The 57671-nt window shown below is 44.3% G+C and carries 51 protein-coding genes, 1 tRNA gene, 1 pseudogene, 3 CRISPR repeat arrays and 1 riboswitch (1 of these 57 running past the window's edge); of the genes and pseudogenes, 25 read left to right on the forward strand and 28 right to left on the reverse strand.

The window, feature by feature from the left end:
• The 7 genes from CUR83_RS08350 to CUR83_RS08380 all read right to left on the reverse strand — a co-directional run.
• Nucleotides 1–1269, reverse strand: partial view of an NAD-dependent malic enzyme gene (locus CUR83_RS08350; protein WP_425301279.1) — the 5' portion only. The gene continues 414 nt to the left of window position 1, outside the view; the window shows 1269 of its 1683 coding nt (coding positions 1–1269); it begins with the start codon at nt 1267–1269; its stop codon lies beyond the left edge, outside the window.
• 559 nt (nt 1270–1828) lie between these two features.
• Nucleotides 1829–2401 (reverse strand): manganese efflux pump MntP, encoded by a 573-nt coding sequence (locus CUR83_RS08355; RefSeq protein ID WP_071001792.1) that lies wholly within the window; start codon nt 2399–2401, stop codon nt 1829–1831.
• 7 nt (nt 2402–2408) lie between these two features.
• Nucleotides 2409–2576: riboswitch (yybP-ykoY riboswitch) on the reverse strand.
• 190 nt (nt 2577–2766) lie between these two features.
• The gene (locus tag CUR83_RS08360; protein WP_212564398.1) at nt 2767–5151 is read right to left on the reverse strand and encodes a TonB-dependent receptor; all 2385 of its coding nucleotides are present in this window, start codon (nt 5149–5151) and stop codon (nt 2767–2769) included.
• Nucleotides 5152–5501: 350 nt separating this feature from the next.
• Nucleotides 5502–6950, reverse strand: coding sequence for an MFS transporter (locus CUR83_RS08365; protein ID WP_071001794.1), 1449 nt, complete (start codon nt 6948–6950; stop codon nt 5502–5504).
• 41 nt (nt 6951–6991) lie between these two features.
• Entirely contained in the window at nt 6992–9121 is a 2130-nt protein-coding gene (gene fhuB / locus CUR83_RS08370; protein WP_071001795.1) for a Fe(3+)-hydroxamate ABC transporter permease FhuB, read from the reverse strand.
• A complete protein-coding gene (locus CUR83_RS08375) occupies nt 9121–10167 on the reverse strand; it encodes a TroA family protein (protein ID WP_227517176.1) in 1047 nt (348 codons plus the stop codon). The genes fhuB and CUR83_RS08375 overlap by 1 nt, the downstream gene beginning before the upstream one ends.
• Before the next feature lie 50 nt (nt 10168–10217).
• Nucleotides 10218–10982 carry an ABC transporter ATP-binding protein gene (locus CUR83_RS08380; RefSeq protein ID WP_058025721.1) on the reverse strand — a complete coding sequence of 255 codons (765 nt, stop codon included), beginning with the start codon at nt 10980–10982 and terminating at the stop codon, nt 10218–10220.
• A gap of 188 nt (nt 10983–11170) precedes the next feature.
• On the opposite strand from CUR83_RS08380, the gene CUR83_RS08385 reads away from it, so the two are divergent.
• Nucleotides 11171–12433, forward strand: coding sequence for a siderophore-interacting protein (locus CUR83_RS08385; RefSeq protein WP_071001796.1), 1263 nt, complete (start codon nt 11171–11173; stop codon nt 12431–12433).
• A gap of 69 nt (nt 12434–12502) precedes the next feature.
• Here the strand turns inward: CUR83_RS08385 and CUR83_RS08390 are convergent, their stop codons facing one another.
• Together CUR83_RS08390 and CUR83_RS08395 are read right to left on the reverse strand one after the other, a co-directional pair.
• The gene (locus CUR83_RS08390) at nt 12503–12790 is read right to left on the reverse strand and encodes a TetR/AcrR family transcriptional regulator (RefSeq protein ID WP_071001797.1); all 288 of its coding nucleotides are present in this window, start codon (nt 12788–12790) and stop codon (nt 12503–12505) included.
• Nucleotides 12791–13046: 256 nt separating this feature from the next.
• Nucleotides 13047–13286, reverse strand: coding sequence for a glutathione binding-like protein (locus CUR83_RS08395; protein ID WP_228724572.1), 240 nt, complete (start codon nt 13284–13286; stop codon nt 13047–13049).
• Between the two features lie 16 nt (nt 13287–13302).
• Here CUR83_RS08395 and CUR83_RS08400 point away from each other — a divergent pair.
• Nucleotides 13303–13497: pseudogene (locus CUR83_RS08400) on the forward strand (integrase core domain-containing protein); the annotation flags it as partial.
• A 204-nt stretch (nt 13498–13701) separates the two neighbouring features.
• On the forward strand, nt 13702–14664 hold the full coding sequence (locus CUR83_RS08405; RefSeq protein ID WP_071001798.1) for an acyltransferase: 963 nt from the start codon (nt 13702–13704) through the stop codon (nt 14662–14664).
• Nucleotides 14665–15188: 524 nt separating this feature from the next.
• Here CUR83_RS08405 and CUR83_RS08410 read toward each other — a convergent pair.
• Nucleotides 15189–15872: a cupin domain-containing protein gene (locus CUR83_RS08410; RefSeq protein WP_284719445.1), complete on the reverse strand. Its 684-nt coding sequence runs from the start codon at nt 15870–15872 to the stop codon at nt 15189–15191.
• A gap of 214 nt (nt 15873–16086) precedes the next feature.
• Entirely contained in the window at nt 16087–16950 is an 864-nt protein-coding gene (locus tag CUR83_RS08415) for a universal stress protein (protein WP_071001800.1), read from the reverse strand.
• A gap of 332 nt (nt 16951–17282) precedes the next feature.
• Here CUR83_RS08415 and CUR83_RS08420 point away from each other — a divergent pair, with 332 nt between their 5' ends.
• The 5 genes from CUR83_RS08420 to CUR83_RS08440 all read left to right on the forward strand — a co-directional run bounded on the left by CUR83_RS08420 (nt 17283) and on the right by CUR83_RS08440 (nt 19859).
• Nucleotides 17283–17816, forward strand: coding sequence for a DUF2058 domain-containing protein (locus CUR83_RS08420; protein WP_093068354.1), 534 nt, complete (start codon nt 17283–17285; stop codon nt 17814–17816).
• 438 nt (nt 17817–18254) lie between these two features.
• Complete coding sequence (locus tag CUR83_RS08425) at nt 18255–18578, forward strand: TVP38/TMEM64 family protein (RefSeq protein ID WP_228724571.1); 324 nt, start codon at nt 18255–18257, stop codon at nt 18576–18578.
• A 26-nt stretch (nt 18579–18604) separates the two neighbouring features.
• The gene (locus CUR83_RS08430) at nt 18605–18925 is read left to right on the forward strand and encodes a hypothetical protein (protein WP_071001803.1); all 321 of its coding nucleotides are present in this window, start codon (nt 18605–18607) and stop codon (nt 18923–18925) included.
• Between the two features lie 188 nt (nt 18926–19113).
• Nucleotides 19114–19545 carry a type 2 periplasmic-binding domain-containing protein gene (locus CUR83_RS08435; RefSeq protein ID WP_284719446.1) on the forward strand — a complete coding sequence of 144 codons (432 nt, stop codon included), beginning with the start codon at nt 19114–19116 and terminating at the stop codon, nt 19543–19545.
• Nucleotides 19494–19859: a LysR substrate-binding domain-containing protein gene (locus CUR83_RS08440; RefSeq protein WP_284719447.1), complete on the forward strand. Its 366-nt coding sequence runs from the start codon at nt 19494–19496 to the stop codon at nt 19857–19859. The genes CUR83_RS08435 and CUR83_RS08440 overlap by 52 nt, the downstream gene beginning before the upstream one ends.
• A gap of 14 nt (nt 19860–19873) precedes the next feature.
• Here the strand turns inward: CUR83_RS08440 and CUR83_RS08445 are convergent, their stop codons facing one another.
• The 3 genes from CUR83_RS08445 to CUR83_RS08455 all read right to left on the reverse strand — a co-directional run bounded on the left by CUR83_RS08445 (nt 19874) and on the right by CUR83_RS08455 (nt 24220).
• Complete coding sequence (locus CUR83_RS08445) at nt 19874–21667, reverse strand: potassium/proton antiporter (protein WP_284719448.1); 1794 nt, start codon at nt 21665–21667, stop codon at nt 19874–19876.
• 355 nt (nt 21668–22022) lie between these two features.
• A complete protein-coding gene (locus tag CUR83_RS08450; protein ID WP_058023655.1) occupies nt 22023–22358 on the reverse strand; it encodes a GlpM family protein in 336 nt (111 codons plus the stop codon).
• A gap of 191 nt (nt 22359–22549) precedes the next feature.
• A complete protein-coding gene (locus CUR83_RS08455; RefSeq protein WP_186474299.1) occupies nt 22550–24220 on the reverse strand; it encodes an alpha-keto acid decarboxylase family protein in 1671 nt (556 codons plus the stop codon).
• A gap of 258 nt (nt 24221–24478) precedes the next feature.
• Here CUR83_RS08455 and CUR83_RS08460 point away from each other — a divergent pair.
• Nucleotides 24479–24553: transfer RNA gene (locus CUR83_RS08460), tRNA-Gly, on the forward strand.
• Nucleotides 24554–25025: 472 nt separating this feature from the next.
• Here CUR83_RS08460 and CUR83_RS08465 read toward each other — a convergent pair.
• Nucleotides 25026–25196 (reverse strand): helix-turn-helix domain-containing protein, encoded by a 171-nt coding sequence (locus tag CUR83_RS08465; protein WP_284719835.1) that lies wholly within the window; start codon nt 25194–25196, stop codon nt 25026–25028.
• A 188-nt stretch (nt 25197–25384) separates the two neighbouring features.
• Here CUR83_RS08465 and CUR83_RS08470 point away from each other — a divergent pair, with 188 nt between their 5' ends.
• The 4 genes from CUR83_RS08470 to CUR83_RS08485 are packed head-to-tail and all read left to right on the forward strand — an operon-like array spanning nt 25385 to nt 27486.
• Nucleotides 25385–25600, forward strand: a complete 216-nt coding sequence (locus tag CUR83_RS08470; RefSeq protein ID WP_025646831.1) for a hypothetical protein — start codon at nt 25385–25387, stop codon at nt 25598–25600.
• A gap of 26 nt (nt 25601–25626) precedes the next feature.
• Nucleotides 25627–26871, forward strand: coding sequence for an Arm DNA-binding domain-containing protein (locus tag CUR83_RS08475; protein ID WP_284719449.1), 1245 nt, complete (start codon nt 25627–25629; stop codon nt 26869–26871).
• Nucleotides 26868–27158, forward strand: coding sequence for a hypothetical protein (locus CUR83_RS08480; RefSeq protein ID WP_284719450.1), 291 nt, complete (start codon nt 26868–26870; stop codon nt 27156–27158). The genes CUR83_RS08475 and CUR83_RS08480 overlap by 4 nt, the downstream gene beginning before the upstream one ends.
• 10 nt (nt 27159–27168) lie before the next feature.
• On the forward strand, nt 27169–27486 hold the full coding sequence (locus CUR83_RS08485) for a hypothetical protein (RefSeq protein ID WP_284719451.1): 318 nt from the start codon (nt 27169–27171) through the stop codon (nt 27484–27486).
• Nucleotides 27487–27878: 392 nt separating this feature from the next.
• On the opposite strand, the gene CUR83_RS08490 is transcribed toward CUR83_RS08485, so the two are convergent.
• The 6 genes from CUR83_RS08490 to CUR83_RS08515 form a co-directional block, all read right to left on the reverse strand.
• Nucleotides 27879–29044, reverse strand: a protein-coding gene (locus CUR83_RS08490; RefSeq protein WP_093068646.1) for an IS3 family transposase whose coding sequence is annotated in 2 segments (ribosomal slippage) — nt 27879–28786 and nt 28786–29044 — 1167 coding nt in all. Because the reading frame shifts where the segments join, the coding sequence is not laid out codon by codon here.
• 62 nt (nt 29045–29106) lie between these two features.
• Complete coding sequence (locus tag CUR83_RS08495) at nt 29107–29349, reverse strand: hypothetical protein (protein WP_284719452.1); 243 nt, start codon at nt 29347–29349, stop codon at nt 29107–29109.
• Between the two features lie 75 nt (nt 29350–29424).
• The gene (locus CUR83_RS08500) at nt 29425–30513 is read right to left on the reverse strand and encodes a helix-turn-helix transcriptional regulator (protein ID WP_284719453.1); all 1089 of its coding nucleotides are present in this window, start codon (nt 30511–30513) and stop codon (nt 29425–29427) included.
• A gap of 54 nt (nt 30514–30567) precedes the next feature.
• Nucleotides 30568–31425, reverse strand: a complete 858-nt coding sequence (locus tag CUR83_RS08505; protein ID WP_284719454.1) for a PP2C family protein-serine/threonine phosphatase — start codon at nt 31423–31425, stop codon at nt 30568–30570.
• A gap of 184 nt (nt 31426–31609) precedes the next feature.
• Nucleotides 31610–32131 carry a hypothetical protein gene (locus tag CUR83_RS08510; RefSeq protein ID WP_284719455.1) on the reverse strand — a complete coding sequence of 174 codons (522 nt, stop codon included), beginning with the start codon at nt 32129–32131 and terminating at the stop codon, nt 31610–31612.
• 109 nt (nt 32132–32240) lie between these two features.
• Entirely contained in the window at nt 32241–32471 is a 231-nt protein-coding gene (locus tag CUR83_RS08515) for a hypothetical protein (protein WP_284719456.1), read from the reverse strand.
• Between the two features lie 543 nt (nt 32472–33014).
• Nucleotides 33015–33327: a CRISPR direct-repeat array (repeat unit 36 nt; unit sequence GTCTTAATCCCTTAGGAATCAGGGAGCGTTTCAGAC).
• A gap of 457 nt (nt 33328–33784) precedes the next feature.
• Here CUR83_RS08515 and csx16 point away from each other — a divergent pair.
• From csx16 to CUR83_RS08555, 8 genes are all read left to right on the forward strand, one after another.
• Nucleotides 33785–34093, forward strand: coding sequence for a CRISPR-associated protein Csx16 (gene csx16 / locus CUR83_RS08520; protein ID WP_284719457.1), 309 nt, complete (start codon nt 33785–33787; stop codon nt 34091–34093).
• 369 nt (nt 34094–34462) lie between these two features.
• Nucleotides 34463–34957, forward strand: a complete 495-nt coding sequence (locus CUR83_RS08525) for a hypothetical protein (protein ID WP_284719458.1) — start codon at nt 34463–34465, stop codon at nt 34955–34957.
• Nucleotides 34958–35078: 121 nt separating this feature from the next.
• Nucleotides 35079–35585, forward strand: a complete 507-nt coding sequence (locus CUR83_RS08530; RefSeq protein ID WP_284719459.1) for a hypothetical protein — start codon at nt 35079–35081, stop codon at nt 35583–35585.
• Nucleotides 35586–37174: 1589 nt separating this feature from the next.
• Nucleotides 37175–38326, forward strand: a complete 1152-nt coding sequence (gene cas6, locus CUR83_RS08535) for a CRISPR system precrRNA processing endoribonuclease RAMP protein Cas6 (protein ID WP_284719460.1) — start codon at nt 37175–37177, stop codon at nt 38324–38326.
• Nucleotides 38327–38435: 109 nt separating this feature from the next.
• Nucleotides 38436–39275: a hypothetical protein gene (locus tag CUR83_RS08540; protein ID WP_284719461.1), complete on the forward strand. Its 840-nt coding sequence runs from the start codon at nt 38436–38438 to the stop codon at nt 39273–39275.
• Between the two features lie 119 nt (nt 39276–39394).
• Nucleotides 39395–39898 (forward strand): hypothetical protein, encoded by a 504-nt coding sequence (locus CUR83_RS08545; protein ID WP_284719462.1) that lies wholly within the window; start codon nt 39395–39397, stop codon nt 39896–39898.
• A gap of 54 nt (nt 39899–39952) precedes the next feature.
• Nucleotides 39953–40471 (forward strand): GreA/GreB family elongation factor, encoded by a 519-nt coding sequence (locus CUR83_RS08550; RefSeq protein ID WP_284719463.1) that lies wholly within the window; start codon nt 39953–39955, stop codon nt 40469–40471.
• 59 nt (nt 40472–40530) lie between these two features.
• Entirely contained in the window at nt 40531–41181 is a 651-nt protein-coding gene (locus tag CUR83_RS08555; RefSeq protein ID WP_284719464.1) for a deoxynucleoside kinase, read from the forward strand.
• Here CUR83_RS08555 and CUR83_RS08560 read toward each other — a convergent pair.
• Nucleotides 41178–42284 (reverse strand): RNA-guided endonuclease InsQ/TnpB family protein, encoded by a 1107-nt coding sequence (locus tag CUR83_RS08560; protein WP_284719465.1) that lies wholly within the window; start codon nt 42282–42284, stop codon nt 41178–41180. The genes CUR83_RS08555 and CUR83_RS08560 overlap by 4 nt on opposite strands.
• Before the next feature lie 269 nt (nt 42285–42553).
• On the opposite strand from CUR83_RS08560, the gene CUR83_RS08565 reads away from it, so the two are divergent.
• From CUR83_RS08565 to CUR83_RS08580, 4 genes are all read left to right on the forward strand, one after another.
• Nucleotides 42554–43762, forward strand: coding sequence for a Card1-like endonuclease domain-containing protein (locus CUR83_RS08565; RefSeq protein ID WP_284719466.1), 1209 nt, complete (start codon nt 42554–42556; stop codon nt 43760–43762).
• A gap of 137 nt (nt 43763–43899) precedes the next feature.
• The gene (gene csm6, locus CUR83_RS08570; RefSeq protein WP_284719467.1) at nt 43900–45042 is read left to right on the forward strand and encodes a CRISPR-associated ring nuclease Csm6; all 1143 of its coding nucleotides are present in this window, start codon (nt 43900–43902) and stop codon (nt 45040–45042) included.
• Nucleotides 45043–45170: 128 nt separating this feature from the next.
• Nucleotides 45171–45686, forward strand: coding sequence for a hypothetical protein (locus CUR83_RS08575; RefSeq protein WP_284719468.1), 516 nt, complete (start codon nt 45171–45173; stop codon nt 45684–45686).
• A 60-nt stretch (nt 45687–45746) separates the two neighbouring features.
• Entirely contained in the window at nt 45747–46319 is a 573-nt protein-coding gene (locus tag CUR83_RS08580; RefSeq protein ID WP_284719469.1) for a hypothetical protein, read from the forward strand.
• 323 nt (nt 46320–46642) lie between these two features.
• Nucleotides 46643–47021: direct repeats of the CRISPR family, unit length 36 nt; unit sequence GTCTGAAACGCTCCCTGATTTGTAAGGGATTAAGAC.
• A 713-nt stretch (nt 47022–47734) separates the two neighbouring features.
• On the opposite strand, the gene CUR83_RS08585 is transcribed toward CUR83_RS08580, so the two are convergent.
• The 6 genes from CUR83_RS08585 to CUR83_RS08610 form a co-directional block, all read right to left on the reverse strand.
• Nucleotides 47735–49873, reverse strand: coding sequence for a TIGR03986 family type III CRISPR-associated RAMP protein (locus CUR83_RS08585; RefSeq protein WP_284719470.1), 2139 nt, complete (start codon nt 49871–49873; stop codon nt 47735–47737).
• A 69-nt stretch (nt 49874–49942) separates the two neighbouring features.
• Nucleotides 49943–50449: a hypothetical protein gene (locus tag CUR83_RS08590; RefSeq protein ID WP_284719471.1), complete on the reverse strand. Its 507-nt coding sequence runs from the start codon at nt 50447–50449 to the stop codon at nt 49943–49945.
• Complete coding sequence (locus CUR83_RS08595; protein ID WP_284719472.1) at nt 50449–51879, reverse strand: RAMP superfamily CRISPR-associated protein; 1431 nt, start codon at nt 51877–51879, stop codon at nt 50449–50451. Before CUR83_RS08595 ends, CUR83_RS08590 begins: the two co-directional genes overlap by 1 nt.
• A complete protein-coding gene (locus CUR83_RS08600) occupies nt 51879–53543 on the reverse strand; it encodes a type III-B CRISPR module-associated Cmr3 family protein (protein ID WP_284719473.1) in 1665 nt (554 codons plus the stop codon). Before CUR83_RS08600 ends, CUR83_RS08595 begins: the two co-directional genes overlap by 1 nt.
• Nucleotides 53544–53547: 4 nt before the next feature.
• On the reverse strand, nt 53548–54207 hold the full coding sequence (locus CUR83_RS08605) for an RAMP superfamily CRISPR-associated protein (protein WP_284719474.1): 660 nt from the start codon (nt 54205–54207) through the stop codon (nt 53548–53550).
• Between the two features lie 2 nt (nt 54208–54209).
• Nucleotides 54210–55985, reverse strand: a complete 1776-nt coding sequence (locus tag CUR83_RS08610) for a Cas10/Cmr2 second palm domain-containing protein (protein ID WP_284719475.1) — start codon at nt 55983–55985, stop codon at nt 54210–54212.
• Nucleotides 55986–56490: 505 nt separating this feature from the next.
• A CRISPR array of direct repeats spans nt 56491–57150; the repeat unit is 36 nt; unit sequence GTCTGAAACGCTCCCTGATTTCTAAGGGATTAAGAC.
• The last annotated feature ends 521 nt before the right edge of the window (nt 57151–57671 follow it).

A 57671-nucleotide genomic window follows, 5' to 3' on the forward strand; every position in this document is an offset into this window, starting at 1 on the left:
TTGCGGTGTTGCCTCAACACGAGTTGTTGGGTTTGACAGCGGTAATACAATTGGATGTTCCGTATTGGCGCATAACGCTTCGATGACCTCTTGGGTAAACAGACCTTTTTGGCCACTGACACCGAACAATACCGTCACACCGCCTTGCTGAACGACTTGTGCCAAACCGAGCTTGTTGCTCTTGTCCCAATGCGCAATGTCTGATTCTTTTTGTACCAATGGTACTTGGAATTTTTGTAGCTCGGTCATGCTGTCGGTCAACAGACCATAACGATCCACCATAAATACTTGGCTACGTGCTTGCGCTTCAGTCAACCCTTCACGCTGCATTTGGCGAACAATATGTTCGGCGATACCACAACCTGCCGAGCCTGCGCCCAAAAACGCGATTTTTTGCTCGCTTAATTTTTGACCTTTATTCAAGCAAGCAGCAATCAAGGTACCGACCGATACCGCAGCTGTCCCTTGGATATCATCATTGAAACAGCATAGCTGGTCACGATATTTATTCAATAATGGGGTGGCATTTTCCTGTGCAAAATCTTCAAACTGCAATAACGCTTCTGGCCAACGGCGTTTAACGGCTTGAATGAATAAATCCACAAACTCATTATACTCATCGCCAGAGATACGTGGGTTTCTCCAGCCCATATACATAGGATCGTCAAGGAGCTGTTGATTATTGGTGCCGACATCTAACAAGATTGGTAAGCAATACGCTGGGCTAATACCACCGCACGCCGTGTATAAAGACAACTTACCGATTGGAATGCCCATACCGCCAATACCTTGGTCTCCAAGGCCCAATATACGTTCGCCGTCAGTGACAACGATCACTTTGACGTTTTGTTTGGTGGCATTTTGCAATATATCATCAATTTGATGGCGCTCAGCATATGAGACAAATAGCCCCCGTTTACGGCGATAGATTTGCGAGAATTTTTCACACGCTTGACCAACTGTCGGGGTATATATGAGCGGCATGATTTCTTCAATGTGCTGCTCAACCAAATGATAAAACAAGGTTTCATTGGTGTCTTGAATATTACGCAAATAGATATGCTTGTCCATATCACTCGTGAATGAGCGCAGCTGATGATAAGCACGCAATGATTGCTCTTCAATCGTCTCAATATTATGCGGTAGTAACCCAGTTAAATTAAAGCTATTGCGCTCTTCTGCTGAGAAGGCACTGCCTTTATTGAGTAAAGGGGTCTCTAAAAGAGCGGGGCCAGCAACGGGAATATATAAGGGACGCTTATTTGACATGATAAAATATTCTTCTTAAGGGCATATGAATGAAAACTGTATTAGGGCTGCATTATACATAGCATCGACTGCTATTTAACAATATGTAACAAAATCATTTTAAACATGTATTTTTTTAGAGATCTTTATCATTATGCATTCCATCCTGATTCGCATCCAATCGCTGACAATATATAATTGTCTTGATAAACAATTGCCCAATTGATATAGCAGATATATACTCTTATAAAAGCATATATTTGTAAGGGAGGCTAAATTGTTTATTAATCATAAAAGATGTCCGAAATGTGATACTAGCCTCAAACGTTCTGATTGGAGCTGTAGCCACTGTGGTAACCAAAATTTGACGAATTGGATGCTCACTTTGCCTATGTGGGGCATTGGCATTTTTATCTTCATCATGATTATTCTATTGATGATTAACAATTTTTGTAGTACTGAGATGTTCCGTTCATTTAGCAAGAGTTATGGTGTTATGTGCTGATTATAGACATAAAAAAGCCCAGCTATATCAATAGCTAGGCTTATATTTATCAAGTAGCTCATATCTATCAAGTGACTAAAGATGACTAAATAAAATCCATGTACCGATGGCAATTAGCATCACACCACCAAATATTTCAGCTCTGTGACCGATTATGGAGCCCAACACCTTTCCTAACATCACCCCTAGCGTGACCATTATCGTAGTCGCTAGACCAATCAGACCTGCCGCCAGCAAAATATTGACCTTGACAAATGCTAGGCTCACACCGACAGCCATGGCATCGATGCTGGTACCAAATGCAGTCAAAGCAAGTTTGAAAACAGAATGTCTCGATAGCACTTCTGCCGTTTCATCACTTGGCTTCAGTCCCTCATACAGCATGTGCAGACCGAGCGTAAAAAGTATGACAAACGCGACCCAATGATCCCATGCCTCAATAAAAGACGCATCTATAAAGGATGTGGCAGAGTGACCAATTAACCAACCAATAATCGGCGTGATCGCTTCAATGGTGCCAAAAATAACACCCATTCTGAAGGCTTCGGTAAAACGAGGGTTTTTAAGAATTGCTCCTTTACTGATTGCCACAGAAAAGGCATCCGTAGACATAGAAAAAGCAAGTAATAGAAGTGCGATAGGATTCATGTGATTTTCTCTGGTCGAGTATAGAGTCCACGACATAGCCACACCCCCGACCTGCAGTGTAGATATATCGATGGTCTCGCCAACCGAGAGGTGTTCGCACCATGGCATGTGGCCAAGTGTGTTGATACGAACGCTTTCGCAGTACGAAAGCAGGCTACTCCCCAAAGAGTGCTTAGATTAGCATTGATACGCTATAAGTCAATCATAAAATACTAAAGAAGAATTTTACACCTGATAAAGCGTGAAGTTGGAAACGCTAGCAAATACTCTTGGAGCAGATGAATGATTTAGAGAGTTATGAACATAAAGAAACCCTTCACGCTAAATTTTCATAGCATGAAGGGTTTTTTAATGCGTGGCGCTTTTTAGTAATCCACGGTATAGCTCAAGCCGTAAGTTGTCCCTGAAGCAGGCAAACGGTTTAAATCGCCAAAGGTCGTTTGATGATACACGGTCTGATAGTCTTTGTTTAAGATATTATACACGCCGTAGCCCATACGGCCGACAGGCAGTTTGACTTGCCCAAGCACATCAAAGGTCGCATAGCCTGTTAATGGCTGCGCACTCGCGTCTGGGTCGTTCTGTTGGTCCTTATAAGCCTTGTCGCTACCGCCGACTGCCAGCGCTTGCAAGCGAATATTGCTGCCTTCGCTAAAGTTATACTGCGCGTATGCCGTGCCTTTGAGTGGCGTCAGGCGTACTGCATCCAGCTCCAGCCAGTCGCCGTCTTTTTTGTATTGCCCGCGGGTATAGGCAAGGCTGCCGCCAAACTGCCAGTCTTTGTTCAAATCATGCGTGAGCGAGGCTTCAGCGCCGTAAATACGTTCGTCCGTATCGACGACTTCAACGGTATAGTCGTTGGTAAAGCGTACGGTTTTGTCTGAGTCGTTATAAAAACCGCTAACCTTTGCGCTGGTATCACCGCGCTTACCTTGCCAGCCCAGCTCGTAGTTATTGATAGAAATGGGCTGAATATTGTCTGAGTTGACCACAAATCCAGCACGCACGTCACGTAAGGCGCGCTGCACGTCAGCCGTGGTAAAGCCTTGCGAGAAGTTAGCAAAGACTTGGTCATCATCGGTCAACTGATAGCTGGTACCAAGGTTAAACAGCACTTTGTCGTGCTTACTGCTACCCGCCTCAACCGCGCCTGCTTCGTAATCAATACCGTAAGCGTCAGCAATATCACTGATGCCATTGGTCGCAAAATAATCCGCCAATAGCTGCTCATAAATGGGCACAAAACGGTCGGTATCCGATTTGATGTTTTGATAGCGCACGCCAGCGCTGGTGTGCCATTTGTCGGTCATATCCACATCGGCATTGACGAACGCGCCCCATTTATCGATAGTGGTTTTTGGTCCGCCGTTATAGCTCAGACCATTACTTGTTGAAGTCAAGCCATTACTTGCAAGAAAAGTAGTCAGGTCTTGGCCATAATAGGTCTGCTCACTCTCTTCACGTTCAAAATCCGCGCCATAGCTGAACAAAGTATTTTTACCCATGACATCGGTTTCAGTCTGCATAGCGGCGCGCAGTCCCATCACCTCAATATCCGCTTCAGACTGCGTAACTACGACCGATGCACCCAATAGCTTTCCTAAGGTGTCTGCATCGGTTAAACCATTATTTACCCAAACGTCTTTGGCTTGACTAGTAAATGATTTTCCTGACGGATAAAAGCGTGCTTTTTCGTCACGATAATAGCCTGTCAGACTTAGGTTAGAACCCAAAAAGTCACTGTCATTATAGTTTAGGTTGACCGAGCTTTTGGTATTGTAGGGTTGATTTTCGATTTTAGCACCGTCAATAGCACGCAATGAAGGCGTAGTTCCTTCTTGGAGCACGGATAGATTATCCCCATAATCAACGCCATAATCGGTGTCTTGCTCGCTGTCATAATAGGTCGCCGCAAGATTCATGGTCTTGGTATCGCTAATATCAAAGCCAAGGTTGGCGTTGACGCTAATAGTATCGGTGTCTTGGTTGTCGGTTTGGTTGGCATCAGGGCTGATGCGGTCGCCATGACTGTCAAACTTGCCACCTGTGGTCTCGTAGTCTACATCGACATTACCATACACGCGCTCGCCGCCGTAGCCGATGCTTTGTCCCACATGATAGCCGAGCGAGTCGGATTTAAACTCGCGGCTGCTGTTAATGCCAAGGCGCGTCTGTCTTGTCAAGCCATAACCTGCCGTTGATTTGGTCACGATATTAATCAGACCGCCTGCTGCCCCCGCGCCATAGATGCTGGTCGCACCTGAGAGCACTTCGACGCGCTCAATTTGCTCAGGGTCGATGCTGTTTAGCTCGCGTGATAAACTGCGCGAGCCAGATAATGGCACGCCGTTGAGCAAATACTGTACAGGACGCCCGTGCATGGTCGTGCCGTAGTTACTGACCGAGCCGCTACTCACGCCAAGGCTGGGCACGAGCTGGGCTAAGATGTCCCCAACCGTGCGGTTACCTGTCGCCTGCGCCTGAATGTCCGCCTCATAAATCACTTGCGTGACAGCAGGCATTTCACTAATTTTCTGTGCCAGCGCTGTGCCTGTTTTGGCATTGGCACTAACTGTAATAGCATCTAAAGTCACACTAGGTACATCGCTTGATGATGCATTCGAGGTCGCCGCAGCGGTGGCCTGCACACCTGATGCACTTTGCACTGAATTGGCATTGGTTTGGGCGTATAACTGCTGGCTGATACAAAGGGTAAGAAGAGATAGAGCAACGTGATGGTGGCTTTTCATAATTACTTCACTTAGGTTGTTTCACTTAATTGGATAGGTGGACAGTGATATGCGTTATATTTAGCAAATGATACTGTGTGTACTAACTTTGTAAATGATATTCTAAATGATAATGATTTTTATTTCTATAAGTATTTACAAATAGGTTTTTATAAGTAGCGAGTGACCATGTTGACTGACTTACTGCAATTACCGTCCGTTTCTTTGGTAAATTTGGCGAAATGGTTAGACAGTGACATAAGCGGCTTGTCTCAAAGTTTGTTCAAATAAATAGATAAAAGGGATAAGCCTTCAAGCAGATCGTCATTGACACCGGTAATCTACATACTGCCCAACTATGAAGTTGATCGTTATGGCGCGCGGGGTAATTTGCAGGCAGAAGGAAGTGTGAACAATAGCATCAACGCGATTATTACCAGTATTTCTTGGATAGCGCTTGCTATGCCAACATCACTACCTGCGGCTAGTAGCTGCGCGCTTCGACTATGGATATAAAGGGTTGTCAACGTGATAACGATGGTAGAGATGATACGGCGACTGATATTATTGAGTGCAGCTCCCTCAGTGACCGAGTCTTTAGGTAAGCTACTAAAACCCACTGTGGTGGTTGGCAGATACGCCAAACCCACGCCGACACCGCGCACACTCATCGTCAATATGAGTAGCCAAAGTGTGGGCTGGTACAAACACCATGCGAGCATCAAAGTAGACAGCGCACTAATCGTGATACCCGCCATACCAACCCCTCGCGCACCGCGTTTGTCTACCCGCTTGCCAGCATAATACGTGGTGATACTGGCGACGAGCGTCGCAACCATCAGAACGACGCCTGTCCATAAAGCGCTTTCACCCATCACCTCTTGAATCAATATCGGCAATAATAAAAGACACAGCATCAAGCCTACTGTTTGGGTGATACTAATGACATTACTGTGCAAATAAGTTTTATTGTCGAACAAACCCACATTTAGCAACGGATGGCTCTGACGACGCTCATACGCCCACCAAGCCACGGCTGACAGCAAAAATAAAATAGACAATGCGCCTAATGCCACTATTTTTAACAAATCATCGCGGCTTGAGATACCGTGAGTAAAATCTATTTTGAGGGTGCTCAGCCAAATCATCATCGCCAGTAGCCAGATGATCAAACTGACAAACCCTACCGTATCAAAAGGGCTTGCGGTGTCATGCGTGCCTCTATCAAGTTCAGGTATCAATCGCCACACCATCGCCATAACGATCACACTAAGGGGTAATGTAACGGCAAACAGTGTCCACCATGCAAACTGATCAACCAAATAAGCACCAATCAAAGGACCAAATGCCAAGGACATCATAATAACGATGCCCCATAGCGCCATTATCCTACCGTGCTGCTGCTTTGGGTAAATCTGATACAGCATACCAATTGAGAGCGGAATAATCAGCCCACCACTCAGCCCTTGTACGGCTCTCGCCATGATGACAAAGCTCATATTAAACGCCATCATACCCATGACCGAACCGAGCATAAACCCAAGTACTGCCGCCAAATAGACTGGCTTAGAAGCAAACCTTTTGTTTAAGTAACCGCTCAGCATGAGCCCCACACTCATGGCCAACACATAAGCATTTAGTACCCAGCCGCCAAGCACGATATCGACGTCAAACACTGACATAAATACAGGAATGGCTGGGTTGAGCGCGCTGTTACTAAAGCTGATGACCGTACCAGCGAGCAATAAGGTCACTAGTACCCGCCGTACTTGCTCATCGCTCAAGCGCTGATCCCTGCTATTTTTATGAGCGTCATTCATAAGCGCTTGATTGTTGGTTCATCGTTTCATAAAAAGACAAACTAACCATTAGCGGTGGTTGGCACTTTACGAATAAGCCATAAGAAATAGCCACCGCCAATGATAGCGGCAACCGTACCAGCAGGCAGCTCATAAGGAAACATCACATACCGCCCGATCCAGTCCGCCATTACCATAACCCCCGCGCCTAAGAGAGCAGCCAGCAGCAATTGGCGCTCAAGTTTGACAGCGCCAAGAGACGTCGCCAAATGCGGTACCATCAGCCCAATAAAACTCAAAGGACCCACCGCAAGCGTGCTCGCGGTACTAAGGGCAGCAACGAGCGCCAGTAGTGATAATGTCACGGGGGTCACTGCCACACCCAAATTACGTGCCACACCCGTCCCTAGACCAAGAACACGTAAGGGTTTGACAATCAATAAGCTAAGTACCAATAAGATAAGCGCAATGCCCATCAGATACCATACTGTACTAGGCTGCGCACTATAGGTAGTGCCTGATAGCCAACTGAGCATCGCCTCAAGACGCGGGTCACCTGAGAGCTTGACCATGTGCATGACCCCATCCATCATGGCAGCGATACCAATACCGACTAACAGCAAATAGCCTGAGCTGACTCTACGTGCCAGCCACATAATCAACAGCAGCACCGCCATCGCACCTGACAGTCCTGAAATCAGTAACGTACCTGCGCCAGCAGAGAGTCCCAAAATGGGTAATAATAAAAATCCTAAAATAACCCCAAGCGCCGCGCCTGAGCTGACCCCTAAGACCTCAGGACTGGCCATAGGGTTACGCGTTAGCGTCTGTAATAATACGCCTGCGACCGCAAGCATCATCCCTGTTGCCGCCGCGCTCAAGCTACGAGGCAGACGATACTGCTGTGTCAGCGCCCAATCAGTACTAATTCCCCAACCATTGATATCCTGTACAAAAAGACAAGCCAACATTATCGTGATGATAACTCCAACGCTCCATCGCCAAAACACAACGGTCTTATTTTGACCGCTCATCATAGGGGTGATGGTTTCTATCCGATCGCGGCGCTGGCGCAAAATCAGCCAAATAATCAGTGGCGCTCCTAAGATTCCCGTCATGGCACCAGCGGGAATTTGCATCCCCAGTATAGGCTCAAGCAATAAGGCAACGTTACTGGTCAATAGCAATAACAATGCACCCAGCCCAAATGCCGTGACCAAGCGCTTACCAATGGACGAGATACCTAGCGCATTGACCAAGCTTGCGGCACCAAGCCCTATAAAACCAATCAGCCCAACCTCACTGATGACTAGTGCGGTCACCACCGCCACAATGACGACCACTAAGGCGCGAATACCATTGATAGGCACGCCCAAACGTTTGGCTTGTGAGTCGTCTAAGCTCATCAGTGTCAGCGGCTTCAATAAAGGCAGGCAGGCTATCGCCGCCAAGGTCGCTGTGATCATCAGCGCTCGACTGCTATCCCAGCTGCTTTGTGCCAAAAACCCAGCCGCCCATGACAACATACCGTTGCTTCTTTCAGCAAAAAATAACACCAATACATTGGCAACAGCGGCAAGCAAGATATTGACGACCAGACCTGCCAGTATCAGAATCAGCGGATTGAAGCGACTAGGCGCGGACAAGGCAAACACCAAGCCCATACTCATGATGGCACCGACAAAGGCCACGTAGAGACCACCATAAATAGCCAAACTCGGCAAAAATAGCGTCACAATCAACATAGCCAACTGAGCACCGATTCCGACTCCCAAAGTGGTGTCTGATGCCAATGGATTTTTGACCAACTGTTGTAATAAAATACTGACTACGCCTAATAATCCACCTGCCAATAGCGCCACCACACTGGTCGCAACCAAATGAAGCTGAGTCGCCATACTGGCAATATCAAGCTGCAAACTTGGTAAAAATAGCTCACTGAGTGGGCGTGTCCATTCTCGCTCTAATAGTGCCCAGCCACTGCATGCGGACAAAACCACCAATCCTATAAAAATCACCCACAATCGCCAAGACGCACTGCTCACGACAGACGACGGAGGCTGAGATGGATGTGGTGGTGGCTTGGGCGATGAGGTCATCACAGTTGCCGTATGTGAGGAGGACGTGGAGCTTAGGCTATTAGCGCTACTGGTGTTGCTGGCACTGCTCGCATGATTGGTATGAATAGTCATTATATCGCGCCACCTGTTAACGAAACCGTGGATAAATTATTGGCCAAGCTGACCAATGACGACATCCCGCCATATATCCAGACTGGCGGCAACTCCGCCATACAGCGGCGCTCACCATAGCCCAAACGCTGCCATACCAAACTGTCATTAATCTCAGCTCTGGTGATGGGACTGAGTGGGTCGATGATCAGCAGGCAAGTCTCATCATCTAACTGCGCCAAATCACCCATTCGTATCGGTACAAACCCCCACTGATTGCCCTCCCCTAAAACCACAAGCTCTTTGCCCATCTGTTCTAATGCCACCTTAAACAGGCTGTTATCAACATACATGCGCATGTTATTGGCATCCGCAAACTGGACGACCGCGAACTTTTTGATTATTGGATAGCGCTGCTGAAACTGCTGACTGGCAAGCTGTATGTCTTTTTGACTTTGTACAATATAGTCTTCAGCCATCTTGGGATTATCAATCAATGCACCAAGCGCGCGCGTCGGCTCCGTATAGTCAGCCCACGTTGCCGCTTTTCCTTTTGCCGCAAACATCACCGACTGCGCAGGCACATCACCGTATAAGCTACGGGCATGCTCATAAAAAGCGTTATCTATGACCATATCAACAGGAAGCTGTGCAACCAGCTCAGCATTGGGCTGATAACGAATCCCAATATCGGTGGTTGCTGCTGGGAGATGGGGGCGCCCCACCCATCTGTCCCACACTCTGATATCACCAGTGGCAATCGGTGCATGACCCATCGCCGTCAGCGTTGCAGCATTACCCCAATCAGGGGAGACGATATTGATACGGTCACTATCAATACGGTCACTATGGCTGTTTGCTGTTTCGGTAATATCTTTGGGAGGTGATGTGTCAAAGTGAGTAATAGCTTTGTCAGATGCTGAGTGACTACAAGCGGTCAACGTTAGACAGACTAATATTATAAAAGCTAAAAGCGTCTGCCACTTGCGTACTGTTATTGGCGTCACTGACGCTGGCATGAGTATCGAGCGCTTGAATGATTCGTATTGATAAAAAATAGAAAACATAGGAGCATATCTTTTTAGGCGAGTTTGGGTGAAAGAGAAGCGATCTGATGTCAAGCAACTGCAACAGGCTGCCCAGTAATGGGATGACTGAGCAGCTGCATATCCACATTAAAAATATCGTATAATACCTCAGATTGCATCGTACTTTTGATAGTGCCATTGTGGCAAACTCGGCCGTTTTTTAGCGCAATGATTCGATCCGCATACTGCGCTGCCAGATTGATATCATGAATAATAATCACCACACTCAAGCCCTGCTCATCTACCAAGCGGCGGATAAGCTGAATGACCTCAATCTGATAATGCATATCTAATGCAGCGAGCGGCTCATCAAGCAGTAGATACTTGGTATCTTGCGCCAAGCACATCGCAAGCCAAGCACGGGCACGCTCACCGCCTGATAGCGTCGATGTAATGCGATCAGCAAATGCTTCGGTTTGGGTTACCTTTAGCGCTTGATCAACTTTATCTCTATCCATTTGGGTTGGCTTTTGTAGCCACTTTTGATGCGGATAGCGTCCGAGCATCACAAGCTCACGCACGGTAAATCCAGCGGCGTCAGGTAGTTGCTGTGGCAGATAAGCCATATGACGTGCCAGCTCCTTACTGCCGTAATCATTGATGCGAGTATCATCTAAGGTAATACTACCGCTACTACTCGCCATTTCCCCTGCCAATGCCTTAATCAGAGTCGACTTTCCTGAACCATTGTGTCCAACTAGCGCCACCAACTGCTTGATATCAATCTCGCAGCTCACGTTATCTAGTAAAGTATTCCCTTGTCGACTGATGGTCAGTTGGTTTGCACGTAACATATAGGCACTCATTATTGATAAAAATCAAAATTGATAAAAAGTAAAAAATTGGCGTCGATGATGCTTATAGTTTTGAAACAAAAGCGACAATAAAAGAGGATTTTACTCGTAAACGATAATAAAAACAATTATCATTAACCAACTAGACGTTTTATCTCCTCACTTATCATCTGCTTATGAGTATCAATATGGCTAATATCTTCCTATCTTCTGCATATAATACCTATGATCAAGACAAACCATATACTTCCTTAAACACTCCTGAACTAAACGACATCATCACCTATATCAACGAAGAGCATCTAGATGAACTATTAGGGTTTTTAAACGCATTTACTCCTATATCCACTGCTGAATTGGATAATATAGAGGTGAAATTAACCACCGTTTACGCTGAAGGCCTTGAGTTACAAGTACAGACAAAAAATACAGAATCTCCATCTACCAATGCTCAAAATCACCCTGAACAGAGTCAGACTTTTTTTATTGCCTTTCCTGCAGCCATTACGCATCCTGATGAGCTACAAATTCAATATATTGCACTCAAACAAAAAGCGGATAAAAAGCTGGGTAAAAAAACGATTAAACTGACCAAGCAAGTATTTGATGTGCAAGACAGTTATAGAGTCAGCAAAAATATGCTGCGCCTTGAACTGAACATGCCCACGTTGAATAATACTAACGGCACATCAAACCCGACCTCAGTACCCATCAACGAGGCAGGTTACGCGTATTTATTTGATTTAGAGCACAATGCATTGATTAAAGACACAACAGCTGACAATATTGATGACAGCAAAAATACCTCACGCCTTGCTCGATCTCATTGTTATTACACCTTAAGAAAAGCATGGCATACCCCTGCTGGCATACAAGCGTGGGTCGATGTTTTCTTGCATGGCAATACACCGGGCGGTAATTGGGCCAACTCACTACAAGCAGGTGATACCGTAGTGACCAAAAGGGAGTTTCCTGAAAAAATTGAGCATTTGCGTGACGGTCAAGCGTTACTGATCGCTGATGAAACGTCTATGCCAACTGTCGCGAGATTACTCGAGCTATGGGAAAACCCAACACCGCCGTTAGTTGTTAGTGTCACACAAAACGCGGCGGATCAACGTTATTTTGATACCGTAAAAATACGTAGTGGTATTGATGGCAGCATAACTAATCGTATTGACAGCAATAGTGAGCGCACTACCAAGAATACCGTTAAAGACAACTTTACTGTCCTTCCCATCGTCACCGATCAGCAATGCTCAGGACAGCATTTAGCACCCTTAATCGATAATACGATAGGCAATTATTTGATAGATCAACCTATAAAAATTGATAAAGTCTGGGGTGCATTAGAGGCAAGCACTGTCAAGGCACTACGGCCCATGCTTAGAGAGCGGCTTGATCTTAGCCGCGCAGAGGTGGTGATAAAGGTTTATTGGCGTCAGGATTAAATCCATAAGATATGGCTTGTTGACCGCAACAATCGAGCTGAAGAGGACAGTTTTTTAGCATTCTTATGCCTAGCATTCACCACTGACCTGTTCATGACTAAGGTTTGTAGCAGCAAAGCATTGTACGCTATAGTCTTTATTCAAGACCTTATTATGGCAGTAGTTCTCGCAAGAGACACCGCAGTTCAATATAAAGAGCTTATCTTTACTACCAAAAGCGGCATAAATACTACCAGGATGCATATTGATGACGTCTTGCAGATTGCGCATCGAGGTTGCGTGATAGCCTTTTTCCCAATAGAGATTTTTTGCTTTTTCGCTCACATCCTCGCGATTGAACTTTATCGCAGCACTCATAGTGTTTACCTTAATCACTTTGCCTCAAAATCTATTTTAAGGCAAAGTTTGTAGAACCAATATTAGCTGCTGTTTTTAATCACTTTTTTATTATAAAGCTTTTTACGTCTCTTTGCTGTTATTAGGGCGTGCTGAACATTCAACCATGGCACTGACAGAGGCTATTTTTTAGGCGATTCGCAGGTAAAAATAGTGAGTATAGTCATTCTATACGTGTATTTTTAGCAATGAAGCGGCAAAAAAGAGCCCTGTCATTTCAGGCTGATGCTTTATCGATCCAGCCCCATGCGGAGATATCAGCGATTGAATACTCGTCTCTAACCAAATACTCACAGCCTTCCAGATGGGTGTCGAGCACTTCGTAATGACGCTCAGCCTCACGAAGATAGCGGTTCATCGCATAGGGGATTTTTTCTGGCGCCTTGTGTCTAAAATGCACAGACTGACCATAATAAGGGCCCAGACCAGTTGCTAAAAACATCAACCATGAGAGCATCTCGCTACGATCTTCTGGCTGTCCTTATCAGAATGCTTATATTGAACGGTTTAATCGCAGTTACCGCAATGAGGTTTTAGACTGTTATTTTTTTAATAATTTAAACGAGGTTAGTAAGCTGACTGAAGACTGGATCAAGGTTTATAACACTGAAAGATCCCATGATTCACTTAATGATATGACACCTGCCGAGTACAGGCAGGTGGCTTAATTATTCTACAATGATGTTGTGTTAAGAATGGGGTATTTACAAGGTCATGCCTTGGTACGCTTTTTTATGGCAAAAATAATACTTTTCACTAAAGGTGCTGTGTATTATTTGTTGTTAACACTCGTACACTAAGATTTATTTCTGCTAAAATCATGCAGTAATATTATCAATACCTCATCACTGGTCTAAGAAAAAGGACTTACTATGCGATTGAAATCAGTCGTTCAAAAACTACATGAACGCGCCCCAAAATTGGGTAAAGCCGCATCACTCACCACAGCCACGGGTGTGATTACCTTTAATAGCATCTTGGCAGGACCTCCTGTATGGATAATGGGCGCCGCCAAAGCCTTCACGGGTGCTGCTATCGCTGACAAAGCCGTTATCGATGTCACCAATTACTGGATCAATAGCAATAATGCAGTCATCGACAATATCCTACCACGTAAAGACTGGCGTATCAGCTTGCCTGATGATGTACACACAGATGGTCAATACCTACTGATCAGCAACCACCAATCGTGGGTCGATACCAGCATCATGCAATATATCAGTGAAAAGCGCCTACCATTGACGCGCTTTTTTACCAAGTTTGAGCTCATCTATATTCCAGTGATTGGGCAGGCTTTCTACTTTCTCGACTTCCCTATGATGCGTCGACATTCTAAAGAAGCCATTGCCAAAAACCCTGCTTTAAAGGGTAAAGACATCGAAGAGGCCAAACGAGCCTGTGCGCTATTAAAGGACAAGCCTTTTACTTTGCTAAATTATTTGGAAGGAACGCGCTTCACCCCTAGCAAACGTGACAAACAAAACTCACCATATAAGCACTTGCTCAAGCCCCGTGCTGGCGGATTATCACTTGCTTTGAGTGCCCTAGGCTCAGAGATCGACGGTATCTTGGACATGACGATTGTCTACCCTGATGGCATACCCACTTATAGTGACTTATGGAAAGGCAACATCAAACGGTTAGGCGTCGATGTGCGTCATATCGAGATACCTGAAGACTTATTTACGGCAATTAAAAATGGTGGTTATGAAACAGATGACACGGTAAAAGCGCAGATGTTTGACTGGGTTGAGCAGGTATGGCACAAAAAAGACCAGCTGATCACAGAGATGCTGGCTGACTTTGAGCATGAAGCTCCGATGAAAGAGGCTTAGTCTACAAACAGATAGTTCAACAGACTGAGTAAATTCTTTATACCAATAATGCTTAGTATTTGATAACCTCGAGGTGTTCTGCGCGTGTACTAATATATAGTAGAGCCTTTTCTGCCAATGGTGTAAAAACACGCTAATACCATGCCTCAAAACGAAATGCGTAATCGTCACCCTATTGAAAAAAAGTGGGCACAGGCTAAGTTTCTACGACAAGGGTGAATAAAGAATAAACTACCTAAACTGTTCAATGATATGAGCTGTGCTAATTTTATTATGGATTGACTATAAGACATGGATAGAAGAAATCGACTATTTTTAGAAGCGGACTTGTGATGTTGTATAAGAAAGGGCTGTATTGATATAGAGCCGTTTATCTGGCTTGAGACGAGGTGATACGTTATATAAATCAGCTAAATAGGTCACTTCATGCTGGCGCTAACCATTCAAATTGATGAGTCAAATTAATAAGCAATCAGGCTCAATCCGTGATTAGCAATCAGCGCAGTGTTATTGATCATAGGTCTTTAGGCATCGTCTGGCTTGTCTCCGATGACTTGGCTGAGATGCCCTGTTTTTAGATATATCGTCGCGCCCTCTCGTCCTGCTGTGATTTGCGCGTACTCACCTGCAGGCAGACGTAACCACCCCCAACGCTGATAGACTCGGTCATCATCTACCAGCTCGCCTGCAATGACTAACAGCTCTGCGCCATTAAGGATTGGCTCATTGAATAACAACTCTCCTGCCTCTATACGTTGCAAGCTCACCTGCTCGACATCATCTGAGAAAAGAGGACAAACGTCACGGTCACCTTGTCGCTGCCAATTGGCGCTATCGTGAGTGTCGATAGCCACATGCTGCGCTTCATCAGGTGACATCTGCCGTAGTTTAACGAAAATCACTGCGCCTTCATCACTATAAGGCCTATGACCGGATGCTGGTGGATTGCGCACGTACCAACCTGCCGGATAATGGGTATCGTCTGCAGAAAAAGTCCCTGACAGTACGAGTATCTCCTCGCCGCCGGGATGCAAGTGGTGCGGAAAATAAGAGTTCGGTGCATAACGTACTAGGCTCGTCGCACGAGCCTTCTCTTCACCGATGCGGTCAAGCATCACTCGCTCCACGCCATTCTGTGGTGATTTGACCCACCCGTGGTCTTCAGGTGCTAGCGAAGCACGACGTGAAAAATCTGCATTGATACGCATAAGGGGTTCCAAAGATAGAATGAGTGGCGTCAGCAAGTGAGCCGTTATGAGATATAGATTGGTTATCTAAAATATCGATAACCAACCCTCTTTATGAATATTGCGCTGCTGAGAGCGATACACTGATCGCTCGTGTCTCGAACAAGGCACGGCCTTAATTTAGTGTCGCTTTATCGAAAAACAAGCGACTCATGACAATTTATTAATGCATCCATTAGCGTACCAAAATTACAGGGGATAAGGTACTTGCAATGATCTCTGTCGTTGTACTACCAAGAAACAACTGCTGCCATTTAGAGTGTCCATAAGCACCGACCACCATGATGTCAATATCGTTGTCGACTTGAAACGTTAATAACCCATCGACCGCATCAGAAGCAGACAGATGATGCGCCTCAACGATATAACCTGCATCTTCCAATTTTGCAGCAGCCGCGCTCATGCTTTGCTTGGCGGCTTCATTATAATTGCCGACCATCACGATGTGGCCTTTCAAACCTTTTAACAAAGGGCTTTTTGCGACCATCCATGCCGCTTTTATAGAGGTCTTGCTACCATCAAAAGCAATCATATATGAGCTAGGCTCTTTAAAGGTTTCTGAGCAAATCAGGATAGGGATATCCGATGCGCGAGCTACCGTTTCGATTTGGCTGCCGATATTGATGCGGCTATTTTTGTGGTCTTCGCCGCGGCGTCCCATGACGATCGCGCGATTTTCTTCTTTGAAATACTCGATGCTAGGAAGCAATTTACCATGACGTTGATAAATGCGCACATTGACATCCGCAAAGCTGTCTTTGATATGGCTTTTTGCATCTTGTACTAAGGCGTTGCTATAGCTATTGACGACTTTTGCCCTTTGCTCATCTAGCTGGGACAACTCATCTAATAAGAACTGGCGACTGTTGATCCCTATCGCTCCTGACAGATCTCGTCTCACTGAGGCAGGAATATCACTGACATGCAGCAATCCAACGGGCAAATTCAGTCTGCTGGCATACCATGCGGCATAGTCACAAACCGATTCAGTCACTGCTGAGCCGTCAATACAGGCTAGAATGTGCTGTGATGTTGTCATAATCTGTCCTTAGATATGTTATTTAATCCCATACAGCTTGTTATATATGACCAAGCTATGCCCATTGTTTGAGAGATGTTTATAAAAACTGCTCTCTTAATTTGATGATACCCAATTTGGTCGGTTTCATCCAGCGATGTACACGCTTTTGTAAAATCACAAACGTGCTAGCACTATTATTTTATATAGTTTACAAGAGTATTGTTTTAACACCCCGATGAACTCTGGTCATTGTCTAACCACAAGCGTTAGTAAAGTTTGCTACAATACCTCTTTTAGTATTTATGATGCAGTATTTAAGACTTACGTATCGTTATTTAGGTGATTGAATTATGGCAAAGAACGCCCTACAGGCTCAACTATTAAAGGCTGGATTGGTCGATAGTAAAAAAGCCAAAAAAATCAGCAAGCAAACGCAGCATGCTAAGCGTATTGGCGACTCAGAGAGTTTAGAGACCAAAAAAGCATTGGCAGAGGCTCAAGCGCAAAAGCTTGAGAAAGACCAAAAGCTCAATCAGCAAAAACAGCAAGCTTTAGAAGAAAAGGCGCTGAGGGCTAACATCATTCAAATGATTAAGCAGCATCAGATAGCCGATACGGATGGTGACGTTAGCTATCAATTCGTCGATGCGTCTAAAGTGAAAAAAATATCCATCACGCAAAAGCTATACGATCAAATCGTCGCCGGTCACGTGGTGATTGCACGATTAGAAGACGGCTACGCGCTCCTGCCGCGCCCACTCGCAGATCGTATCGATACAAAAATGGAAGGGTTTATGGTCGTGTCCAATGATACTGCTGAAGACACGCCAGAAGAAGATGATCCTTACGCCGCTTATGTGATTCCAGACGATTTGATGTGGTAATCACTTGCCTAATCGCTTAGCGAATTGAATAAGCCTACAAGCAAAACCCCTTCATAGAGCGACCATTCTATGAAGGGCTGCTTTTATTTGTGAGATGCTGATATAAATACCAGACAACGCAGCCCAAGCCCTATACTATAAAGGCAAGCGCTCTGACTGTTATCACAGTCGCGTCATCCATATTCGTATTGCTATGTTAGCGCATACCGCCGTTAGCGCACACCGTCAGCATTTGGATCATAAAGCGATAACGGTCGCCTTCACCAGACTATGAGGCCAGACCAATCATGATGAAAAGAATATTTTTAATACTATTTCTACTGATCGTAGTGGCCAGTTTTTTTTATTTTGATCTCAATCAATTATTGACGCTTGAGGGCTTAAAAGGATTGATGGCGCAGTTTGATGCGTATAAAACGCAGTCGCCATTATTGATTATTGATTATTGGTGGATTATTTTTACTTTATGTGGTCGTCACTGCTCTTTCCTTACCTAGCGCCACTATTTTGACGCTGGCCGCAGGCACGCTGTTTGGCTTAGCTCAAGGCTTACTCATTGCCTCTTTTGCTTCCAGTATCGGGGCAACGCTGGCTTTTTTGACCTCACGTTACCTGCTGCGCGACACTATCAAATCGTTGGGCCCTATCAATTCACTCATGTGGCGTCGCATCAAGGCTGGTACGCAGCGGTTAACGGCTTATTTGGAAATTTTAAAAATTCAAGGTCGATTACCGCGTGATTTCATGGACGATTTTCATTGATCCAGAAGTCGCTCGCGTGGGTTTGAATGAGCAAGAAGCAATCGGCAAAGGGCATTGATTTTGAAGTGACACGTTATGACTTTAAAGAGTTAGATCGCGCCATTACAGACAGCGTAGCTAAGGATTTTATTAAAGTCATCACCGCGAAAGGCAAAGATAAAACCCTAGGGGTGACGATAGTGGCTGAGCATGCTGGCGATTTAATGAGCGATTTTGTACTGGCGATGAAACATGGTTTGGGGCTCAATAAAATATTGGGTACAATTCATACCTACCCGACATGGGCGGAGGGCAACAAATACGTCGCTGGTGAATGGAAACGCAATCACGCCCCGACACGGTACTGAACTGGTTAGAAAAATACCACACATGGCGGCGCGGTTAGTTAGGCATTTACCGATAAGCAACCTGACTTGCAGAACAGGTTTGGACGCTAGCTATCAATAACGATATTAACAGCTAGGTACGAAGTTCTAAAACAGCCAATAAAACTAAGAGCGACTCAATCAGTCAGCAATTAGAAGACCGCTTGGGCATGACACTTTGCCATCGCGGTCGAGCAGGATTTAAGCTGACAGAGGATGGTGCGGCTGTCTATGAGGCATGTTTGGGCTTTACCGAATCGGTCGCAAGCTTTCAGCACCAGCTGCACTATATTAAGCAACTAGACTCAGTACACGGTGGACATATTAGGCTTTGCTTAATTGATCAGATGCCCAAGTTTTTTTATGACGCGCTTAGACAGCGCCTCGCCAGTAGCTACCGAGAAAACCCACTGATACACTTTTCTATCGATGTGCAAAGCCCTGAGAGCATGCTAGAAAAGCTCGTAAGTAACGAGAGTGACATTGGTGTGGGTTATTTTGGTAGCTTTCCGCCGTTACTGACGTTTCAGCCAGCATTTGTCGAAAAAAAGTGGTCTGCTGCGGACGCGAGCACAGGCTTTTTTATAACTCAGAAGGATTGACTTTTGAGGATTTGGAGCAAAATTATCCGTGGATAAAAAGGGGCTACGTGGTCGAGCATCATATCAATCATATCCGCCCCAAAACCTTGAGCGCCACCACTTATCACATGGAGGCAACTGCGCAGCTGATCCTTGCAGGCTATCATGTTGGCTACTTACCGCGTGATTTGGCGAGACGTTATGAGGGCATGGGACTGATGAAAATACTCCTGCCCAATGAAGCAAGCTACGACGTCGAGCACCACTGGGCGTATCGCGAGAATCAGCACAAGCAAGCCGCTGACTTTCTACATAAAATGATGAACTTACTATAAAAAGAATACGAATATCACTGCACTGCTACGGACGGTCGTTGATGCTTGAGACCAATGCTTCTAAGCTTACCTTTTTCGCCTACTTCTTTGATGACCAGTGACCACTCATCGTTCACCACAACTGTATCGCCTGAAACGGGTGCGGTACCTAAATGTGAGGTCACATACTCAGCGACTGTCTGCTCCCACATATCTTTGGTACTGTCTGCTTCGGTCGTTTTCAGCGTTTTTATCAAAGGTTTGGCGACCATGGCTTCTGAAAAAAATGGCAAATCTCCGAGTTTTACACTGGGTGATAGCAACCAATCACCATAAAAGTCATCAATAGCCTTACGATCTAACGTTGTGTCATTAAAAATCTTGGCAATTTTGCTCGCATGATTGCCGCGCATGGCGTACCAAACACTATCACCAAATTTTATTTTGGTCTGTTCATCGACGACGACGATTTGTTGACCGCGCACCAGCGCAAATACGCTGATTTCATCAGGGCTAATGCCTTTAGAGATACCCATAGGATGGCGGCCAATAGCAAATGCGCCTGATTGCGCCTCAAACTCGTATAAGGTAATACTCGCCTTATCCGATACCCAAACCTCGTGCTCTTCTTTGGGATCTTTATTGGTTGGAATACGTACCTTAAATAGATTCGCCATAGTAGGAATGGTCGTACCTTGCAGTATCAACGACAACACCACGACCCCAAACGCAATATCAAAGAGCATAAAGGCGTTATCTATCCCTGCCATGACGGGCAAAATCGCAAGGGTAATGGGCACCGCACCGCGCAACCCAACCCAAGAGATAAATCCAATCTCTCGATCTTTAAACTTAAATGGTTTCACGCTAGTATAGACCGCGATAGGACGGGCAATGAAGATCATGAACGCCGCTATCGCCACCGAATAATGCCAGACATTAAGAACGTTTGATGGCGTGACCAATAGCCCCAATACCACAAACAGTACCGCTTGCGACAGCCACGCAAAGCTGTCCATCACGCGCATAACATGCTCGGTTGAACGTACCTTGTGGTTGCCTATCAGCACCCCTGTCAGATACACCGCCAAAAACCCACTACCGCCAATCAAGTTGGTCGCAGCAAATACCGCCAAGCCCGCTGAGAGTATCAAAATGGCATACATGCCCTCTGCCAGATGTATCTTGGGTAATAACCGAGAGAGCAAATAACCAAAGAGCAAGCCCATGCCCAACCCAAAGCTCAGCTGTTGAAACAGTAAGACCAAAAAGCCAAATGCTGTCTGACCAGCAGGGTCGACGTTTAGAGCAATTAACCCCGTCACCAATAAAATGGCCAAGGGATCGTTGGCACCAGATTCTAACTCGAGCGTAGCTTGAACGCGGTCATTGAGCTTGACCCCGCCATTACGTAGTAGAGAGAATACAGCGGCCGCATCGGTTGAGCCAACAATCGCTGCCATCAATAGACCAAAACGCCAGTCGACATCGAGCAACCAAGTAACAAATACCCCGAGCACCAAAACCGTGACCAGTACGCCCCAAGTAGCCAAGGTGATCGCAGGTTTTAGACCGACCCGAAACGACTTAAAAGACGTACGTAGACCACCATCTAACAGGATACAAGCAAGCGCCGCTTGTCCCACAAAATTGGCCAGCCCATATTGAGAAAACTCAATACCTAAGATACCCTGCTCGCCTGCCAACATACCGACGATCAAAAACAGCAATAGCAAGGGCACACCCAAACGCGCCGATAACGTGCTCGCCATGATACTGGCGAAAATAAGTACTGCCCCTACGAGGTATAGGATATTCAAGGTATCCATTTTTTAAAACCCTGTTTTTTATCGTTATTGCATCAATATTGAATGAAGCATAATAGTACTTGATTGCGCAAATATTTCCGTTATCGCACTGTTATTAGATATCACGCCAGAGAGTTTGTCATCAGCAACGATTGTCAGAGCTATTAACATTGTCAGAGCCATTAACACAAGAAATTTACACTGATTCTATATCGGCATTAAGAGTAACATCTGCGACTAAATTTATAGACAGTATTTCGAGAAAAGTTATCGAATATACCAGCGCGTACCTATGAACTTATGACCATTGTTTTATGCTGCCTTTTGACAGTATTTAGGTCCACACGATTAGATTTAAATAGTTACGCTTGACTATTTAGCCCTGAATGTACTGCCATGTCAGTACCAAAATGGCGGCGGCTACTGTCCAAGCGACAACGCCTAACAATAATGCCTTATATAAGCTCATATAACTGATGCTAAAAAATACCACCAAGGTATAAATCAGATGCGGTATCACACCCAGCATACTAAATATCAGGGCAACCCTTAAATCAGTAGGACTGCGCTCAGTGCCAACAATGAAGTGACTGATGAGCGTAAACGTGGGGAAAAGAGGTGCAAGCGCCGCCAGATAAAAAAATCGCGTTTGTGCAAATAATTGAATTGCCAATACCATCAAAGCGCCAATGAGCATTTTTAGCCAGATCATGATGGATCACTCTCCTATTGAGTATGACGGGCTGAACATAGCCCAATCAGCCATCATACTAGAGTCTACAAATTGACATAAGAGGCATCGCTGATTAATTGACCCTTATGATAAAAAAACGCAAAAAACCCCATTTAGCTACGCTGCTAAATGGGGCTAGTACTTTTATTAAGAAAGCTTTTACGAATTATTTAATCCTTTTTTGGCTTTAGTGCCGCGCTGATATCTGCTAGCAACGGGGGTATATCATGCTTATCTGCGATGACCTCAATCATTACTAGCTTATCGGTAGTCTCGGCAGCTTTGTTTAAAGCCGCTTTTAGCTCACCTGCTGTTTCTGCTTTGAGTAGTAAGCTATTCGCTTCGGTTGCGCCAAACGCTTTTGGCATGATCTGCCAATCGCATTTTGGGATATCGTTGTAGTATTGGTTTTCACCATGAATCGCACGCTCTACGGTATAGCCGTCGTTATTGATTAGGACGATGACTGGATTGATACGCTCTTGAATCATGACCGCCATTTCTTGAACCGTCAAGAGCGCCGAGCCATCACCAATCAATAAAACACTGCGTTTATTCGGTGACGCGATAGCAGCACCTAAGCTGGCTGGTAATGTGTAGCCAATCGAGCCCCACATTGGCTGCCCATAGGAGGTCACCCCTTCTGGCAAGCGCACATCACTGATGCCAAAATAGGCCGTTCCTTGCTCAGAGAACACCAAATTATTATGGTCTAGGCGATCAGCGATAATATGCCATAGGTCATCTTGGAGAATTGCCTCATCATCCCTACCCTTCTGCTCATGCGGCTTGACGGGCTCACAAAAAGGCTTTGGTACGATGTTGATACCAGAGGTTATGACTTCGTGCAGGGCCTGTAATGCATCTTGCAAGGCAATCGGTGCAAAGTTCTTACCACTAATAGAAGCACGCTCATAATGCAAGTCTACTACTATACTCTCGTCAATATCTTGGCTAAATCCCGCGGTGGTCGTGTCGGTATATTGCACCCCTACTTTGATCAGACATTCGCAGTTTTCTACCGCGTCTTTGACAATGGGACGCGAGGCAACGCCTGCATAAGTCCCGGCCCAGCGCTCGCTGTTTTCATCAAGCAGTGTCTTGCCCCACGATAGCGTGGTATAAGGAATGTCTGTATCAGCAATCAGTGCTTTGAGCTGTGACTGCAACCCCAAACGATGCACCATCAAATCTGCCATGAGCGTCGTGGTTTTGTTTGGCAAGAACTCTGTTAGCGCTTGCTTGAAATCTGCCAATGCCGCTTGACTGGTGATGTCTTCTTGGCTATCAATCAGCTTGGTTGTTGGCGGATAAATAGGCTGACGCGCAACATCAGGTGATAGCAGCAGATAACCTGGGCGATGCTTTTTGAGAATCAATCGAATCACTCGATCAATTTCTGAGGCGGCATTTTCAGGAGTAAGCTGCGCTCGTGCTACGGTCACGGGCTCAACCATCTTAATAAAATGATTAAATACGCCATCGCCAAGCGAATGATGAATACGGCGTTTTGCGTCTTGCAAAGCTGTGCTTGGTGCACCTACGATGTGCAATACTGGCGCGTACTCAGCAAAAGAGCCTGCGGTCGCGTTAATCGCTGATAGCTCGCCTACGCCAAAAGTCGTCACCATGGCGGCAAACCCACGCTCGCGTGCATAGCCGTCGGCCGCATAGCCAGCATTTAGCTCATTGGTGTTACCCACCCAGCGCAGCTTATCAGAAGCAAGGACATTGTCCAAAAAGGTTAAGTTAAAATCGCCTGGTACGCCGAATATCTCAGAGGCACCTGCTTCTGCGACACGATCAAACAAATAATCAGCGATAGTATACTGTTGACTCATTTTTTATCCTTATAACTTATCTTCGTAAGTATTGATAATTGTGAATGTAATTAAATCATAATATGTATACCAGCTTATTTATGTATGCAAAGCTTTTGGAATACATATTATAATGAACCGTTATAACACACATTTGTAGATAGAATATATGCCTATTTTAATAACTTTAACTTTTTTCGTCATAGGTGTTGACACATAAAAAAAACTGCGTATAATACGCCTTCATCATCTGATGATAGTTAATCAAACGATGAATCAGCGGGATTAGCTCAGTGGTAGAGCATAACCTTGCCAAGGTTGGGGTCGAGAGTTCGAATCTCTTATCCCGCTCCAAATATTTAAAAAGCCTCACTTAATAGTGAGGCTTTTTTTTTGTCCATTTTTCGGGGCTTGTAGAGTATTTTTTCGAATATTTATTTTCTTATAGTTAAGTTTATCTACTCAATTAAAAAGCTCATTTTCGGTGCGGTGCCCATTTGGTGCCCAAACTGTGCCTTACCCTAAAACTGCGAATGCTGAATTGACCCCAACCTATACAATTTATATCATCGAAATTCATGACACCTAACGCATAAGGTTAAGTGTCATCTTGACTCTGAACCCAACTTCGATTTGGCAAAAAATATATTTTTTAGATTCTTTTTTCTTTGCAATATATTTTAGATTTATAGTGTTCAAAACTAATCGCCACTCAAAAAAGAAAGCTTTCACTTAAAGATAAAAAGTTATTCAGCTCCATAACCACCTTTTAACTCTAATGAGCCTTTAGCTAGCACTCCCATCAAAAACTATTACGACGGTCAACCTACTCCTCTCCTGAAAAACTCCCTTCCTTTGTTTCATCTGGTACGTACTTCAAAATATCTCCTGGCGTTACTTCTAAGACATTACATAACTTGCTTAAAGTGTCGAACTCAATTCTAGTTGTATCGTCATTATATATTCTATGCAGCGTCGATTTACTTATATCTGTCATTCTCACTAAATCTGCTACACGCAATCTTCTTTCTGCTAAAAGAACAGGTAAGTTACATGAAATCACAATAAATTCCTTATTGGTAAGTAAAAAGTACTTGCCAATGACTACTTTTCTGTTAATATAGTACTCGTTGGCGACAACAAAGTTTTTACTGAAAGTAATTTAATACTGACTGGAGAACTATTATGTCACAGACCTACCTTACTACTCAAGAACTAGCAGATCGTATCAAATACGATGCGCGCACTATCCGCAATCAACTCAAAGACACGGTTTTGATTGAGAATATTCACTACATACGCCCCTTCGGCGGTCGCAAGATCCTCTATGTATGGGAGCGTATCGAAGAGGATATGTGCAAGCCCGTTATGAGCGCTATCAATGGAATGTCTTTACAGTAAGTTTTACATAAACAAGGAGCGAAATAATGGCCTCGATAAGAGCGAGACGTGGCAAGCTATTCGTAGATTTTCGATATATGAATATACGTTGCCGTGAGACGACCAATCTCACAGACACTCCAGCTAATCGAAAGAAGCTGGCTAAAATCATCGAAAAAATGGAAGCAGAAATCACCCTAGGTATTTTTGATTATGCGGCCTATTTCCCAAAGAGTGAACGTGCCAAAGAAATGACGGCACTGGCTGATAGAGCGGAAGCTTGTATCAGTCGCAATCCTACCTTTAAGCAGTTCGCTGATATTTGGTATGAGGAGAAGAAGATTGAGTGGCGACCGAGTTATCAAGATAAGGTTCAGACTATCCTTAATAAGTATCTGTTACCTGAATTTAGTGGCAAAGCGGTCCATGCCATAAAAAAAACAGACTTGCTGGCTTTTCGTAGCTCCCTCGCCAAAGTTCGCTACGGTAAAGATGCCCAGTCAAGTCTGTCAGTAGCACGGATCAACGAGATCATGGTACCACTTCGCATGATACTACAAGAAGCCGCCGATCGCTATGAGTTTCAGATGCCTTATAAAAACATCAAGACGCTCAAGCAAGCGCGTCCTGATGTGAATCCGTTTACGCTAAAAGAGGTATGGCTGTTCTTAAAGCATGTTCGCGCTGACTATAAGCCCTATTATACGACTCGGTTCTTCACAGGAATGCGTACCAGCGAGATTGATGGACTGAAATGGGACTGCGTTGATTTTGATCGGCGTGAGATTCGTATTCGCGGTGCATTGGTCAATGGTGAGATGGGTCCGACAAAGACGCTTGGCTCACAGCGTGAGATTGCGATGTCACAGCTAGTGTATAACGCGCTGCAAGAGCAAAAGGCTATTACGTATGGTAGATCAGAATTTGTATTTTGCAATTCACAAGGCAATCCTTTGGAATATCGCAATGTGAATCGGCGAATATGGAAACCCACGCTCGCCCTACTCGGTCTCAAACATCGGCGCGCATATCAGACTCGGCATACGGCAGCGACGCTCTGGCTCGCTGCTGGTGAAAACCCTGAATGGATAGCTCGGCAAATGGGTCACGGTAGTACGGAGATGCTCTTTCGGGTATATAGCCGCTATGTGCCTGATGTGACTCGCCAAGACGGCTCTGCAATAGATAATTTACTGCTAGCAAGTAAGGAGAAGCTCATAGGAGCATCGAATGGCTCTGAGACTAAAGGCTTAACCACAAATGCTCAAACGGACAAGGAGACGTCGCAATGAAAATCATCAATCACGAAGAGCTGTTCGCTGAATTCAAACGGGATGGTGCTATCAGTGAGCATGCCAATGAAATTGCTAATATGCTCATTTGTGAGCTTTGTATTCAATCTGGTAAGGGGTTAGCGCGTTTCTTAGGAGTGAAATCTTGTTTTGATAATCATATGGCACTGCGAGTATGGGTACAGCAGCGCTTGGATGACAATCCTGATTATCTTGTTGATGAGATGTGTCAGCAGCTGCAGAGCGAGCTTTATAGGCGTCTACCGCAACCTGCCTGTGGCTTTTAAGGAGAATGTCATGAGTGTAAAACTTCAACCTAATATGACGCAGAATGCACGGGACCTCAAAATCTGTAGTGATTACTGGGCGTATGATCATAGAAGTGATTTTATCGGGCATGTGGAAGGAGTTTGTCGAAAGTATGATATCAGTTCTCATATTCTGTTTGATACAGTCGCTCAGTGTTTTGCCTATCTAGATGATGTGCAATGCGTTTATTGTGGCTATGTTTGTCCTTTAGAAGTGCCAGCAGATATTCCTTATATGCGTGCAAAAGACAGTTGGTGCTGTGAGGTGTGTGAGCATGCCACTTGGCAAGAGCATAATCACAGATAAATTTTTTAACATATTAAAGCCAGACGACTGAGGTCGTCTGGCTTTTTCGTGAATAATATCCAACCTCTTAAAAACTATCTAAATTGAGCGCGTCAATATACTCATAGTATTAGATTTTTGACAAATATGTCAGCGTCCAGTTAGCGGATATTTGCTTTAAAAGCAGCTACACAGTTGCTCATAACGTATGAGTAGAGCTATATTTTATATTAATCAGTATCAATAATCTTTAACAACTGCTCTCGAATTCCCACAGCAGATGTTGCCAGATTCACAGTAGAAAATTGAATTTTATGATTATCAATAACAACATACTCATTCACATCTTCCCCTATCGAAGGATGAATGATCCCTGCTGTCAATTCCGTACAGTTAAACTTGGGAGATTTTAGTTACGCAGCCTGACGATAATAATCAAACCACACCTGTCTTGGCGATTTATAGCCCAAGCCCTTTTGAATCCTTGTTTGGTTGTAGTACAGCTCGATGTATCTAATGATATCGTTGATAGCTGTAAATCTAGTCTTATAATCCTGGTGATATACCAGCTCATTCTTTAAGACGCCCCAGAAGCTTTCTATTGGAGCATTGTCGAAGCAATTACCTTTAGCGCTCATTGAACCTGTAAACTGATGCTGCTTAACGATCTTGTGGTAGGCATGGCTGCAATACTGGCTGCCTCTGTCAGAGTGAACGATTAGCCCTTTGCTGGGTCGTTTATTTTTAATTGCCATATTGAGTGCACGGCATACTAAATCAGCAGTCATGCGTTTGTTGATCGCATAACCAACAAGCTCTTTGGTGTATAAATCTTTAACGCCTGCCAAGTACAGCCAGCCCTCAGCAGTCCAGATATAAGTAATATCGCTTACCCATACTTCATTAGGACGGTTTGCATCAAACTTCTGATCCAGCACGTTTGGATAAACCAGCTTGTTATGATCGGAGTCAGTGGTGACTTTAAAGCGCTTGTGAAGACGGCATTTAATGCCGTATTCTTCTTTGATGCTCCTAACCATATATTGGCTGATATCGTACCCTTGCGCTCTTAGGTGGGCATGCAGTCGATCTACGCCATAGCACTGCTTGGTCTGAGTATGAGCGACTTTAACCAGTAGTTCACACTGATTGCGATGTATCTGTTGGTCGCTGAGATTACGACCCAGCCAGTCGTAGTAACTTGAATGCTTAACACTTAGCACGCGGCACATAGTGGTGATGCTAAAGAAGTGCTGGTTATCTTTGATAAAGGCGTACCTGACTAGCTGTGCTTTGCAAAGTACGCCGTCGCCTTTTTTAGAATTTCGCGCTCCTCTTCAGCTACTTTAAGCTGCCGCTTGAGCTGCTTTATTTCTTGAAGAGCACTCATAAGATCAGGATCATATTGCTCTGTGCCAATAAGCTTGCCTTGATTGGCTTTGTTCTGCCAGTTCGATAACGTTTGCATCGCTATGCCAAGTTGCTTGGCTGTGGCTGAAACATTACCGTTATTGTCTGCTATCTTCTTAACGGCTTCTGCTTTAAATTCGTCACTGTAGGTTCTTACTTTCTTGGTCATGGTAAACTCCAGTTAATACGCTTAGTTTACCAAGTTTAGTTGTACGGTTTCTTCAGCATAGCTCATATAGACTCTGGCAAACGCTCAAGCGTATCGCAGTTTAGCGTGAGATTGGTTAAGTTGTATAAATAGCCGATACCTTCAGGTAAATTAGTTAATTGACTACAATCTATACTCAAGTCTGTTAGCGCCAATAAATTAGCCTGATTACGGGGTAAAACCTCTTCAGAAATTTTAAACTTGTCAGCCCATGCCCACAGCTCTTTCATCCATGGCTCTATAGTAATCGTATTTTTTGTTATCATTTTGAACTTCCTGTTAAAGCTGAAAAGCAACCTTGTCGTTAAATAATTTAAGATGACATGACTAATAACTAAATCTTAATATTCATAAAGCTCTAACGCACTCTTTAGACGTTCAAGAATTACCACTTGAAGCTCACTTGGTTCAATGACAACGGATAATTGCGACATGCTTACCAGCCAATCTTGCAGACGAGTAGTATTAGCTACGGTGGCGCTGACTTGATTCCAAGTATCATCGATAACTTCAATCTGCTGATCTTGTGATAATGGACGCTCATAGAGATGCTGACAGGCATATTTCTGTACTTTTAAAACCAAATTGATTTCAATATTTTTACCAAACTCTAGCTTGCCTAGCTTCTGTAAGTTATCTAATGTAAAGGCGTCACGCTCTACCCAGTCAGGTATTGGCTTATCTACGACTACTGCCTCGATAATACGATTGACCGCAAAATTACGATGCTCCTTTAATAACACATTATCATCGATATAGTCATCAACAGGATTAAAGCCTGTGAGATAGACCATATTGTCAATAAAGATCATTCCTTTAGGATACACCACTCTTTGAGTTGGTTTTTCTTCCCATTTGTTTTGATAACTTATTCGTAATTGACGATTCTGTAGCAGAGCCTGATGAATAATTCCAATCACCTCACTATCAAGCTTTGGCGCTTGCACAATACTAGGTAAGGTGATGAGATGATCTTGCCATTGTCCTAGCGGACTTTGATGGAATTTGTCTTTATCTTGGCGACGTAGTTGAGTAAGCTTATCTGTAATTCCTTGTTTAAAAGAAAATGGTAGATAGTTTGCAGTATATTTATCCAGCATCTCCCAAAAAAACACGGTTTGCTCGTTAATAGCATCGATGCTAAAGCTCGGTTCAATATAAAACCGTGCTGTCTTGCCACTGATATTCTTGCCCCATGCTGGCACTCGGACTAAGACGTCACTATAGAAGATATCGTTAAAGATTTGATTTAAGCCAATCAGATCGTTCTCTAGGTTTTTACGCTCATTTGTATAATTATCAGCATTATCACCGTAGTTTTGCATAAGCTCTGTCAGAGACATAGCATCCGCTTCACTCCGAGGCAAGCATTGATATAAAGCAAATAGACGTGCTGACTTTGTGTAGCTGGCGATAGGATGTGTAGGCATAGTAGCTTCTCTATTAGACTGATGAAGTGACAAACTCATTATTAAAATACAGGCTCAATCAAAACGAACCAAAATCGCAGTGCCATTATCATAAGCATTACCCTCAGAGTTATAGACCTGATCTTTAAGCGTGTTTAACCAAGCTTGTAAATCGGTTTCAGCACTGACAAGTTGCCAATGACGACTCGGCACCAAATCATGAATACCATCCGTACAAACTAAGATACAGTCGCCGCTATTAATATTAACCGTACAAGAGCTGCCTTCTGGCGCTTCACTGCTTAGATAACTGTCATCAGCCGTCAATACAAAGCACTCTGTAATGCTATATAGACTCCCCGCCATACCTTCTCGATTATAGTCAGCGAACTTCGCTTGGCGACCTTGCTCTTGTGCTTTCTGGTCAATGAGCTCATTCAATAGATTATGGTCGCGAGTTAGGCACTGCCACTGTGATGCACCTTTCGATAACTGATAAACACGACTGTCTCCCACATGCATTATCGTTGCCCTTATGGTTCCATCATCATTTAACTCTCCAATAACCATCGCGAGGGTTGCTGACGCGCCATGACGCTTAGATGAATGCTTGGTTTGATTAATCAGCTGATGAATATTATCTGAAGTAATACTCTTCTGATCGTTCCATAACCGTCTGATTGCCTTTACCACTGCTTTTGAGCAGTGCTGCGAGTGATTAGAGCTTGCCACGCCATCAGACACTGCTAAATTAAATGGTAACGCAACTGGTGTCACTGCCATCATACCTAGATCTTCCTGATACCAATTATCTAAAAAGAAAAAAGCATCTTGCTGCAGGTTGTTACTAGCATTCCCTAGAAAGGTAATTGCACAGGCTTGGGCGATAGATGAAGTTTCTGTTGAAGGAAAATAATTTGAAGAAGCAATCATGATGGTAGACCTATATGTTTGTCATAGAGGCTAGTATATCTGACTAGCTATAAAATAAACTTATAGGTTGAAATATAAGTTCATTTAGATAGTGCATGAGTAACACAGAGTTGCTTTCTATAAATAAAAAGGCGATAAGCATTTCGCCCATCACCTCTTATGCACTATCTTAGGTCAATAAACCTTAATACTCTCTTACCATATCTTTTTGGGCTTTGTCATACTTAAAACAAAAAGGTTGATCTACATAGCTGTCAGACATTCTATAAGCATCGATATTGCCTGAGAAACAAAAGCGATTAGATTTAATGCTAAAATCAAAATCAATCGTATCGCCTTTCTTATTAACGATCATTGGCTTACCATTTGATCCAGTTGCCGCTGATAACGAATACCTAAAAGGCACTACTGTCTTACTAGCAGGGTCAATCACAACCAAACGATAAGGTTTTTTATTAACATACCCCGTAGCATTGGTTTCAAAAATATAGATAATCTGATTACCATTGAAGTTAGGCTTGCGCTCTTTCATAACGGTTGCATAGCTTTTCAAACGACTGTCTGTGCAAAATTTCTCGTCCTCATAATCAAAATCACATTCAACCACTGTGACACCATATTTTGTTTTAGGTGCTGCATTAGCCGTAGAGGATAGACCTAAGATAATCATCGATACTGCTAGTAGCAGGCTTGTCCTTTTAAACATGAGATTTTTCCTATAAATTTAAATAAATTAAGTATTTTTTACATGGCTCACTTTCAGATGTCAGTAAGTATGCATTTTTAAGAATAGATGTGAGGAATTACTAATCGTTTTACGGATAGCGTTCTTGGTCTATCTCATTCCAATCTGTATAGGTTTTTTTAGAAAGCACCTTGCCTTGGCGGTCTAATGTGTAGCGCGTGATACTGTCATCTTTGTAGCCACACTGAGGTTGCTCCGTATTCTCTAATTCAAAGGCTTGCAAGCCGGCGGTTGCACTACTTGCGCCAAACACTGCACATAGACCCAATATCATTGTCACTTCTCTATGGTTTTTTTTCATTTCAATCTCATCGTAAGGTATAAACGCTATTTGCAATCCACAATATATCTATGAAATAGAACTAATAGACATAGCTAATTAAATAAACAATAGTAGTCAACCTTATTTTAATTATCAATAGATATGTTATTTAATATAGAAACTTTAAGCAGTCTCAAAGAATTTATACACACAAAAAAGGACACAACGATGACGTTGTGTCCTTTTTTATATTTTATGAGTTTTGCTATGACTTGATGCAGAGAAAGTTTGAAATCATCTGTTCAGACTATCGTAGCCAGTTTGACAGAATTTGCGAAAATGCGAATTCTCTTGCACTCGATTGAGGCAGTGTTTCATTACTTCCTCAGAAAACTCCATTTAAGGAATTTTCTCTTGCGAAGCTAAAATTACAATGTAATTTTTTAACGTCTTGCTCGAGCATAGCTCTGCGCCTTGCGCTTCGGGTAAGTGTCTCCCAGACACTTACTGATCCTCGCTCACCTTAGAAATCAGGGAGCGTTTCAGACCTATGGAAATGCAGGTATGTGCCCTACGTGAAGTGTCTTAATCCCTTAGGAATCAGGGAGCGTTTCAGACAATATAGCCGAGACCACAAACCCTCTTGCAAGAGTCTTAATCCCTTAGGAATCAGGGAGCGTTTCAGACTTACTGCAGGAGGTCGGTGTATGTACCAAAATCTGTCTTAATCCCTTAGAAATCAGGGAGCGTTTCAGACTTTCGTAAGGAAGGTCAGTGTCGTATAGTATCTGTCTTAATCCCTTAGAAATCAGGGAGCGTTTCAGACTTTCGTAAGGAAGGTCAGTGTCGTATAGTATCTGTCTTAATCCCTTAGAAATCAGGGAGCGTTTCAGACTGTACAACCATTTTTATTGTTAATAAAATCAGTAACTTACATCCATTATTTTTACCAACAAAAGTCGGTCTAAAAGTTGGTGTTTTTTTAACCAATTTTTTACTATAAATTGTATAAATAATGACCAATTGTAAGTCTAAAACGTTAAATAGTATCCAATATCTTCGTCAGATAAAGTCTGAATTCGCCCCTAATCACTCAGGGTGTGAACAGTGATAGCTCACTATACATATAGTAATGCAAGTCATCCATCTGTGCAACAGTCATATTGATATACTGATTATCATTGATAACAAGCGGCACCGGTTATTAATTGTTAAACATAAGTCGTCACTGTGAAATATATCTGTGTAATACTTTTTCTGACAAGCTTGTCATAGTGACGCTGCCAAGCGATAGCCTCTATAATAGCCACCAATTAGCAGTATATTGATCGTATCTTTAGTTAAGGAGCAGTATGACAGTTTATTTGGTCAGCCGTCATCAGGGTGCAGTTGAGTGGATGAATCATATGGGTCATCAGTACAATGTACACCTCACCCACTTAGGCAGTGAGGAAAGACTGTCGGTAGGTGACACAGTCGTAGGGTCATTGCCCATTAACTTGGTGGCGGATCTAGGCGAGCGCGGTATCAGCTATGTGCATTTAAGCCTATGTATCCCAGAGCACCTGCGCGGTATTGAGCTGTCCGCTGATCAGTTGTCTCAACTTGATGCCAAGCTCGAACCCTATAGCGTAAAGCGTCTACCGATTCAGAAGATATAACCACTTATTACGTTCCCCCATCCTACCTGCTGTACTCAGCGATGACCAAGCAGATACATGATCGCTTTGATAATACCGCCAATCACAGCGACGAGGAGCAATATCACTGAGCCACTAATCAAAAACATCACTAATAAACCTACAATAGCTGCCATACCGACTCGCTCCCAATATGATTAGCACAATTGCCAATCATCATCAGTACTATCTTACGGCAATGATGCGGTCCAACTTATCAATGACAAGCTTGCCAAATTAATAATAAATCCACTTAATTGGCTATCATCTCAAGCATGGTTTAATCGAACCACCACGCTACATCCACCCCTAGCCGTCAAGTTATGCATGTATATAATATGGAGAGCCACAATGTCAAAGTCTTTAATAGTTGCCGCCCCTTATATTAGTGAGCTAGTCACTGAAGGCTTAAGATTGTGTAGCCATATCATGGAATATCATCATGCTACCAGTCAGACAGCACTACAGCGCGAGACCATGCACAAACAAGCCAACCATGCGATGCAGCAAGAAAAAAACAACCATCAAAGACAAATGGCAAAGCTACATCAATTGAGTGAACAGTTCGGTGTCACCTTGGCACACAATCGCCAGAACACTGTAGACGTCATGAAAATGTATAACGATACAAATACGATGCTCGTCAAGCTGATCGACCGTATATGTGAGCCTGACATAGATATTGAGCAGCTACAGCTGATCAAAACCGTCATAGATACCTTGCAGGCCAAGCAGTCTGATTTGATTGCCAATCATCGCAAGCTTAGCAGTCATGCGCTTATTTCCTTTGAACACAGTAGCGATATGATGATAGAAGGCTCGCAGATTTTGACAGATGTGTACTAGCCTGATGCTCGACCTATTGCCCTAGACACCGCACATCAATGATGGCGATGACAGTGATAATGACGGGTTACTAAATCAATGACTGCTTATGTGCACGGCTTACTGGTAAAGGAATACGCGTATGTTTTGGCTAGGGTTTGGTATCACAGCAGTAGGTGCTATTGCATGCGCTTTAGCGAGTATGTTTGAGCAGGACTCACTGACAGAGTCGCAGCAAGCGTTGAGTCATCTAAAAAAAGAACGTCAGTCGCGTCAACGTGAGCTTGAGGACTACCAGCGCCAGTGTCAAGCAGCCTCCTCACTTAGCCAGTACGTTGCGCTTTATCGTCTTGTCTCGCAGGCGGCACAGGCATGTGCGTCACAGTATGAAGAACAAGAGCAGTTACTGTTTATGCTCAACGAGCGCATGACGAAAAGCATTACGACTAGGCTTGCTCTAATGCGCCAGCAGGATCAAGCGTGTGATGATCAAAAGCGAACGCTAGATCAGCAGTTTGCTATCGTACAAGATGATGCCAAAAAAGCGTTGGAGGAATTTGAGCGCGTTGAGGCACAACGACAAGAGACAGAGCAGCAGCTGCGTATATTTTGTGACTTGATACAGCAGCTACAAGCGTATCTGGAGTAACTCACACATCAGCTAGCCATTAGACCAATAAAGCCACCTACAAGAGGTGGCTTTATTGGTTTGCGTTATGACAATCAGTAAACGCTCTATCTTGACGCAAGAGAAGAAAATCTAGAATTTTCTGGTCAGACCGTTATAGCTCGTCTTCAAAAAATCCTATTTAAAGGATTTTTACTTGCGAAGCTAAAATTCCAGTGGAATTTTTTAACGCCTTGCTCGAGCATAGTTCTGCGCCTTGCGCTTCGGGTAAGTGTCTCCCAGACACTTACTGATCCTTCAGAAAACTCCATTTAAGGAATTTTCTCTTGCGAGACTAAAATTGGCATGCAATTTTTTAACGTCTTGCTCGAGCATAGCTCTTGCCTTGCGCTTCGGGTAAGTGTCTCCCAGACACTTACTGATCCTCGCTCACCTTAGAAATCAGGGATGAGGAGGGAAGCAGCAAAGCACTGCTTTGCCCCGACGCAAGAGAAAATCTGGGATTTTCTGGTCAGACTGTTGTAGCCAGTTTGATAGAATTTGCGAAAATGCAAATTCTCTTGTACTCGATTGAGGCAGTGTTTCGTTATTTCCTCAGAAAATTCCATTTAAGGAATTTTCTCTTGCGAGACTAAAATTGGCATGCAATTTTTTGACGTCTCTCACCTTAGAAATCAGGGAACGGTTCAGACATAAGTCCACGCACAAAAAAGACAACACGGATTGGTCTTAATCCCTTAGAAATCAGGGAGCAGTTCAGACAATGAGAATGACACTATTGTTAATGTCTATCGGTCTTAATCCCTTAGAAATCAGGGAGCAGTTCAGACGAAGAGTTATTACCACTATTCTACGAGACTATGGTCTTAATCCCTTAGAAATCAGGGAGCAGTTCAGACTGTACACCAATATTTATTATCAATAAAATCAATAACTTATGTATCGAATTACAACGAACAAATGTTGGCTTAAAAGTTGGTGATTTTTTAACCAATTTTTTACAGTGAATTGTACACATATTGACCAGTTTTTTGTCTGAACGGTTGAGTTATTTTCTCAGGTAGCCTGTCTAAACCACTCCCTAACTGTCAGGGAATAACCGATTAAAGTTATCTGATACATGGTAGTAGATGTCTATAGCAGGTGCAATAGCTAATTATTACTATCTTACATTTAGGGCGTGTTGAACATTCGCAAATAGGCACTGCTGATCGCTAAAATGGTTCCAGACAAGGCACAAAGCGACGATAATGCAGATGCCTTAGCGAGATTTGTAACGCAGTATGGGGCAATTTTAGCATCAGCCCCAACGATAAAAGCAGGGGACAGGACTCTTTTTTGCCGCTTCATCGTTAAAAATAAGCGCTTAGAATGACTAAACTTATTATTTTTAACATCGAATCGCCTAAAAAATAGTCGCTGTCAGTGCCATGGTCGAATGTTCAACACGCCCTAATTTAAAACTTATTTTTTGCGGTATTTTTGACAAGCTTATCGTTTCGCTACATCTTTATAGCTTGCATTAATATTTTATGATAGCTATCTAAACCATGGCTGAGATTTGCTATAGTCTTAAGCCTTCAATACCCTACTTGTATCTGGACTTATACATGCACACCTACTCTGTATCGTCGACAGCCGTGGTCAATAGACCAAACCTATCTACCCTGCGTTTTATGGTACGCCAAGATGATCCACTCCACATGCCCGAGCATTCAGGCTCGATGCTACGCGGTGCATTTGGCGTTGCATTGCGCTCATTGACCTGTGTCACAGATATGCCAGAGTGTAGAGACTGCCCTTTGAAGCAGCATTGCAACTTCCCCCGTATATTTGAGATGCCAGCACTACAGCACGCTACCGTTCAAGCAGTCAATCCTTATGTCATACATGTCCCCATCACTGACCAAATGTCTGATCATTCTAGCGATACCGCTGACTACGACCACACTCATCATATCGTGCAAGAGACCCAAAAGCCGAAGGTGAGCGGCAAAAAAACAGTGACCTTCAAGAAAGGCGACATATGGCAATTCGGTATGACAGTAATGGGTGCGGCAGTGACTGAGACCACTTTGATTGTCAAAGCATGGGAGCTGGCACTTGCATCAGGACTGGGTGCTCATAGCCCTTACCGTCGAGCAACGCTTTTGCAGGCGGACTGTGATGGCAAAACTCTCTATACCTCTCCTCAACTGTCTCCAGCGCGAGCGATAGACTTACCAACCTCAAATCTACAAAATTTCTCAGACTTAGAAGCATGCAATTCAAAAGAGCATGATTTGAAAACAAGTGACTTGCCTGCATACTTAGCCAACCAACCCATTCAACTCACCATGCAGTTTTTGACACCGTTTCGCTATCAACAAAACAACCGTATCGTCTCTCATCCAGATAATCTTGATAGCGCCACATTTATCGCCTCGCTATATAACCGCATCCGCTTATGCCAAGACAATCATAGCCCTGATGAGTCATGGGATATAGGCTATGACTCTTATCATCGGTTCAAAGAAGACATCGAGACACTATCAATAGCAGTCGATATTGTGGCCAATCATGTGCCTCGCCGCTCTAACCGCCAGCAGCGAAAAATGCAGCTTTATGGACTACAAGGCAACCTCCATCTCACCGGTGACCACCAAACGCTCTCTCGGCTCTTACCAGCATTGCAACTGGGTGAACGCCTACACATCGGTAAAAACACCACCATGGGCTTGGGTCAATATCGGCTAAAGCTTACGCCTCCACCTCTAACCTAAACGAACCAAAACAAGGGCATACCCTCAAAAGTAACAAGCTTGTCGTTCTGCATAACCCATCTCTCAATGATGTCTAATAGCACCTACACACAGGGGCTTAGAGGACATCATGATGACATTGACCACACCAGTAACAAACACGCTTTTAACCCCTCTATCAGCTGACATACAACTCACTAACATTCATGAGCGCCTACATCAGCATTTCATCACTTATCAGAATAATGGTACATCTACTAATGACGACTCATTAGTCCAACTGGCTCATCTACTTAGCCAGCACTGTCACCTTGCCAATATGACGATTCTATTATCTTCTATTATTCAATCCCCAGCACTTCTTGAACAAATTGCTGCACGCTCTTACTGGCATGGCAATGGTTTTTTGAAGGTGGTCCTTCTAGACAAAGGTTATAAGCTGCGCCTACACATTTGGTTCGCTGGTACTTCTTGCGAAGAAAACATCCATAGCCATCGTTGGGGCTTTGCTTCTCATGTGCTAACAGGCGCACTCAAAAGTGAGCTCTGGGCAGATGCAGCAAATGATGACTCAACTGCCCTACCCCGTACATCAGAGCTATCATTATCTGATAGCCATACATCCACATTGCTATCAGATGAGTATCTGTACACCGCCAAGCATCAAAAGAATAAAACCAACGTATCAGCGCATAAGCAGTATGTTGGTGCAACTTACCTAAAAAAGCTGCAGAACGTCACACAGACAGCGGGTGCAAGCTATGTAATGACACCGGATCAACTGCACCGGATCAATCATCCTGGAGAAGAGTTGGTAGCAACGGTTATTTGTACTGCACCTACACAAATACTGACCAACCGCTTATTCCCAACTACCGCAGACCCCAAGCTGCATCCGACCACTCTATCGGCTGATGAGCTCAAGCATGCTTTGGTTTGTTACTTAGACCAACAGCGGCTAGCAGCGTAACCAGCTTGCTCTGATGCTTGATTTAAAACAAAACCATCAGTATGCATCATATGCACAGAAATACTGCTGTGATAGGTAGCAATAGCCACCTTTACCCTTTTTATTAAGAGAGAGAGTATATGACAGACTCAAACTGCACTATGACAATCGATCATGCACTATTAAAAGCCCTACGTTACACCGACCAAATCGAGCCTGCGACCAACGTCATCTTGTGTTTAGCGCAAGAAGAGCAAAGTCTCTATCGGTTACGCCAGCGACTGCTCAGTACCTCAAATGCTTTATCGCCAGCTCAAGCTTATCTAACGCTATATGATTGTCTGTTCCGTCATGTCAGTACCGCTTTACTTAACCAAGGGTATCAGATCACATCCCAGCAACCTCATCAAACCTTACGCCGTATCGTCAGACAAAGTGCCCCTGATACTCGGGTACAACAAATGATTGCTCAAAGGCATGCACTCAAAAAAGCCACGAGCACACTTATGTGCAAAGACGCTGTCGAAACTCTGACTAGGCTACTCAATGAGTATGATATTCGTGATGCACAAGCTTGCCAAACACTATGCCTCTTACCGCTACAGCGTATAGTTGTCTCATCAGCAAAGAGCTCATCTGTTTAACATACAGAGGGTTTTGCCAAACAATTTAAAAAATATAACGTATAGGAGCGTCACATGACCCAATCAACCACTATCTATATGACTACCACTGGTTTTGACAACCTTAAAACTTTATTGGCTCGTAAGAAGCAAGAATATGCCGAAGTGCGTGAGCATCGCCAAATCGCCTTTGAGCTGTCTGGTGATGGCTGGCATGACAATCCTGAGTTCAATCGCCAGCAACAGCTTGAGGCGAACCTTAACCATACTGTCAAGGAGCTAACCGAAAGATTGCAGCATGCAAGGCCTGTCAATATAGATCCAAACAATCGTCCTACTAACCATGTGGCAATTGGCTCTTTGGTCAGTATTACTCGCTGGAACCTAAACGACATTGCCAACGATAAAGGCGTCAATGAAACGTGGGAAATCGTTGGATTTGACGAAACAGATATTCAGGCGGCTAAGATCGGCTACAACGCACCATTAGCAAAATCTATTATCGGACTACAGGTAGGAGATATCTCAGATGAACTCATACTTGGTAGTCAAGCATGGGAGATAGAGGTAACCGCTTTACACGCCAGCTCATAACGAGCGGACGACCATAGCCGACTTTTATATCATGCACACAAAACGTATCAGGAGCTTCTATGTATATCGCAATCGAAGGAATAAAAGGTGCTGGCAAGAGCACATTAGTAGATGCGCTCGTACCGATGCTCCGTGCCTACTGCGATGAAGAGCAGCAGCAACTGGCGTTACTCTCTCCAACCACACCAATGCCTGCAACACAGCCACTGGAGCAAGATTTTTTGCAGCGTCAGGGTGATGATATGTATTTGCGCCAGCTGTATGCAGCGCGCTCCAATCATCATGCTCAGCTCACCGACTGGCACGCTGATGTGATTGTCAGTGATCGCAGCATCTTTACCAGCCTTAGCGTACGCTGGCAAAAGGCAATGCAACAGGGCATCTGCCCCGAAGCGTACTTTACACAAGTACGCCAGCAAGAGTACAAGATTGCCATTCCAGATATGGTCATTCATCTAGATGCGCCTGAACCCGTACTCCTCTCTCGCTACCAAGCGCGCAGCAGACAATACGGTAAACATGAGGAAAATATTGAGAGCATTCAATGCTTTAAACAAAGCTATCAACAGCTGTATCGCTGGCTACAGACACCTGATGCCTACGCATTAATAGGCAAGTTGGTCACCGTACAGTATTTTGATACCCATGAGCAAAATACAGACACCATTTGCAGCGATGTTCTAAACCTTTTGACTTCCTCCCCTCCCTAAAGTGAGGGGATTCCTACTACTAGACGGTCAAGCCCGACCGCAAGAATGTTCTTAGCGGCATTGATATCTCTATCATGCCTTGAGCCACACCCAGCACAAGTCCATTCTCTTATTCCAAGACCTGCTCTACCTTTCGGACTGTTGCTATCTATCTGCTTGCAACACGAGCAATTCTGGGTAGTGTAACTCTCATTCACAATTTCAAAACAGCAACCTGCGTTCTCGCATTTGTATTCCAGTTGCCGTTTGAGTTCATACCAACCAGCGTCATAAGTTGATTTTGCCAGTTTGGTTTTTTTATTTGTGAATGAGCGTGATTTAACGTCACCGACCACAATCAAAGCATTTTGCTTAATAAGATTGGTGGTGAATTTGTGTATTAAGTCTTGGCGTGTGTTTTTAACCTTGGCATGAATCGCCTTGACACGCTTTTTGTTCTTGGCTCTTTGAGCAATCGCTAGCTTCTTAGCCCATTTTTGCGTTTGTTTAATCTGTAACTTGGCACCGTTTGAAGTGATGGCAGACTCTTTTAGTCCTAAGTCAATGCCAACGCTATCAATACCGCAGATTTGTTTTGGAAACTCTTTGACGGTGATACAGGCATACCAACGGTTACGGCTGTCTTGGACGATTTGTAGGGTGTTGATTTGATACAGGCTAAGATTGTAGCTGTCCCATAGGTCTATGATTAGCTTTCGTCCTTCGGCTAGGGATAGCTGTAGTGTTGATTTTAAGCCTTTTTTGCCACTTTGACGTGTGGCTAAATGTTTGATAGCAGACTTTTTAAAAGGTATCCAACCTAATGACTTGCGTTTTGCCTTTGGGTTGTTCGTTCGCCAGTTAAGTTTAGCCTTTTTAAACTGTTTGCGGCTTTTGGCATGGGTTTCATTGATGGCTTGTAGCGTTTGAGAATGTAAGTTTAAATATTCACCGCTACCCTTGGTGTAAACAGCTAAATCATAGGCTGAAAAAAATTTACCTGTTCGTTTTAGGTGTTTGTAACTCAAGTCATTGACGTAGTTCCACACGAAATTAACCGAACCGCTTAGGCGGTTTAGTTGGTCTATGTGTTTATCTCGTATGCGTAACTTGAGGGTTTTCATGGGGTTATTTTATACTGCTATTACTCTTCGTTCAACATTAGTCTACTAAATATCATCTGTGGATAAGCGTGGTTATGGCGTTGCCTTATATCCATCGCCTAAAGTCGGTGATTTTACGGCAACGGAGGATAAAGCAGCAAAAACAGCGTGAACACTTAACAATAATCGTATAGTATTATCCAAAATAAGTTCAGATATCTATTGGCTACTGCTTATCTTTGACATTTTTTATCGCCTCGCTTTGGTAGACACCGTTTAAGGACTGATACATGAAAACACTCTTCGTAACTGCAACTGCCCAGACAGAAGCCAACTATTATCTTATTTTTCATTTATTCAAAAACCACAACACCGATATCAAAAAAATCGTCATTGTCAGTACAGACTTTTCGCGTGAAAAAGGTCATGTCGACAAGCTTGTCGGTGTATTAAATGGGATTTTAGATACCCCAAACAATGCAGTGACTGTAGAGCAGCTGCATCTAGCAGCAGGTATCGAAGAGTACGATATCGAAGCGATAAAAGATACCATACTTGGCTGGATAGCGGTCAATCGCCCATCACAGATTATCTTCAACATCACAGGTGGCACCAAGCTCATTAGCATCGCTCAAGACCAAATTGCCCAAAGCAGTAGCCGCTACGAATGCGTCTACCAAAATCGTGGACGTAACGAAATCGTCTGGTATAACCGCCCTGTAGGACAACAATGCTATCCTCTTAACCTGCCTGAGAATATTGAAAACCGTTTGCAAGCGCATGGCTTTACTACCACCAGCAACATTAGCTTTTTGGAGTTACCTGCTTCGCATTTTCATTATATTACTAAAATGCAGCAGTATATGCAGGCAGATATCATTAAGACGCAAAGTCTGGTACGGCTACTCAATGCACTTACTGCAGATCTGTTGCAGCAGTCTGAAGACAGCTTTCCAAAGACGATTAATATCAAAGAGAGCAATGTATATAAAAATTGCAGAACATGGCTAAATCAACTGGCAAAAACTCCTAACAGCTACTTTACCCATGATACCGCGACCAATACCCTAACCTTTGAGAACAAAGCCGCAGTCGCGTTTGTCAGTGGTACTTGGTTTGAAGTACTAACAGGCTTATGGATTAACCAGCATTATCAGAACAGAAGCCAAGAGGATTCGGGTGTCGACGTTAAGATTGGCTTAAAGTTTAAGAAAAGCAGTGATGGCAATGAAATCGATGTCGCCTACATTAAGTCAAGCTACCTACATCTGATGGAGTGTAAAACCGTTAACTGGCACAAGCAAGAAAGCCCAACCAACGCCGTCAACCGCGAACTACATAAGCTGCAGTCTATCAGCGACGTTGGTGGCTTAAATACGCACAAATACTTCGTCAGCCTGTTTGATATCTCTGCTGAATCTCTACGCGTCGCTAAAGACAAAAATATCACCGTCATCCATGGCAAGCAGCTGCGTGACTTTGCAGAGTACATCCATTAAAGGTTAACTGCTGTCCATGTAAACTGCCTATACAAAAAGTTATCGCAAGCGTCATATGTCACAAGCTTGCGATAACCAGTACGTTTGTTATTTATCTCTATAATTCTGCTTATCCCACGCATTTATAAGGAAACACTATGTCACGCAATATTCTATTTTTAGTTACTGGCATGACCCCGCAGATCGTTACCGAAACCATTTGGGCGCTCGCCTGCGATGATAATGCCGACACACAATGGGTTCCTGACGAAGTACACGTACTCAGTACCCAAGACGGTCTGAACCAAATTCGTAAGCGCCTGTTTGAACAAAAGGTTTTTGAGCAGTTTAAGCACGACTACCCTATTATCAAAGACGTACAGTTCAACCCGACAGACAGCCTGCATGTGATTACCGATACTGATGGCAAAGCGCTAAGCGATCTAAAAACACCTGAGGATAACGAGCGCTCAGCAGATATTATCTGCAAAACAATCAAAGCCTTTACCAGCATGCCTGATACCAGCGTACACGTCTCTATCGCGGGCGGACGCAAAACCATGGGCTTTTATGCTGGCTACGCCCTATCGCTCTATGGACGCGCACAAGATGCCATGTCGCACGTCTTAGTAGAAGAAAAGTTTGAAAAAGCAGTCAACTTCTTTTACCCCACGCCGACGGAGCACCTCGTCTCTGACCGTGACGAAAAAGTCGTGGGCAACGCCCAAGAAGCGCAAGTATGGCTTGCGAACATTCCATTTGTGCGTATGCGTACTGCCATCTTGCCCAAGCATCAGCTGAATCAAGATGACAGCTTTAGCGAAGTGGTACAAAAGATCAATGCCTCATATGAGGACACTACGCTGACGCTCAATGTCTTTAACCGCAAAGTCATCATCAATGATCAGTTTGAGATAGACAACCTGCCATTACGTGAATGGGCATTTTTGATGTGGTTTGCCCAGCGCCGCCAGCAAGGTCTTAATGGTGTGGTCTGCCCTACGAAAAATATCAATGAGCGCAATATTAACCCAGAGCAAATAGCGTATATCAATCAGCTGACCCAAGAATACTGTGAGCACTACGAGGAGCATAAATATAACGATGACCTTGAAATCAGCGTGGACAAAAAGTTCTTTCAAGGTGCCAAGTCGCGCTTACAAACCGCGCTAAAAGACGCACTGGGTATTGAGCTGGCTGCCAAACTTGATATCACCAACGAATCTGGTAAAGGCTCACCATTTCAATTACGCCTTGCACCTGAAGCTATTACCATCAACCATGTACCTGAGCTGACATAAGTCAGCCACTGGTGCTTAATGGCAGCACAATGTGGGCACAAGCTTGCGATACCAAAGCACGGTATTTGTATGACGTTATAGTTACCTTATCCACCGCCGATACCGATACTTAACTTAGGAGAAACCTGATGAATGCACTGACCAAAGCCACGCCCGTCGTTGCCCTTGCTGTTCTCGAAAAAAGCATCGACTTATGCGCTAACATTACCGCCTACCGTGCACAGATCGCACAGCTTGAAGTACAGCGCGAAGCCATGCACCGTCAGGCTGATCAAATCATGCGTCAAGACAACCAAGCGCATGAACAGAAAATGACAAAGATGCATAAGCTTAGCCACGGCTTTACGCAGACCTTGGATGCCTTGCAAAAAGACATCGATCAACAAACCTGCGAACGCCTCGATAAAGTGCAGACGCAAATCGACAGCATATTAAATACCATTGCTTCAACGGAGACATCTGAAACAGTCCAACTACAGCTTACAAGTATCTTAGGAGAGTTATATAAACAGCAAAGCGAGCTGTTGCAAAAACAGTTAGAGCAGCAAACCAGCAATGCAGATGCTGTTTATAAATCCTTTACCCAATTTACCGATACCTTACGTGATAGCGGTTCAGCGCATGTCTTTACAGATGTAAACTAATACCGCCTGAATACGCACTATCGGTAAATCTAAACTTATCATGGATACAAAGGGGCGCTTATGTTTTGGTTAATAGGTGGTGCGATAGCGGCAGTAGGCATACTGGGCTTTTTGAGCTATGAGGAAAATCAAGCCTATAGCCGCTATAAAAGCACCGAAAGCGACCTGCTTAAGGAAACAGAGCAGCGCGAGCAGCAGATGCAAGCGCAACGTACGCAGCACGCCTACGCGCGCAACTTTCGCGAGCACATTGAGCTACATTATGCTTCGGTACAAACCGCCAATGCCCTTTATCAGCATTATGAGGCGCATAAAAATATGGTGAAGATGTTCCGCGCTAAGCAAAACAGCTTGGGCACGCATATCGGGATGCTCAAAGCAAAACGCGACCGCGCTACAGGCGAAGACAAGCAAGCCATAAAAATAGAGCTACAGCAATACTATGAGTATCTAAAGCAAGCCAAAGCGCAGCTGGTCTCGCTCTATGCGGCAAAAGATGATTTGCTCAATAAAATTCGCAAAATCAATCAGCAGACACGCGCCTACAAGCTCTATATCCGTGACCATTGTGGCACGCAAGGACACGACTGGTATGCACGCCGTTTGGAGCGCTCCGCAATCGCTGCACGATAGATCGCACCCTTACCCTACCCATCATACATAGTGTCAATCGCCTACCTTAAAGCCGTTATCCTCACTTGCAAAACCCTGCCATATCCCTTATGATTCTAGCTCTATCTGACCTCAGATAGCCCTGTCAATCAGGGCGTTTTAGACCGTTATCTACTGAGGATAATGCTGGTTATTTAACGTTTTTAGACTGCAAATTGGTGGTTTTTTTAAACAAAATGCGTTTGCAAATTGGTTAAAATGTAATCAACTTTTTGACCAACTTTTGTTGGTAAAAACAATTGATGTAAGTTACTGATTTTATTGACAATAAAAATGGTTGTACAGTCTGAAACGCTCCCTGATTTGTAAGGGATTAAGACAACAGAATATGGAGCAGTTTGAAAAAGACCTGAGTCTGAAACGCTCCCTGATTTGTAAGGGATTAAGACCTCGGTAGGAACCCCAAAGCGGTAAAGATACGTCTGAAACGCTCCCTGATTTGTAAGGGATTAAGACAAAGTTAATTCTTCAATGGTTCTACCTTGATTGGTCTGAAACGCTCCCTGATTTGTAAGGGATTAAGACCCCTCAGAAGTAACTTCTGAAAACCCTTTCGAGGTCTGAAACGCTCCCTGATTTGTAAGGGATTAAGACAGTTATCGGGTATGGATTACGACAACCCACTACGTCTGAAACGCTCCCTGATTTCTAAGGGATTAAGACCTATTTCATCTAAGAGAGAGTAGTATGCTTCTGCTGTCTGAAACGTTCCCTGATTTCTAAGGTGAGCGAGGACAAGCAAGGCAAGAGCTGCGCTCTCGTAGGCGTTAAAAAAAGCACTGCTTTTTTAGCTTTGCAAGGGAAAATCCTTTAAATAGGATTTTTTGAAGACGAGATACACCAGTCTGAAATCAGAAAATCATAGATTTTCCCTTGCGTCGGGGCAAAGCAATGCTTTGCTGTTTCCCTCCTCATCCCTGATTTCTAAGGTGAGCGAGGATCAGTAAGTGTCTGGGAGACACTTACCCGAAGCGCAAGGCGCAGAGCTATGCTCGAGCAAAACGTTAAAAAATTGCATGCCAATTTTAGATTTTAGTCTCGCAAGAGAAAATTCCTTAAATGGAGTTTTCTGAAGGATCAGTAAGTGTCTGGGAGACACTTACCCGAAGCGCAAGGCGCAGAGCTATGCTCGAGCAAGGCGTTAAAAAAAAGCACTGCTTTTTTTGTCTCGCAAGAGGAAGTTCTTTAAATAGAATTTTCTGAAAGACGGCTATTACCATGTCTGAAATCGGAAAATCATAGATTTTCCGCCGCAATGGGGCAAAGCAGTGCTTTGCTTTTTCCCTCCTCATCCCTGATTTGTAAACAAAAAAAGCGCTCACCATACAACTATGGTGAGCGCTTTTTTGTATAGGCGAAGCAGTGAGCTTGTTGCGTTATGTCCAGTTGCTGATTTTTTTTACTATCTTGTCCAACTGTTTTTCGTTACCTATGACACTCGACATTTCATTTGCTAATGATTGCAGCTTGATTTGCTGTTCACCGTCAAAACTGTCTTTGTAGCTGTCATACACCACCTTTAGCTCCTTATGCGCTTTTTGTTTCACCGTTTTGCTGACTTCTTCTTTTGCCTTATCGATAAAATCTTCGATCTTATACAGCGCTTTGTCTTCTGCAGTTGCCGTTTGCTTGGCTTGCTCGCGCGCAGCGACTTTCTGTTGTTTAGCGATATGTGCTTTTACTGCGTCTATACTAGTATCGATATCAGACTGATAATCCACAGTCTTTAGCTGCGATTCGTCATTAACTTCAATGGCATCGTAGCTGTGAAAAGCGTTAACAAACTCGTCAAGATTATCTCGGTTTTTAGACTGCGCATATTCTTTGGGCGTAGACAGATAAACATAGTCATCCAGATTTGATACAGGGGTGGCATATTCTTGCAGTGCTTTGATAACATCGCACTCTTGCCACTGCACCCAGTCGACATTATTTGCCGCAAACATATCATTCATGTACTTCTGAAACTCCATCCGACAGGCTGCCAGCCACATATCATTGTTCTCGATAGGCTGACCGTCATTGCGTGACAGTTGACTTTTTGAGACACTGAGCGCCACTTGACCCAGTCCAAAAGGCTTGCCCATACCCAGCGCATGATAGCACTGATCTGGTTTGTCAAAATCTAATGACCACAGTAGCGCACCCAGTTCGACAGGGCGCAGATTGTGCCAGCGAATGATGAAGCTAAACTCAGTGTCATCCGCTATAGTCTCTAACTGCACCTGCACTTTTTTATTTTCAGCCACTTTGGCTTCCAATTTGGGATAATCTACTACCGCCTTGGCCTGATAACGCTTCCATCCTGCGATTTTGACACTGTTTTCCATCAGTTGACTAAAGCCTGAGCCGCCTCTTTTCTGATAAATATAAGTAGGATAATATGTGGGCTTTGGGCTACTGAGCACCACACTTGGACTGAACTTTAGCAGTGGGGTTTTATCTTGCAGCTCGGCAAAGCCAATGTGCACCCGCCCGCGCAAGCCCTCAGTATTCGACTGCTCATCGATATAACCAAATAGCAAATCCGCCATGCCGATATACTCTTGATGGCTGGTATGCTGGGCATTGGTATGCGCAATGGCGTCGTGGATACTGTGTTTATACGGCAGTTTGTACATCATTGCCAGTCCCAACGAGCTGACTGATTGACCATTGGCGTGGTAGAAGACAGGAATGCCATGTTTTAATCGTTGAAGATTACTCTGCCAAAACTGCCACTCTTGCGTGTCTTGATGAATCTGACGAAAGCCGCTCATCACTGAGCTACTTACTGTTTTGGGGTTTTCTTGAGTATTATAAAATACGAACTCATATTTTTTTGCGCTTCTGTTTTCTTTAAAGCCTGCACCAGGCTGCCCTGTTACGACTAAGCGACCGATGCTGCTTGAATTTTCGCCTTTCTTGATCTTACTGATACATGCTATTTTTTTACCATTCTTTTCCTTTTCGTACTCAAACTGCACTTCAGGGCAGATAGTCAATTGGTAGTATCGCTCCATAACCGATTGACGCTTTTTCCAATCATCAAAGTGAATGTCAAACGTATCGATAATATTTTGTTGATGTACGCGGTAAAAGCTACAAGGATAAATCAGCCAACCTTTTTTTTCATCGTAGCGTAGCCAGCCTGATTGCGCATTTGTGATTCTGCTCATGTAAAAGTTATTGGCATTGGTTAAGTCACGGACACCGAGCTTTTGGTCTTCAACCTGACGCATGGGCGAAAAGCTGGCAATCTCTAAGACATTTTTTAACATGCCTTTTAACGAGCTGCCAGGAATCGCAGGGCGACCCGCAGGAGTTTTAAAAAAATGTACTTTACCAGCGCTCGTAGCCGTTGCTGGCGATTGCTCGCCGCCGACACATAGCGGTGTTTTGTTTTTTAGCGTCACGGTCATCTCGCCGCTGACACCGTCTCTAAAAGGCTTGTCATGACTGACTTTCTCTGCCCAGTCAGGGTATACAATCAAATTTGACAGCGGCACAAAGCGATAAGGTGCGGTCACAGACATGGTATATTCCTTATTTTTGTTTCTATGATAATTGGAGTAGTTAGCGATAATTTTTGCGCTTAATATGATTTAGCCATCAAAACCCACAAAAAACGCTTTGTCTGCAATCACCGATCCTGCTTGTTGTTGCCACAGCTTTTGGTATACCAAATAGCGCGGATTTTTGACACCTACTTCCTTATGCAAGAGGCGTTCAGCTAAGCTATTGGCTTGTGCTGCATCACTAAAGTCTAGGACGCATGTCTGTAGCAGCCATGTATAGTTACCGATGTAGTCCAGAACATAACTGGTCTGCTCTTTGGCATCTTGTGCGATCACCCACTCGCCATTTAATAGTGGTGTGTCCATGGCGATCACTTCGTTATTCAAAGTTTTGACCGCACCTGTTGCCTGTACCCACCCTGTCACATCGCCCATTGCTTGCAGCGTATCACGCAGCTCGTCTTGGTTAAGCGTTTGATGGCTAATATGACTTTGCACGGGTCTAAACTTACTTGAGTCAATATTTAAGTTGCTCACTTGGCTGAGCGTATTGATGTCATCTGTAATCTCAGATATCCAGTTTTGTGCTGTCATTACGCTGCTCCTTGTGTGCTAATCCACATTTGACTATCAGACCACTGAATGCCTTGATCAGTATTATCCAAAAACGCACCCAATCCGCGTGAGCCTGAAGCACCAAGCGGTAGCCAGCCTTTGGCTAAGTCTGATAGCGCATTTTGTAGTGCTTGCTTGATAGTCATATCAGTAATTTGCTCAGGCTTAGTGATGTCGATTTGTACTTTAATGCGGCTTTGCCACAATACTTGCTCACTAAATAGTGCTCCATTGATGACGCCACTGGTAAACTTGTCTATCTTATTGTGCGTGAGTACTTTGTGTTGTTGATTTTCTAAATAGACATCTTGAAACGCCAGTATGCCTGCGCTCGCCTGTTTGTCCTTTGCTTGACCAAACAGCGCCGTTACTGCGGGGCTATCATCAGCATCATAAGCGGTATCATCATCGACAAAGCGCTGCGTCAAGCAGTTGTAGTGATAGGCGACACGGTGACGAATCGCCCCTTTTATGGCGCTGGCAGGTAGCAAGTATTGCTGATTACCCATTTTGGCAGTTTGTTTGCCATCTGACTGTGTGTGCCAATATATTTTTGCTTCGTGCATAGGCAACATATCGGGCGCTCGTTCATCTTGAGACTCTGTTTCTAAATAGCGCTCACCACCACCGACACGCCAGCCCGACTCAGCAGTCAAGTCTAGAACCGCACTCAGTGGTGACAATGCCGAATCATTTAAGTTGTCTTTGCTGACCGTTTCCATGCCTTTATAGTTCATTCGTGCGCGATCATGCTGGCGGTAGTTGGCTTGACCTGCCTCGGTAGTTAAGTCCCATACTGCCTGATGCAGCGCAACCACATCAAATAGACCATAGCCACTGTTCGTACCGTGACCGATACGGATATCCTGTGCGGTCAACAGCTTGAGCAAATTATTCCATTGTGTATCTGTCTGTTCTGAGGACTCACCCCAATAGCTAATATTAAAGCTATAGCGCGTACCAGCAGGTACCAATGTCACATCGAACTTGCCTGCGTCCATGCTAGAGCCTTTATCATTAAGGCGCACACGCTGACGCACAATCAGCTTGTCATCACTGAGCTGCTGATAGAGCTCATCGCTCAGCTGTGCCTCTGTCAGTAGCCCCTCCTGCGCCTGATTGTGGCTATTGTGCGTCAGTCCCCATGTGATACTTAGCCATGAGGTCTGTCCTTCTTGACCATTGGCATAACCAAAAAGTGCTTGCGTTGCTGCTTCGCCATACTGCCGCTGATAAGCATGACGCAGCACCCCTGCTAAACTAGAGCCTGAGAGTGTAGGCAGTCCATTGGCATCTCGAACCACCAGACTGTCGTGTACTGTATCACCGTGTCCTGTGTGAATAGCATGAGCACTTTTTGCCTCGAGCGTCACTTTGAGCAAATGAAATACGGGACGAGAACTGATCATTATGCGTGCTCCTTATATTCTGCTGCTTGTTGTTGTCGTTCTTGCGCGGTTGGCTTATAGCCAATGCAGTATGCGTCCCAAGTCTCTGAGAGCCCCAATGTCCCCAGCTCAGCAATGATGTACGCAAAGTAGCTTTTATCCTTATATGCTTTTAATTCATCTTGTAAAAACTGTCCAAGACTTGCACTTGTACCAGTGCTTGGCGCGTATTTTAGCTCCCAACCTGCGCGCTTATATGATGCGCCGCGCTGTCTGTTGTCATTTTCCGTGGTCACTTTTAGCACAGCATTCTTGTTGGTTACCATCTCTTGCCACAGCTTGTCGGGCGCATTACGGTGCTGGTTCGCCAGCTCCTTGAATCGTCCAAATTGGGCACGTGATGGTGGTGATGGCTCTAGTGGCATACCTCGTACCAATCCCTGATAGCGTCTTGCCTGTACTATTTTTTCACACAGCTGTGCAAATATTTTGGCAGCGGTTTGACGCGGTTTGCTACCAATCTCAGCCACTTGTTGTTTTCTGAGTACCGTTTCGAGCAGTAGGCTATTTTTTGGCTGAGTCGCACTATTGATGACATGTGCTGGTGCTGCATGCTTGGCGTTTTTTAGCGGCTGCCAGTCTGGGCGTGTATTGGCTAGCAAATCAGGATTAATCCACACTTGACCCAAACCGCTTTCGGTTTGTACACCGATACCTTTTGCTAGGCGCTGATACAGCTCTTTGTGTTGATCAAAGTCCGCAGGCAGCTCGTATCTGAGCACACTGCCGCGACTGATGACCTGACGCTCTTTATCATAGTGGCGACGGTACGCGTTATAAACACTATATCGACGCGTGCGTAAAAAGCTGGCTTTTGGTAGCCATTTTGTACCTTCAGGCAGTCCAAGCACGTGCGGCTCAGGTATCAGCGTCGGCTGACCTTCTTTTTGCAGCTGCATATCACTGATTAGCCACAGGCTTAAATGTTGCTGAGCTTTTGGTGGCGTTTGGGTTGGCTGTACCAAAGCCTGAGCCACGATATCGACCGCGCCAAACTGTGCTGAGCGTGAGCGTCCCAAATGTGCTGGTCCTACAATAGCAGACAGCTTGTTGATTAAGGCATCAGAGACATCATCATCCGCATCGATACTAAAACCAAATTGTTGGTGAGCAGATAGTGCCTCGTAACCGAACAGCTGCGCGTCTTGGGCACGATTTTGTTTGGGGTCGATAGCCGTCTTTAGTGTTTGTTCCTTCTCTGGGCTAATACGATGACCATTTACGGTGATATAAAAGTTACGCAGCTGGACGGGCTGCTTTTCTTTCATAGATTCTTTTAATCCATCATCTGCGGCTACTTTTGAGATATCAAAGATTTTGTCAGCGAGCAATGCTTGACCATCAGCGTATTTTTCTGCCTTAAAGCTGTGCAAACACATTGGTACAGGGTAGGCGACCGTACTGCCTTCTATGACAGGTAGGGCATCGTTAAAACGCACCTTACCACTATGAAAAAGTAAAAAAGCATCTTCAGCAGACAGCTGTGCATATAGTCGACTTGCCAGCAGTCCCAGAAGGGTTGATCCTTTGATATAGTCAAGGCTCTGATGCGCACCAACGGAGGCGGATTTTTCACTGATAATCACAGGCTGACGCAGTGTAAGAAGGTATTGAGTGGTTTTCATAATCTTAGTCCTGTGATGATTGCGTGAATGAGAGCGATACTTCGCCCAAACCGCGGCTTCTGTGCGCGCCGATGGTATCAATAAGTGGCAGGGCTTTTTTTATCACTTGCCAAGGGTCATTCGCTAATAGCGCACGCTGCTGCTGTAATAGTGCCTCATCAAGCGCAGTTAATTGAAGCTGTAACTGAGCATACAGACTCATAGGCAAAGCGGTTTCCGTACCGCGCAGACTCATGTCTTCTGCTGTACCCGTCTCATAATCTATCTTTGTGTTGTATAGCGGCTGATACAGATATTGGCGCAGCGCTGCTTGGTCATTGTCTTTTAGATAGTCATACTCAGGCTTTGGTAGCGTGGCATTACCAACGAACAGCATCCCTGCTGTGGTCTCAAAGCGACCCTCGTGCTGGTCAGCACTACCAAACAGCAAATCTTCAAGACTGTATTGACCCTCAGCAGCTATTGCCGCTGTATCTTTATACCAGCCCCATGCTTCTGCACGTCTAACCGCATGCCGTAGCAGACCTTTTAGCTGCTTTCCTGAAACAAAAGGCAAGCCATAATTGTCTTTTAGACACTCCGCATCGAGATAGTGTCCGCGACCTTTACCACTACCCACGTGCCAATAGTTTTTAAAATCCAGATGAATGGTTTGTGTTGTCATGGTTATGCCTCTTCGTTCTCGTTGATTGCCGCTTCATGACGTGCGGGTACGGTTTTTTCTTCTGCAATAGTCATCAGAGTCAGTACATCAGCTATCACGCTTTGGTATTCATGATGCTGAGCTGACGACTTGTTATCATTACTGGCGACTTTACTAAACGGCAAATCATCCTCTAATGTACCGACCACTTGCGCCAATTTATCCAAAAAGACATTGATCTGTTTGACTTCACGCTTTTCAGCAGATGAGACATTTTTTAATTGCTCTTCAGTACGTTTAGAGTACGCTTTCCAGCGTTTGAACGCCTGTTGTGCTTGATCAATATTGAGATGCATCAAGGTTGCGATCTCTCTGAGCGTACGCGGATTGATGGTTGAGTTGACCAAGAAAGTATTGAGGTCTTCTAGCTGCTGTAGGCTCGCCACATTGTCAGCTTGATGCGAGGACAAGGCATCCACCATATATGCAGGGGCAGACAGATGATAGGTGTGCTGAGCGGTAGAGACGGTCATGCTGTTTTCGACCATCATATCCACCTCCTCTATCAAGCTGTCACCGATTTTGTAAAATGCCAGACTCGAGGGAATGATACTGCTGTCGCTGCCTGCTACCGCCTGTTTGTGGTTGCGAGAGAACATTTTTGCTTGCTTACACAGTCCCTCAGCCACTTCATAAGCTTGGTGAAATGGTTGTGACGACTTCATATAGACGATACCTGCACAAGCAGTCAAATAGGCAGGTAGCTTACTGGCAGAGGCGGTCAATCCATTGTCTATGAACTTTTGCTTTAGCTTGCCAAGCTCGACCTCACTGGTCTTTTTAAACGCCAATAAAAACGCACGGGTAAAATCAATTGCCATATCTGCTTTGACGATGACGGACAAATCATCCCCACCCAGCACCAATGGGCGGGCAGGAAGCACATTGTTCGCATTCACATGCGGTAGTAAGCTCTGCTCCGCTGCATGGTTGGTCGCCTCTATGGTCGCCCGCGTAATACCTTCAGAAAAAGTGCGATATAAATCAATATACACAGCATCGCTAGCATCTCGGCACGCCTCATTAAGCAAGCGTAATATCTCGCCCAAGCCGTTACCATCAGCATGAATAAGACCAATGAGCTTGCGTCTGCCTAGGGGAAACTTTTTTGCCGCTTTAGCGTCGGCTTCAAAGTTATTGGGGAAATGAATCTGCGTGTGCTGAGCGGTGCTGTCCTCAGACGCATCAACTGCCAAAAATCGACTGCTCAGCGATTGACTGCTGGCAGGTCTGCGAAAGCTGCGTAGTATCGAGGTGCTCAAGTCTAATGACTCGTTGCCTTTGTTACCATAACGCTCACGCGTGACCACCGCTTGCCCTGTTCTGGGGCTACGCTCTGTAATGGGGCTGGCATTTGGTAGCGTAATACCGATGATATTGCGCTGCTGCGCCAATTTTTCGATACCACGTCCAATCGCCGCTTTTGCGCTGTCTGCCTCTTCAATGACATCGACCTGCTCTATCGTGGGCAGCCACTGTGACATAACCAAACGCCATGCACTCTGAAAACGCTGCGCCTCTGCCTTATTATCAAATATTAAATAAAAAACGCCACCTGCTTTACGCGGTGACTGCACCTTGTCTGTCAGACCCAAGCTGTCTAGCGTCTCATCGAGCAAGCCACCGTCTGCACAAATATAGTCAATCAGCTCGCTCCCCTCGAGCATGTCCTTTAGCTTGCCTGTGGCGAATAAAAAGCGCTGAATACCGCGCGTCTCAAACAAATAAGCAGTTTTCATATCATACCCTTGCGTGTGAATCAGCCAAAATCGAAGTTTACTTTTGTTTATAATGCGACTTCGTACGCTAGCATATCAAAGTTTATTAAATGACATAACAAAAATACGCTAAAAAGTGCTTTCTTCTGTATTTTGACAAGCTTGCCTCTTGCAATAGACAGCAAAAATTTTTGCTAGGCTTTCATTTTTATATTAATTAGCGTTGCACTTGGTGTGTTAATCTAAGACTTAATTTTAGATATAAATATTGCCAAAAAATAATATTCATTTTATTATGCCTAGGTCGCAAACCAACAGAGCGGCCCCTGTCAATCAGGGCGTTTCGGACTTTATCTGACGAAGATATTGGGCAATTATTTAACGTTTTGGACGTATAACTGGTTATTATTCATACAATTTATGGTAAGAAATTGGTTAAAAAAACACCAACTTTTAAGCCGACTTTTGTCGATTAAAATACGATATATAAGTTATTGATTTTATTGATAATAAAAATGGTTGTACAGTCTGAAACGCTCCCTGATTTCTAAGGGATTAAGACTACTTTCATTGGCAGTAGCGGACGTATTGAGATGTCTGAAACGCTCCCTGATTTCTAAGGGATTAAGACTATATAATAGTGAAAGGGTTAGGAGTCCTTAGTAGTCTGAAACGCTCCCTGATTTCTAAGGGATTAAGACTCCAGCTAGTGCCATCGACTCTATCGGCAGTCAGTCTGAAACGCTCCCTGATTTCTAAGGGATTAAGACAATACCTCCAGTAATTGACTACTTTAGCCATGTGTCTGAAACGCTCCCTGATTTCTAAGGGATTAAGACTATGAAACTCCATTGGAGCACCCCATTGCTCATGAGTCTGAAACGCTCCCTGATTTCTAAGGGATTAAGACCGTTTGTTCCACTTAACCTCTAATGATTGCTCAGTCTGAAACGCTCCCTGATTTCTAAGGGATTAAGACCTATGTTGGGTTAGATTTAGGATTGAAGTTTTTAGTCTGAAACGCTCCCTGATTTCTAAGGGATTAAGACTGACGGTAAACTGCTCTCTGGTATTGATTACCAGTCTGAAACGCTCCCTGATTTCTAAGGGATTAAGACTTTAATACCATCAGTACCTGCACATAGACGAGGTCTGAAACGCTCCCTGATTTCTAAGGGATTAAGACTGAGAATACAACCACCGGAGAGGTAGGTTATCAGTCTGAACTGCTCCCTGATTTCTAAGGTGAGCGAGGATCAGTAAGTGTCTGGGAGACACTTACCCGAAGAGCAAGGCGCAGAGTTATGCTCGAGCAAGACGTTAAAAAATTACACTGGAATTTTAGCTTCGCAAGTAAAAATCCTTTAAATAGGATTTTTTGAAGACGAGATACACCAGTCTGAACAGAAAATCCCAGATTTTCCCTTGCGTCGGGGCAAAGCAGTGCTTTGCTGCTTCCCTCCTCATCCCTGATTTCTAAGGTGAGCGAGGATCAGTAAGTGTCTGGGAGACACTTACCCGAAGCGCAAGGCGCAGAGCTATGCTCGAGCAAAACGTCAAAAAATTGCATGCCAATTTTAGTCTCGCAAGTAAAAATCCTTTAAATAAAATTTTCTGGAGGATTGATAATCATGGGACATACTCGCCCGAAGCGCAGAGCTATGCTCGCGCAGCCGTTAGAAAATTACACTGTAATTTGCAGAAGAT

Origin of the sequence: Psychrobacter pocilloporae, assembly GCF_029872915.1 — a bacterium.
Taxonomy (GTDB): domain Bacteria; phylum Pseudomonadota; class Gammaproteobacteria; order Pseudomonadales; family Moraxellaceae; genus Psychrobacter; species Psychrobacter pacificensis.

Coding starts and splice junctions, on each gene's coding strand:
- CUR83_RS08475 (WP_284719449.1), top strand. CDS start 25,627: ATGGCCTCGATAAGAGCGAGACGTGGCAAGCTATTCGTAGATTTTCGA.
- CUR83_RS08360 (WP_212564398.1), bottom strand. CDS start 5,151: ATGAAAAGCCACCATCACGTTGCTCTATCTCTTCTTACCCTTTGTATC.
- CUR83_RS08580 (WP_284719469.1), top strand. CDS start 45,747: ATGTTTTGGTTAATAGGTGGTGCGATAGCGGCAGTAGGCATACTGGGC.
- CUR83_RS08415 (WP_071001800.1), bottom strand. CDS start 16,950: ATGACAACATCACAGCACATTCTAGCCTGTATTGACGGCTCAGCAGTG.
- CUR83_RS08355 (WP_071001792.1), bottom strand. CDS start 2,401: ATGAATCCTATCGCACTTCTATTACTTGCTTTTTCTATGTCTACGGAT.
- CUR83_RS08495 (WP_284719452.1), bottom strand. CDS start 29,349: ATGATAACAAAAAATACGATTACTATAGAGCCATGGATGAAAGAGCTG.
- CUR83_RS08430 (WP_071001803.1), top strand. CDS start 18,605: ATGAGCAAGAAGCAATCGGCAAAGGGCATTGATTTTGAAGTGACACGT.
- CUR83_RS08545 (WP_284719462.1), top strand. CDS start 39,395: ATGACAGACTCAAACTGCACTATGACAATCGATCATGCACTATTAAAA.
- CUR83_RS08530 (WP_284719459.1), top strand. CDS start 35,079: ATGTTTTGGCTAGGGTTTGGTATCACAGCAGTAGGTGCTATTGCATGC.
- CUR83_RS08420 (WP_093068354.1), top strand. CDS start 17,283: ATGGCAAAGAACGCCCTACAGGCTCAACTATTAAAGGCTGGATTGGTC.
- fhuB (WP_071001795.1), bottom strand. CDS start 9,121: ATGACTATTCATACCAATCATGCGAGCAGTGCCAGCAACACCAGTAGC.
- CUR83_RS08465 (WP_284719835.1), bottom strand. CDS start 25,196: ATGACAGATATAAGTAAATCGACGCTGCATAGAATATATAATGACGAT.
- CUR83_RS08435 (WP_284719446.1), top strand. CDS start 19,114: ATGACACTTTGCCATCGCGGTCGAGCAGGATTTAAGCTGACAGAGGAT.
- csx16 (WP_284719457.1), top strand. CDS start 33,785: ATGACAGTTTATTTGGTCAGCCGTCATCAGGGTGCAGTTGAGTGGATG.
- CUR83_RS08555 (WP_284719464.1), top strand. CDS start 40,531: ATGTATATCGCAATCGAAGGAATAAAAGGTGCTGGCAAGAGCACATTA.
- CUR83_RS08470 (WP_025646831.1), top strand. CDS start 25,385: ATGTCACAGACCTACCTTACTACTCAAGAACTAGCAGATCGTATCAAA.
- CUR83_RS08600 (WP_284719473.1), bottom strand. CDS start 53,543: ATGAAAACCACTCAATACCTTCTTACACTGCGTCAGCCTGTGATTATC.
- CUR83_RS08590 (WP_284719471.1), bottom strand. CDS start 50,449: ATGACAGCACAAAACTGGATATCTGAGATTACAGATGACATCAATACG.
- CUR83_RS08405 (WP_071001798.1), top strand. CDS start 13,702: ATGCGATTGAAATCAGTCGTTCAAAAACTACATGAACGCGCCCCAAAA.
- CUR83_RS08550 (WP_284719463.1), top strand. CDS start 39,953: ATGACCCAATCAACCACTATCTATATGACTACCACTGGTTTTGACAAC.
- CUR83_RS08560 (WP_284719465.1), bottom strand. CDS start 42,284: ATGAAAACCCTCAAGTTACGCATACGAGATAAACACATAGACCAACTA.
- CUR83_RS08540 (WP_284719461.1), top strand. CDS start 38,436: ATGATGACATTGACCACACCAGTAACAAACACGCTTTTAACCCCTCTA.
- CUR83_RS08510 (WP_284719455.1), bottom strand. CDS start 32,131: ATGTTTAAAAGGACAAGCCTGCTACTAGCAGTATCGATGATTATCTTA.
- CUR83_RS08480 (WP_284719450.1), top strand. CDS start 26,868: ATGAAAATCATCAATCACGAAGAGCTGTTCGCTGAATTCAAACGGGAT.
- CUR83_RS08450 (WP_058023655.1), bottom strand. CDS start 22,358: ATGATCTGGCTAAAAATGCTCATTGGCGCTTTGATGGTATTGGCAATT.
- CUR83_RS08395 (WP_228724572.1), bottom strand. CDS start 13,286: ATGCTCTCATGGTTGATGTTTTTAGCAACTGGTCTGGGCCCTTATTAT.
- CUR83_RS08515 (WP_284719456.1), bottom strand. CDS start 32,471: ATGAAAAAAAACCATAGAGAAGTGACAATGATATTGGGTCTATGTGCA.
- CUR83_RS08610 (WP_284719475.1), bottom strand. CDS start 55,985: ATGAAAACTGCTTATTTGTTTGAGACGCGCGGTATTCAGCGCTTTTTA.
- CUR83_RS08390 (WP_071001797.1), bottom strand. CDS start 12,790: ATGAGTGCTGCGATAAAGTTCAATCGCGAGGATGTGAGCGAAAAAGCA.
- CUR83_RS08585 (WP_284719470.1), bottom strand. CDS start 49,873: ATGTCTGTGACCGCACCTTATCGCTTTGTGCCGCTGTCAAATTTGATT.
- CUR83_RS08380 (WP_058025721.1), bottom strand. CDS start 10,982: ATGTTACGTGCAAACCAACTGACCATCAGTCGACAAGGGAATACTTTA.
- CUR83_RS08365 (WP_071001794.1), bottom strand. CDS start 6,950: ATGAATGACGCTCATAAAAATAGCAGGGATCAGCGCTTGAGCGATGAG.
- csm6 (WP_284719467.1), top strand. CDS start 43,900: ATGTCACGCAATATTCTATTTTTAGTTACTGGCATGACCCCGCAGATC.
- CUR83_RS08575 (WP_284719468.1), top strand. CDS start 45,171: ATGAATGCACTGACCAAAGCCACGCCCGTCGTTGCCCTTGCTGTTCTC.
- cas6 (WP_284719460.1), top strand. CDS start 37,175: ATGCACACCTACTCTGTATCGTCGACAGCCGTGGTCAATAGACCAAAC.
- CUR83_RS08525 (WP_284719458.1), top strand. CDS start 34,463: ATGTCAAAGTCTTTAATAGTTGCCGCCCCTTATATTAGTGAGCTAGTC.
- CUR83_RS08485 (WP_284719451.1), top strand. CDS start 27,169: ATGAGTGTAAAACTTCAACCTAATATGACGCAGAATGCACGGGACCTC.
- CUR83_RS08505 (WP_284719454.1), bottom strand. CDS start 31,425: ATGATTGCTTCTTCAAATTATTTTCCTTCAACAGAAACTTCATCTATC.
- CUR83_RS08375 (WP_227517176.1), bottom strand. CDS start 10,167: ATGTTTTCTATTTTTTATCAATACGAATCATTCAAGCGCTCGATACTC.
- CUR83_RS08500 (WP_284719453.1), bottom strand. CDS start 30,513: ATGCCTACACATCCTATCGCCAGCTACACAAAGTCAGCACGTCTATTT.
- CUR83_RS08445 (WP_284719448.1), bottom strand. CDS start 21,667: ATGGATACCTTGAATATCCTATACCTCGTAGGGGCAGTACTTATTTTC.
- CUR83_RS08565 (WP_284719466.1), top strand. CDS start 42,554: ATGAAAACACTCTTCGTAACTGCAACTGCCCAGACAGAAGCCAACTAT.
- CUR83_RS08410 (WP_284719445.1), bottom strand. CDS start 15,872: ATGCGTATCAATGCAGATTTTTCACGTCGTGCTTCGCTAGCACCTGAA.
- CUR83_RS08605 (WP_284719474.1), bottom strand. CDS start 54,207: ATGACAACACAAACCATTCATCTGGATTTTAAAAACTATTGGCACGTG.
- CUR83_RS08595 (WP_284719472.1), bottom strand. CDS start 51,879: ATGATCAGTTCTCGTCCCGTATTTCATTTGCTCAAAGTGACGCTCGAG.
- CUR83_RS08385 (WP_071001796.1), top strand. CDS start 11,171: ATGGCTAATATCTTCCTATCTTCTGCATATAATACCTATGATCAAGAC.
- CUR83_RS08455 (WP_186474299.1), bottom strand. CDS start 24,220: ATGAGTCAACAGTATACTATCGCTGATTATTTGTTTGATCGTGTCGCA.